Annotated in this window: 59 protein-coding genes, 2 tRNA genes and 1 pseudogene (1 of these 62 cut by a window edge); 42 read left to right on the top strand and 20 right to left on the bottom strand. The window is 32.9% G+C overall.

The annotated features are described in order from the left end of the window. The 3 genes and pseudogenes from EDB96_RS19695 to EDB96_RS19685 form a co-directional block, all read left to right on the top strand. Nucleotides 1-544, top strand: partial view of a PD-(D/E)XK nuclease family protein gene (locus EDB96_RS19695; protein WP_134142715.1) — the 3' portion only. The gene continues 2,219 nt to the left of window position 1, outside the view; the window shows 544 of its 2,763 coding nt (coding positions 2,220-2,763); its start codon lies beyond the left edge, outside the window; the stop codon is at nt 542-544. Between the two features lie 297 nt (nt 545-841). Beyond that, nucleotides 842-1,239, top strand: a pseudogene (locus tag EDB96_RS21305) (ATP-binding cassette domain-containing protein); the annotation flags it as partial. Then, complete coding sequence (locus EDB96_RS19685) at nt 1,231-1,512, top strand: AAA family ATPase (protein WP_243839389.1); 282 nt, start codon at nt 1,231-1,233, stop codon at nt 1,510-1,512. The pseudogene EDB96_RS21305 and the gene EDB96_RS19685, both read left to right, overlap by 9 nt. Before the next feature lie 6 nt (nt 1,513-1,518). Here EDB96_RS19685 and EDB96_RS21110 read toward each other — a convergent pair whose 3' ends face one another. Continuing rightward, complete coding sequence (locus EDB96_RS21110) at nt 1,519-1,662, bottom strand: hypothetical protein (RefSeq protein WP_157848493.1); 144 nt, start codon at nt 1,660-1,662, stop codon at nt 1,519-1,521. A 287-nt stretch (nt 1,663-1,949) separates the two neighbouring features. Between EDB96_RS21110 and EDB96_RS19680 the strand changes: the two genes are divergently transcribed. Further along, nucleotides 1,950-2,270 carry a hypothetical protein gene (locus tag EDB96_RS19680; protein ID WP_134142712.1) on the top strand — a complete coding sequence of 107 codons (321 nt, stop codon included), beginning with the start codon at nt 1,950-1,952 and terminating at the stop codon, nt 2,268-2,270. A 23-nt stretch (nt 2,271-2,293) separates the two neighbouring features. Then, entirely contained in the window at nt 2,294-2,668 is a 375-nt protein-coding gene (locus EDB96_RS19675) for a hypothetical protein (RefSeq protein ID WP_113676732.1), read from the top strand. A gap of 81 nt (nt 2,669-2,749) precedes the next feature. Here EDB96_RS19675 and EDB96_RS19670 read toward each other — a convergent pair whose 3' ends face one another. Beyond that, a complete protein-coding gene (locus EDB96_RS19670) occupies nt 2,750-3,526 on the bottom strand; it encodes an alpha/beta fold hydrolase (protein WP_134142711.1) in 777 nt (258 codons plus the stop codon). A gap of 195 nt (nt 3,527-3,721) precedes the next feature. Next, complete coding sequence (locus EDB96_RS19665; protein ID WP_134142709.1) at nt 3,722-5,014, bottom strand: aminopeptidase P family protein; 1,293 nt, start codon at nt 5,012-5,014, stop codon at nt 3,722-3,724. A 305-nt stretch (nt 5,015-5,319) separates the two neighbouring features. On the opposite strand from EDB96_RS19665, the gene EDB96_RS19660 reads away from it, so the two are divergent. The 9 genes from EDB96_RS19660 to EDB96_RS19615 all read left to right on the top strand — a co-directional run bounded on the left by EDB96_RS19660 (nt 5,320) and on the right by EDB96_RS19615 (nt 12,106). Then, nucleotides 5,320-6,663 carry a polymer-forming cytoskeletal protein gene (locus tag EDB96_RS19660; protein ID WP_134142707.1) on the top strand — a complete coding sequence of 448 codons (1,344 nt, stop codon included), beginning with the start codon at nt 5,320-5,322 and terminating at the stop codon, nt 6,661-6,663. After that, nucleotides 6,660-6,923, top strand: a complete 264-nt coding sequence (locus EDB96_RS19655) for a hypothetical protein (protein ID WP_134142705.1) — start codon at nt 6,660-6,662, stop codon at nt 6,921-6,923. Before EDB96_RS19660 ends, EDB96_RS19655 begins: the two co-directional genes overlap by 4 nt. Before the next feature lie 18 nt (nt 6,924-6,941). Then, on the top strand, nt 6,942-7,250 hold the full coding sequence (locus tag EDB96_RS19650) for a hypothetical protein (protein WP_134142703.1): 309 nt from the start codon (nt 6,942-6,944) through the stop codon (nt 7,248-7,250). Further along, on the top strand, nt 7,219-7,650 hold the full coding sequence (locus EDB96_RS19645; protein WP_243839385.1) for a nuclear transport factor 2 family protein: 432 nt from the start codon (nt 7,219-7,221) through the stop codon (nt 7,648-7,650). The genes EDB96_RS19650 and EDB96_RS19645 overlap by 32 nt, the downstream gene beginning before the upstream one ends. Before the next feature lie 4 nt (nt 7,651-7,654). After that, nucleotides 7,655-8,095: a GNAT family N-acetyltransferase gene (locus tag EDB96_RS19640; protein ID WP_134142699.1), complete on the top strand. Its 441-nt coding sequence runs from the start codon at nt 7,655-7,657 to the stop codon at nt 8,093-8,095. Between the two features lie 18 nt (nt 8,096-8,113). Then, a complete protein-coding gene (locus EDB96_RS19635) occupies nt 8,114-8,671 on the top strand; it encodes a hypothetical protein (RefSeq protein WP_134142698.1) in 558 nt (185 codons plus the stop codon). Between the two features lie 61 nt (nt 8,672-8,732). Beyond that, complete coding sequence (locus tag EDB96_RS19630; protein WP_134142697.1) at nt 8,733-9,104, top strand: hypothetical protein; 372 nt, start codon at nt 8,733-8,735, stop codon at nt 9,102-9,104. 387 nt (nt 9,105-9,491) lie between these two features. Continuing rightward, nucleotides 9,492-10,754 carry a hypothetical protein gene (locus tag EDB96_RS19620; protein WP_134142693.1) on the top strand — a complete coding sequence of 421 codons (1,263 nt, stop codon included), beginning with the start codon at nt 9,492-9,494 and terminating at the stop codon, nt 10,752-10,754. Beyond that, nucleotides 10,751-12,106 carry a hypothetical protein gene (locus tag EDB96_RS19615; protein ID WP_134142691.1) on the top strand — a complete coding sequence of 452 codons (1,356 nt, stop codon included), beginning with the start codon at nt 10,751-10,753 and terminating at the stop codon, nt 12,104-12,106. Before EDB96_RS19620 ends, EDB96_RS19615 begins: the two co-directional genes overlap by 4 nt. A 272-nt stretch (nt 12,107-12,378) precedes the next feature. On the opposite strand, the gene EDB96_RS19610 is transcribed toward EDB96_RS19615, so the two are convergent. After that, nucleotides 12,379-13,740, bottom strand: coding sequence for a hydroxymethylglutaryl-CoA synthase family protein (locus EDB96_RS19610; protein ID WP_134142689.1), 1,362 nt, complete (start codon nt 13,738-13,740; stop codon nt 12,379-12,381). Nucleotides 13,741-14,096: 356 nt separating this feature from the next. On the opposite strand from EDB96_RS19610, the gene EDB96_RS19605 reads away from it, so the two are divergent. The 4 genes from EDB96_RS19605 (at nt 14,097) to EDB96_RS19590 (ending at nt 20,311) form a co-directional block, all read left to right on the top strand. Continuing rightward, complete coding sequence (locus EDB96_RS19605) at nt 14,097-14,762, top strand: succinate dehydrogenase cytochrome b subunit (protein ID WP_134142687.1); 666 nt, start codon at nt 14,097-14,099, stop codon at nt 14,760-14,762. 11 nt (nt 14,763-14,773) lie between these two features. Beyond that, nucleotides 14,774-16,774: a fumarate reductase/succinate dehydrogenase flavoprotein subunit gene (locus EDB96_RS19600; RefSeq protein WP_057115184.1), complete on the top strand. Its 2,001-nt coding sequence runs from the start codon at nt 14,774-14,776 to the stop codon at nt 16,772-16,774. 52 nt (nt 16,775-16,826) lie between these two features. Further along, nucleotides 16,827-17,573 carry a succinate dehydrogenase/fumarate reductase iron-sulfur subunit gene (locus tag EDB96_RS19595; protein ID WP_057115183.1) on the top strand — a complete coding sequence of 249 codons (747 nt, stop codon included), beginning with the start codon at nt 16,827-16,829 and terminating at the stop codon, nt 17,571-17,573. 305 nt (nt 17,574-17,878) lie between these two features. Continuing rightward, nucleotides 17,879-20,311, top strand: coding sequence for a hypothetical protein (locus EDB96_RS19590; RefSeq protein ID WP_134142686.1), 2,433 nt, complete (start codon nt 17,879-17,881; stop codon nt 20,309-20,311). Between the two features lie 87 nt (nt 20,312-20,398). On the opposite strand, the gene EDB96_RS19585 is transcribed toward EDB96_RS19590, so the two are convergent. After that, the gene (locus EDB96_RS19585) at nt 20,399-22,690 is read right to left on the bottom strand and encodes a family 20 glycosylhydrolase (protein WP_134142685.1); all 2,292 of its coding nucleotides are present in this window, start codon (nt 22,688-22,690) and stop codon (nt 20,399-20,401) included. Nucleotides 22,691-22,848: 158 nt separating this feature from the next. Here EDB96_RS19585 and EDB96_RS19580 point away from each other — a divergent pair, with 158 nt between their 5' ends. After that, on the top strand, nt 22,849-23,625 hold the full coding sequence (locus tag EDB96_RS19580; protein ID WP_134142683.1) for a DeoR/GlpR family DNA-binding transcription regulator: 777 nt from the start codon (nt 22,849-22,851) through the stop codon (nt 23,623-23,625). Here the strand turns inward: EDB96_RS19580 and EDB96_RS19575 are convergent. From EDB96_RS19575 to EDB96_RS19560, 4 genes are read right to left on the bottom strand one after another with little or no spacing between them, the layout of a single operon-like run. After that, a complete protein-coding gene (locus EDB96_RS19575; protein ID WP_134142682.1) occupies nt 23,622-24,692 on the bottom strand; it encodes a dipeptidase in 1,071 nt (356 codons plus the stop codon). The two genes, EDB96_RS19580 and EDB96_RS19575, sit on opposite strands and share 4 nt — an antisense overlap. A gap of 12 nt (nt 24,693-24,704) precedes the next feature. Beyond that, nucleotides 24,705-25,796, bottom strand: coding sequence for a D-TA family PLP-dependent enzyme (locus tag EDB96_RS19570; RefSeq protein WP_134142680.1), 1,092 nt, complete (start codon nt 25,794-25,796; stop codon nt 24,705-24,707). 38 nt (nt 25,797-25,834) lie between these two features. After that, on the bottom strand, nt 25,835-26,302 hold the full coding sequence (locus EDB96_RS19565) for a RidA family protein (RefSeq protein ID WP_091135337.1): 468 nt from the start codon (nt 26,300-26,302) through the stop codon (nt 25,835-25,837). Between the two features lie 4 nt (nt 26,303-26,306). Continuing rightward, nucleotides 26,307-27,626: a GntP family permease gene (locus tag EDB96_RS19560; protein WP_134142679.1), complete on the bottom strand. Its 1,320-nt coding sequence runs from the start codon at nt 27,624-27,626 to the stop codon at nt 26,307-26,309. A 183-nt stretch (nt 27,627-27,809) separates the two neighbouring features. Between EDB96_RS19560 and EDB96_RS19555 the strand changes: the two genes are divergently transcribed. Continuing rightward, nucleotides 27,810-28,577, top strand: a complete 768-nt coding sequence (locus EDB96_RS19555) for an amidohydrolase (RefSeq protein WP_134142678.1) — start codon at nt 27,810-27,812, stop codon at nt 28,575-28,577. Here the strand turns inward: EDB96_RS19555 and EDB96_RS19550 are convergent. Beyond that, nucleotides 28,574-30,262 carry an Ig-like domain-containing protein gene (locus EDB96_RS19550; protein WP_134142676.1) on the bottom strand — a complete coding sequence of 563 codons (1,689 nt, stop codon included), beginning with the start codon at nt 30,260-30,262 and terminating at the stop codon, nt 28,574-28,576. The two genes, EDB96_RS19555 and EDB96_RS19550, sit on opposite strands and share 4 nt — an antisense overlap. 146 nt (nt 30,263-30,408) lie before the next feature. Between EDB96_RS19550 and EDB96_RS19545 the strand changes: the two genes are divergently transcribed. From EDB96_RS19545 to EDB96_RS19525, 5 genes are all read left to right on the top strand, one after another. Further along, the gene (locus EDB96_RS19545; protein ID WP_243839384.1) at nt 30,409-31,440 is read left to right on the top strand and encodes a hypothetical protein; all 1,032 of its coding nucleotides are present in this window, start codon (nt 30,409-30,411) and stop codon (nt 31,438-31,440) included. Next, the gene (locus EDB96_RS19540) at nt 31,400-33,757 is read left to right on the top strand and encodes a hypothetical protein (RefSeq protein WP_134142675.1); all 2,358 of its coding nucleotides are present in this window, start codon (nt 31,400-31,402) and stop codon (nt 33,755-33,757) included. Before EDB96_RS19545 ends, EDB96_RS19540 begins: the two co-directional genes overlap by 41 nt. Nucleotides 33,758-33,768: 11 nt before the next feature. Next, entirely contained in the window at nt 33,769-34,173 is a 405-nt protein-coding gene (mce, locus tag EDB96_RS19535; protein ID WP_134142674.1) for a methylmalonyl-CoA epimerase, read from the top strand. A 146-nt stretch (nt 34,174-34,319) separates the two neighbouring features. Continuing rightward, a tRNA-Ile gene (locus EDB96_RS19530) sits at nt 34,320-34,393 on the top strand. A gap of 159 nt (nt 34,394-34,552) precedes the next feature. Next, nucleotides 34,553-34,972, top strand: coding sequence for a very short patch repair endonuclease (locus EDB96_RS19525; RefSeq protein ID WP_134142673.1), 420 nt, complete (start codon nt 34,553-34,555; stop codon nt 34,970-34,972). Here the strand turns inward: EDB96_RS19525 and dcm are convergent. Continuing rightward, nucleotides 34,969-35,955, bottom strand: a complete 987-nt coding sequence (dcm, locus tag EDB96_RS19520) for a DNA (cytosine-5-)-methyltransferase (protein ID WP_134142671.1) — start codon at nt 35,953-35,955, stop codon at nt 34,969-34,971. The genes EDB96_RS19525 and dcm overlap by 4 nt on opposite strands. A 433-nt stretch (nt 35,956-36,388) precedes the next feature. Between dcm and EDB96_RS19515 the strand changes: the two genes are divergently transcribed. Continuing rightward, entirely contained in the window at nt 36,389-36,643 is a 255-nt protein-coding gene (locus EDB96_RS19515) for a hypothetical protein (protein ID WP_134142670.1), read from the top strand. Nucleotides 36,644-36,673: 30 nt separating this feature from the next. Here EDB96_RS19515 and EDB96_RS19510 read toward each other — a convergent pair whose 3' ends face one another. Next, the gene (locus EDB96_RS19510) at nt 36,674-37,264 is read right to left on the bottom strand and encodes a riboflavin synthase (protein WP_134142669.1); all 591 of its coding nucleotides are present in this window, start codon (nt 37,262-37,264) and stop codon (nt 36,674-36,676) included. 57 nt (nt 37,265-37,321) lie between these two features. On the opposite strand from EDB96_RS19510, the gene pdxA reads away from it, so the two are divergent. The 12 genes from pdxA (at nt 37,322) to EDB96_RS19450 (ending at nt 45,809) form a co-directional block, all read left to right on the top strand. Further along, complete coding sequence (pdxA, locus tag EDB96_RS19505; protein WP_134142668.1) at nt 37,322-38,371, top strand: 4-hydroxythreonine-4-phosphate dehydrogenase PdxA; 1,050 nt, start codon at nt 37,322-37,324, stop codon at nt 38,369-38,371. 105 nt (nt 38,372-38,476) lie between these two features. Further along, entirely contained in the window at nt 38,477-39,019 is a 543-nt protein-coding gene (locus EDB96_RS19500; protein WP_057115166.1) for a YceD family protein, read from the top strand. 9 nt (nt 39,020-39,028) lie between these two features. After that, on the top strand, nt 39,029-39,223 hold the full coding sequence (rpmF, locus tag EDB96_RS19495; protein WP_008465217.1) for a 50S ribosomal protein L32: 195 nt from the start codon (nt 39,029-39,031) through the stop codon (nt 39,221-39,223). Between the two features lie 172 nt (nt 39,224-39,395). Next, on the top strand, nt 39,396-40,394 hold the full coding sequence (locus tag EDB96_RS19490; protein WP_057115165.1) for a beta-ketoacyl-ACP synthase III: 999 nt from the start codon (nt 39,396-39,398) through the stop codon (nt 40,392-40,394). A 23-nt stretch (nt 40,395-40,417) separates the two neighbouring features. Beyond that, the gene (gene accB / locus EDB96_RS19485; RefSeq protein WP_057115164.1) at nt 40,418-40,903 is read left to right on the top strand and encodes an acetyl-CoA carboxylase biotin carboxyl carrier protein; all 486 of its coding nucleotides are present in this window, start codon (nt 40,418-40,420) and stop codon (nt 40,901-40,903) included. A gap of 110 nt (nt 40,904-41,013) precedes the next feature. Then, nucleotides 41,014-42,360 (top strand): acetyl-CoA carboxylase biotin carboxylase subunit, encoded by a 1,347-nt coding sequence (accC, locus tag EDB96_RS19480; RefSeq protein ID WP_057115163.1) that lies wholly within the window; start codon nt 41,014-41,016, stop codon nt 42,358-42,360. 358 nt (nt 42,361-42,718) lie between these two features. After that, nucleotides 42,719-43,015, top strand: coding sequence for a hypothetical protein (locus EDB96_RS19475; RefSeq protein ID WP_057115162.1), 297 nt, complete (start codon nt 42,719-42,721; stop codon nt 43,013-43,015). 75 nt (nt 43,016-43,090) lie between these two features. Then, nucleotides 43,091-43,387, top strand: a complete 297-nt coding sequence (locus EDB96_RS19470) for a hypothetical protein (protein ID WP_057115161.1) — start codon at nt 43,091-43,093, stop codon at nt 43,385-43,387. 29 nt (nt 43,388-43,416) lie between these two features. Continuing rightward, nucleotides 43,417-43,707, top strand: coding sequence for a hypothetical protein (locus EDB96_RS19465; protein ID WP_057115160.1), 291 nt, complete (start codon nt 43,417-43,419; stop codon nt 43,705-43,707). Between the two features lie 18 nt (nt 43,708-43,725). Next, nucleotides 43,726-44,019 (top strand): PepSY-like domain-containing protein, encoded by a 294-nt coding sequence (locus tag EDB96_RS19460; protein WP_057115159.1) that lies wholly within the window; start codon nt 43,726-43,728, stop codon nt 44,017-44,019. A 15-nt stretch (nt 44,020-44,034) separates the two neighbouring features. Then, nucleotides 44,035-44,331, top strand: a complete 297-nt coding sequence (locus EDB96_RS19455) for a hypothetical protein (RefSeq protein ID WP_134142666.1) — start codon at nt 44,035-44,037, stop codon at nt 44,329-44,331. Nucleotides 44,332-44,459: 128 nt separating this feature from the next. Beyond that, nucleotides 44,460-45,809: a sigma-54-dependent transcriptional regulator gene (locus EDB96_RS19450; protein ID WP_134142665.1), complete on the top strand. Its 1,350-nt coding sequence runs from the start codon at nt 44,460-44,462 to the stop codon at nt 45,807-45,809. Between the two features lie 24 nt (nt 45,810-45,833). Here EDB96_RS19450 and EDB96_RS19445 read toward each other — a convergent pair whose 3' ends face one another. Further along, the gene (locus EDB96_RS19445; RefSeq protein ID WP_134142664.1) at nt 45,834-48,269 is read right to left on the bottom strand and encodes a hybrid sensor histidine kinase/response regulator; all 2,436 of its coding nucleotides are present in this window, start codon (nt 48,267-48,269) and stop codon (nt 45,834-45,836) included. Between the two features lie 175 nt (nt 48,270-48,444). Beyond that, nucleotides 48,445-50,346, bottom strand: a complete 1,902-nt coding sequence (locus EDB96_RS19440; protein WP_134142663.1) for a S9 family peptidase — start codon at nt 50,344-50,346, stop codon at nt 48,445-48,447. Between the two features lie 410 nt (nt 50,347-50,756). Between EDB96_RS19440 and EDB96_RS19435 the strand changes: the two genes are divergently transcribed. From EDB96_RS19435 to EDB96_RS19425, 3 genes are read left to right on the top strand one after another with little or no spacing between them, the layout of a single operon-like run. Further along, nucleotides 50,757-51,869, top strand: a complete 1,113-nt coding sequence (locus EDB96_RS19435; protein WP_134142661.1) for an NAD(P)/FAD-dependent oxidoreductase — start codon at nt 50,757-50,759, stop codon at nt 51,867-51,869. Beyond that, nucleotides 51,869-52,654, top strand: a complete 786-nt coding sequence (mtgA, locus tag EDB96_RS19430) for a monofunctional biosynthetic peptidoglycan transglycosylase (protein WP_057115154.1) — start codon at nt 51,869-51,871, stop codon at nt 52,652-52,654. The genes EDB96_RS19435 and mtgA overlap by 1 nt, the downstream gene beginning before the upstream one ends. Then, the gene (locus EDB96_RS19425; protein WP_134142660.1) at nt 52,641-53,600 is read left to right on the top strand and encodes a lipid A deacylase LpxR family protein; all 960 of its coding nucleotides are present in this window, start codon (nt 52,641-52,643) and stop codon (nt 53,598-53,600) included. Before mtgA ends, EDB96_RS19425 begins: the two co-directional genes overlap by 14 nt. Nucleotides 53,601-54,124: 524 nt before the next feature. On the opposite strand, the gene EDB96_RS19420 is transcribed toward EDB96_RS19425, so the two are convergent. Both EDB96_RS19420 and EDB96_RS19415 read right to left on the bottom strand, forming a co-directional pair. Then, entirely contained in the window at nt 54,125-54,685 is a 561-nt protein-coding gene (locus tag EDB96_RS19420; protein ID WP_134142659.1) for a hypothetical protein, read from the bottom strand. A 115-nt stretch (nt 54,686-54,800) separates the two neighbouring features. After that, nucleotides 54,801-55,253 carry a hypothetical protein gene (locus EDB96_RS19415; protein WP_082586731.1) on the bottom strand — a complete coding sequence of 151 codons (453 nt, stop codon included), beginning with the start codon at nt 55,251-55,253 and terminating at the stop codon, nt 54,801-54,803. A 160-nt stretch (nt 55,254-55,413) separates the two neighbouring features. Here EDB96_RS19415 and EDB96_RS21105 point away from each other — a divergent pair, with 160 nt between their 5' ends. Next, nucleotides 55,414-55,590, top strand: a complete 177-nt coding sequence (locus EDB96_RS21105; RefSeq protein WP_166669332.1) for a hypothetical protein — start codon at nt 55,414-55,416, stop codon at nt 55,588-55,590. A 63-nt stretch (nt 55,591-55,653) separates the two neighbouring features. On the opposite strand, the gene EDB96_RS19410 is transcribed toward EDB96_RS21105, so the two are convergent. From EDB96_RS19410 to EDB96_RS19395, 4 genes are all read right to left on the bottom strand, one after another. Continuing rightward, a complete protein-coding gene (locus EDB96_RS19410; RefSeq protein WP_057115150.1) occupies nt 55,654-56,061 on the bottom strand; it encodes a hypothetical protein in 408 nt (135 codons plus the stop codon). Nucleotides 56,062-56,230: 169 nt separating this feature from the next. Then, nucleotides 56,231-56,584, bottom strand: coding sequence for a hypothetical protein (locus EDB96_RS19405; RefSeq protein ID WP_057115149.1), 354 nt, complete (start codon nt 56,582-56,584; stop codon nt 56,231-56,233). Between the two features lie 288 nt (nt 56,585-56,872). After that, nucleotides 56,873-57,121, bottom strand: coding sequence for a GIY-YIG nuclease family protein (locus EDB96_RS19400; protein ID WP_134142658.1), 249 nt, complete (start codon nt 57,119-57,121; stop codon nt 56,873-56,875). 66 nt (nt 57,122-57,187) lie between these two features. Further along, nucleotides 57,188-57,261 (bottom strand) — tRNA-Ala (locus tag EDB96_RS19395). Between the last annotated feature and the right edge of the window lie 69 nt (nt 57,262-57,330).

Here is a 57,330-nt window from a genome sequence, read left to right as displayed (position 1 = left end):
AAAAGGACGAAATCTGCTGGCTTTTGAGGTCGCTAAACGAAATGTCTCTAATTTTTTAAGAATGGAATTAGAATCTGTTAAAAATGATGAAGCGATTCAGATTATTGCTCTAGAGCAGACTTTTGAGCGTGAATTTGTTCATCCGAAACTTCCATTTCCTATTTTGATAAAAGGAAATGTGGATCGTATTGAGAAACGTGACGGGAAAATTAGAATTATCGATTATAAGACAGGAAAAGTTGAGAAGTCGAATGTTGTGCTGAAAACATGGAATGGATTGACACAAGAGCTTAAAAATGATAAAATTATTCAAGTATTAGCATACGCTTTCATGTTTGAGAAAGAAGCTGGAGGGCTTCCGATCGAAGTCGGGATTATTTCTTTTAAAAATCTCAAATCTGGTTTTTTACCTTTCGGGTTTAAAGAAGATAAAGATTTAAAAGCTATTGTGACATCAGAAATACTGAATTCTTATTTAGATGAAATTGCGAATTTGTTAAGTGAGATTTTTGATATAGCTATTCCATTCGAAGAAAAAATTTAAACGGCTTATCAGAAAAATTTGGAACATATTTGAGTTTTATAAAACAACTTTAATTATAAATTTAGTTGTTTCTATTCCTGCAATCCTTTTTGGAAGCGTTAATTATTTTCTGTTTATTCTCGCTACAATTGGGTTTTTATCCAGTATAGGATTTAAGGAATTGTATCGTAAAAGCGAATATTTATTTTATGCTAACAACGGAATTTCAAAAAATAAACTTCTCTTTTATAGTTTTTTAATGAATATTTTCTTCATTGTTCTATTTGGAATTGTAGTAATCTTTATTCAAAAAATATATTGAAAAAACATATTTTAGAAGTTAGCGGTATTCAAAAAAAGTTTAGTGATAAACTTGTACTTTCAGATATTTATTTGAAAATTGGAACAGGTGAAATAGTAGGTCTGCTCGGACATAACGGTTCTGGCAAATCGACTTTATTAAAAATTATCTCTTGTAATTTAACTGCTTCGGATAAAAGTATATTTATTGATGGAGTTTCAAGGAATGTTCAGAGTTGGTCAATGAAATTAGTTATATGTGTCAAGATCAATTTATTCCAAACCATTTGTCCGTATTAAGGACAATTGAATTATCAGTCGCTAAACAAAAATTGAATCTTTTTTATGAAGATGACTTCCTAAAACCTTTTTTAAGACAAAAAATCAAAAACCTATCATTTGGAGAATTGCGATATCTTCAAGTAAAATTAGTCCTTTTTAATTCGTCGAAATTTATTCTTTTAGATGAACCGTTCAGCGGATTGTCACCAAAAATAATTGAAATTATAGTTCAGTTAATTAAAGAAAATTCTCGAGAAAAAGGAATTCTCATAACCGATCATCAATACGAAAATGTGATGAAAATTTCAACAATATTGTTATTGTTGAAAGGCGGTAAGTTGCATAAAATCAATGAAAAAGCCGAACTAGTAAAAAATGGTTATCTAACACGTCCGGCTGATTTTTAAAAGCTATTAGCTAAATATTTTTTTAAAGAAACCTTTTTTAGTATTTTCTTCTGCATTTGTAGTATTGATGTTTCCGTTTTCAATACGAAATCTTCTAAACTTCATCAATTTTACATTTAGGTCAAAGCGTAATTCGTCAACAGTTTTCATTTGTATAAATTTTTTGCAAATCTATATAAAAACTTTTGGGTAATGCAACAATCTCTATATGTTAATTTTAGAATTGAGTTTTATCAAATGAAATGTTACGATTTTAGTATAATATGTTTTTTCTGTTAATTTTTTTTAAATATTTTATCCGAAAAAAGACGATTAATTATGCTATAAATAAAAGTGGCTCAGGATGTTATATCGGCTGTTTTTTTAACAAGTGTTTAGGCGACAATTGTTAATATTGAAATATCTTTGACGCTTCCAAAACATGACAAATAAAGAATATGATTGATTTACAAACACTAGTAGAAGAGACTGGAGCAGAATCTGGATTGAGTTTTAATATTGATGGAATCTTAAACGAGTCGGTTAATTTAGAATACGACGGGAATGTTGCAGCGATGATCGGAATGATCTTGAAAATGTGCCTCGAAATGTCTGAAGACGTTAACAACGGAGATCTTAAACAAGTAATGATTAAGAATAACGACGGAATTGTAGTTGCAAGCAAAAATCAAGATGATAATTGTATCGCGTTGCTTTCTAAAGATTTAAGTAAAATGGGTCTATTACTGAGAAGAATGGATTCTGTTTTTAATAATTAATTTAAAACCAATATTTAATAAACATGTCAGATTTTTTACAAAATTTTCAAAACGATTTAAAAGAGAATGTTAACGGATTTATCGCTGTTTCAGTAACTGAAGTTGAAACAGGAATGTCTTACTGCTCACTAACTGTAAATCCTGATTTTGATCCAGAATTAGCATCTGCTTACAATTTAGAAGTAGTTAAAGCAAAGCTAAACGCTATTAAAGCTTTAGGATTAGACCAAAAAATCAATGATATTTTAATTACGCTTTCAGATCAAATACATATTATCGACGTTTCTGAAGACGGAAGATACTTTATCTATTTAGCTGTAGACTCAACTAAAGCAAATCTTGGATTAACAAGAGCTACTTTATCTAAATACAAAAAAGATATTACTTCAAAGTTATAATAACATTTTGCCCCCAGAATGATAAAAAGGCTATTCCAACCTCGGTTAGAAATGGCCTTTTTTGATTTTGTAAAGTTCAAATTATTCGAAGAAATCGAACAAAATAGTTTTCAAAGCTTCCTTGTTTTCAATATGGCTCATGTGTCCATCTTCAAAAGAAACTAATTCTGCTGTGGTGTCATCAATCTGAGCAAGATTTTCTTCGTAATTTAAAACAGGATCCTTCTTTCCTAGAATTAATAGAACAGGAAAACGATTTTCGTGTAAAAGCCATTCTCTATCTTTTCGTATCTTCATTCCTTCAAGAGATGCTACGATTCCTTGTAATGGTGTTTTTAAAGCCTGCTCTTTTACTTTTTCAATTTCGTCAGCCAAGCGGGTTCTATTATTTTCGCTAAATAAATTAGCGATTGCTAAACTAACAAAACTTACATAATTCTGTTTTACGGCTTTTATGGCGCGGGTTCTATTTAGTTTTTTCTCAGAGTTATCTTCTTTAGAAGTTGAATTCTGTAAAACTAATTTTTGGATTTTCTGCGGATATAATTCGGCGAAAGCCAAAGCGACATAACCGCCCATAGAGTGCCCGACGATTGTAGCTTTTTCAATTTTTAAATGTTCTAAAACTTCGTTAACAGCTTGAGCATTTTCTTCCATTTCGTGAACATAGCCTAAAGAATCAGATTCGCCGTGGCCTAATAAATCGATGGTTACAACACGATATTTTTCTGAAAAAAAAGCAGCATATTCTGTCCACATTTTTTTGTTTTCCAGAAAACCGTGAAGAAAAACTATTGTATTTCCTTCTCCTGAGTCTGTAAAAGAGATTTTGGTATTTTTATAAAAAATATTTTTCAAAACGGTGTTTTTAATTGTAAAGTACAAAGATAAAAAAGGTATAACCATATAAGAAATATAAGTTCATTTGAGTTAAAACTAATGTTCTTTCAGTTCAATTTTAAATGATCTTATAGTTTATAAGACAAATAAAACGGCCTTCATTTATGAAAGCCGTTTATCTTTATTCTATAATCTGTTTTCTGTTCTTCTTTTTTAAGAATTCATTAAAGTTTCGATTTCGTCAACTTCAACAGGAATGTTTCTCATTAAGTTAAAAGGTTCACCTTTTTCCTGAACTACAACATTATCCTCCAGACGAATTCCGAATTTTTCTGCTGGAATATAAATTCCCGGCTCAACCGTAAAGACCATATTTGGTTTCATTGGTTCGTGAAGCAATCCGTAATCGTGCGTGTCTAATCCCATGTGGTGAGAAGTTCCGTGCATGAAATATTTTTTGTAAGCAGGCCATTCTGGATTTTCATTCTGAACATCAGCTTTGTCTAATAAACCTAAACCAAGTAATTCAGAAGTCATAATTTTACCAACTTCGATATGATATTGTTTCCAAAGCGTTCCTGGAGTCAACATTTTTGTAGCTTCGTTCTTAACTCTCAAAACAGCATTGTAAACTGCTTTTTGTCTTTCAGAGAATTTACCAGAAACAGGAATTGTTCTAGTCATATCGCTTGAATAGTTAGCATATTCAGCAGCAACGTCTAATAAGATCAAATCGCCGGCTTTACATTGCTGATTATTTTCGATGTAATGTAAAACATTCGCATTATTTCCAGAAGCAATAATTGGCGTGTAAGCAAAACCTTTAGAGCGGTTACGGATAAATTCGTGCGCTAATTCAGCTTCGATTTCATATTCTGTAACATTTGGTTTCACAAACCCTAATAATCTGCGGAAACCTTTTTCTGTAATATCGCAGGCGTGCTGAATCAAATCGATTTCTTCGCTTTCTTTTACAGAACGAATTCGCTGTAAAATCGGGTTGCTTTTTGCCACATTGTGCGCAGGATAACGCTCTTTCCACCATTTTACAAAACGAGCTTCGCGAGTTTCAGTTTCAACAGTCGCGCGGTAATGTTCGTTGGTGTTGATGTACATCGTATCGGCGTACGTCATCATTTCGTTCAAAACTTTATGAAAATCTTGTAACCAATAAACTGTTCTAATTCCGGAAACCTGAAAAGCACGTTCTTTAGTCAGTTTTTCACCTTCCCATACTGCAATATGATCGTTGGTTTCTCTTAAAAAAAGAATTTCTCTTTGGTGCTCATAAGGCGCATCTGGAAACAAAAGCAAAACGCTTTCTTCCTGATCAACACCGCTCAGGTAAAAAATATCTCTATGTTGTGCAAACGGTAAAGTACTGTCGGCACTAATTGGGTAAATGTCATTAGAGTTGAAAACGGCAACCGAATTAGGTTTCATTTCTGCCGTGAATTTTCTGCGGTTTTTTACAAAAAGAGCGCTGTTTATTTGATGATATTTCATAATTATTTCGTTTTTGAACTTCGAATTTCAAAATTAGTGTTTTTTGAAGAAGTGGCACAAGATTGATTTATTAAAGTTTTCTTATTTGTTTTGGTTCTAATTGTTTAGCCACAGATTTGAGGGATTAAAGAATTTTTCTCAATTTATGTCATTGCGACAAAGGAGAGATCACGGTATTAATTCGACAAAGATTGATATGAGGAAGTTGTTATAAATTTTGTAAGAAAAGAACTGAGTATGTGAGAATATGTCAGTAAGATGATGTTAATTTGTACTTACTAAGTTTAATTTTCTTTTTAGATATAATGACCACAATCAATTTCAAATTAATCACAATAGCCGAAATCAAAACAAAATATCCTTTTTTAACAGAAGATGAAAAGTTCGATTATTTTGACGAATGGGAAAATGAAGATTTTTTTCTCATTGCAGACGAAGATGTAAATTTTGATGGCAATTTTTATTTAGATCTTTATGAAGAGAAAGAGAGAAAATGGCTTGCCAATTTGCTAAACCTCTCAGTTAAAAAGATAGAAGGAATAAGAATAGAAGGCATTTTTATAAATGGAAATTTTTCTATCAGCGGTTCGATTATTAATGCAGAAGGCGATTATGGTCCGTATGTTTTTATTAACGGAAATGTAATGTGTCAAAGTCTTTTACTTGGCGGCGCTAATGTTGAAATAAAAGGGAAAATTACAGTAAAAGAAGTTGTGATGACTTATTATAATCATGGTAATTTTAATTGTTCGGGGTTAATTGATTCTCCAGTTTTTATTGTTAATGATCATAATACAACATTTGCAGAAAGAAAAAATGATTTGTTCTATTATAATGACAGAGCCGATGATGTAGATCCAAAAAATGAATGTGAATATGATGATGAAACAGGTGATGAAATTATTTCAAACGAAATCCGAAAATTACTTGATAATCCGCTAATTGAAACTTTTGAAGAATTAGAAAGAGAGCTAGCAAAAGGCGAATTGGTTTTAAAACAAAATAATCCACCCGCTAAAACTTATGAATACTGGCGTAATAGTGTTTTAGAAAATTATAGAAATCTAAAACTAGTTCCAAAAGAATTTAAAACCGAAGAACTTTGTAATTTTGCATTGAATAAAACCTTCCACGCTCTGCCATTTATCGATCAGGACTTAATAACATATGAACTCTGCGAAAGATTAGTCAGTAAAGATGGTTTTGCAATTCAGGTTATTCCAGACGAGTTTATCACAAAAGAATTATGTTTTAAAGCTACTGAAAGCGGTACACTGTTAAGATTAATTCCAGAGGAATATTATTCTGAAGAATTGATTCTGTTAGTTTTTAAAAACGGAAGACATGAGCCGGATATTAATGATGTTCCGTCTAAATATATTACCGAAAGTCTTCTCGTAGAATATGTAAAAATTGGAAAGGGCTTATGGCTTGATAAAGCCTGTAAAGGAAGTGGGATTGATAAATTACAAATTCTAAAAAAAGTAATTGATTCAGGAATTGAATATTTGAATAATATTTTTGGAAATCATTTTAGCCAGGAAACAGTTGACTATGCTGCTTTAGTTTATGATAATGAAGTTTTTAAAGAAACATGGAATAATTATGTTCAAAAGTATAAACAGAAATTTGAACGACTTGAGAAATGAAAGAGCTATTAATTGAAAGTAAAGGAATAAAAACTAGCGAGTATTTTATACCGGCTTTTGAACTTAGAAAAGGAGAACTGCTTCTCATTCATATACATGGAACAGTTTGTTTTTATGAAATGAAAGCAGAGTTAACAGATATTTTTACAGGAAAAACACAACATGAGAATGTAAAGATATTACATGCCTTAACTTTTGCTGAGAATTTTAAAGAATCAAGATTTGAACGTATTTTTAATTCTATAACAGTAAGTAGGTAGTTAAAAAGAAATACAAATTTGCATGAACACTCAGTTCCAAAAATCTTTAAAGAAAATGGTATTTCTAAAAATGATAAAGTAAAAAGCCTTGATTATAGTCAAAAAAAGTTACTTTCTTTATATTCAGTTTTTACGAAAACAAAAAATATAGTTTTTGATTTAAGTGGAGAAGTTTCTGTTGGAGCTATAAAAACATTTGATTTTGTTAAAAATGAAATAAAAAATGATGGTGCCGCAATTTTAATTGATTGGGCGGGAAGTGATGTGAAAGATAAATGTTCAAAAGTTATTGCTATTGAATGGCTTATTGAGCCGAAAAAGAGGTAATAAAAACATTGAAGGAAATATTATGAACAACAAAGAAAAAATAATTCAAAATTATATCGAAGGATATAATCAATTTGATATTGATAAAATGATTGCCGATTTTGACGAATCGGTTATTTTTGAAAACATTCAAAATGGCGAAATCAACTTGACTTTGACTGGAATAAAAGAATTTACAGTCCAGGCCGAAAAAGGCAAAGAATATTTCTCAGCACGAAAACAAACTATTACATCAATTAAGCAAGATGAGATTACAGCAATAATTGATATTGATTATTATGCTGTTCTAGCAATAGATTTTCCAAACGGATTAAAAGCTGGTCAGGAATTGAATATGAAGGGAAAATCGATTTTTCAATTCTTGGACGATAAGATTGTAAAACTGACTGATATTAGTTAGAGTTATGAATCTAAAAGTAAACATCAGAAAAGTAGAAAATCACGACTTAGACTTCGTCTACAAAGCAATTTGTGAACTCGAAAATGAAATTTTAGATTTTAAAATATTTGAAACGATATTCAATGAAAATGTTTCAAACCCAAAAAATCTTTACCTAATTGCTGAAAATGAAAATGAAGGTTTAGGTTTTATTAGTTTCCACACCCAAAATCTTTTACATCATTGCGGATTGGTTGGCGAAATTCAGGAATTTTTCATTCATCCAAAATACCGAGGTCAAGGCGTCGGACGTTTGTTAATCAATGAAATCAAGAATTTTGCTGTTCAAAATGATCTAAAAAGTATTGAAGTTACAACAAATAAAAAACGAATAGAGAACGTTGCGATTTATGAAAATCTAGGTTTTACTTTGAGTCATAACAAGTTAACGATTTATAAACAATAAAAGTTGAGAAAACAAACTATGAATACAAAACAACGTTGCTTGATCGGATTAGTGTTTTTTCTAATCAGTTATTTATTCTTTTCCAAACTTTTGCCAAGTTTTAGCGACTCAATAGATTTTGCGCATTGGTTTAATTTAATTGGAGCTTGTTTTTTGTTGTCATTTAATGATGTATTTCCTAAAAACAAAATAAATTCTGTTGCCTCTGCACTGACAACTTTAGGTGTTATTGCTCATGTCGGACTTTGTACAATCGATTTTATAATGTCAAGTTATGGAAATAATGAAATTGCAAAAGAACAGTTAAGCCAGCATATCAGTAATTCACCATTCATTTTTTATCCATTTGTGGCCGTTGGTCCCTCTTTGCTTTTTCTTGGTTTGGCTTTGCATGCATTTGCTTATATAAAGACCGAAACTATAAAATCTTTAATGGTAATTGTTGGTTCTGTCGCTGTTGGAATTTCTTTTTTTGCTTTGAAAAATGGGATTTTGATGGTTTTGAGCTGTCTGGTTTTTGTTTTAGGATTGGGACTTTTGCTGTTCGGAAAAGAAGATAATGAACTGAAAGAGTAGCTTAAAAAAAATATTTTAGTTCGTATTTTTGTCTCACAAAATAAAATGATTCATAAATAAATTGAAAAAACATATAAAATACTTAATTGCACTCTTTCTGACTTTTGTTGTGATTGCGGGTGATGGTACTTTATATGCTCAATCTAAATCGGCAGAATATTACGAGTCTTCATTTGTAGTTTTAAGAAGAGAAGTAAATCTTAAAAGTTCTCGTTTATATAAATTCGGTCAAGTTACTTCTTATGGTAAAACAAGATTTTCAATTGTTTTAAATTTTCTGAAAGTTGAAAATGTTTTTACTTTTCAAATTGAAAAACTCCAGAAACTGCAAGATCTGCTTCATCAAAAACTAATTTCATTTATAAATCAATCTGTTTTTATAAATGAAATCATCATTTCAAAACACTTCGGGAAAAGTTTATACGTCGCTTAAGAAAATTTATTTAAGCACAGATGATACAATAATGTCTAATCATTTATCATTTTCAAAATGTATAAACAAAATAAAAATTCTCGCTTGGAGCAATCTAAGCGACCACTTCTTCATTGGATAAAAAGAAAATTTTTAATCATAATTACAGCCTTTATGTTAGGAATGGCAAACGGAATGCATACTGAAGATACTCGAATTAAAGGCAATCAAAACTATACTGAACAGCATAAAAAGGATTGATGCTTGTTTGTGCTGTGGCCTTTATCAAAGTTTAAAACTTTTACAAAGGTTTTGAAATGCTGAAATTCAAAAATCATTTTTAGCAATATTTTTCGAGTTAAATTTTTTTTAATAGTTTTGAGCAAATTCCTACATCAAAAGTTTAATATGGATCGTAAAACCAGATTTTTTAAAAATGCCGTAATACTACAATTTATCCCCCTTCTTTTACTTGGTCTTTTTATTGTTTCCAATTTCAGAGAGCAAAAAATACTGAAAATTAGACAACTTCATCCTTACGAATTTAATTATGGCGAATTGTTGCCTTTAATTTTTTTTGCTGTCTGCTGTATGGTTGCCCTTTTTACTTTGTTTCCAAAAACGCCAGATGCTCCAGAAGATGATGAAGAAATTGTGAAAAGAAAACGTAAACAGAACTTTTGGAAATTTGCCTTCTATTGCAACGTTTTTTTATTGTTCGTTATTGGTATGTTTTCAATATTGGTTTTTCAAAAAGATGCTTTAATTATTGATCAGCCGATTCATTTTTATGTAATAATTTTTTCTAGATTCCTGCTAGTTATTATAATCAGTTTGGTTGTGGCCTCTTTTTTATTAGCGACTGGTCTCTATTGGAAAACAAATAAATCATTGGCTACGGTTATCTTGATATTTAGTTTCTTAATCCTAACTGTTTCGACTGTTTTTGAATTGGTTTTTGTTTCAGTATTTATAGAAAATTCAGAAAGACATTTCATTGCTAAAGCACAAAAACAAACTGGAAATCAAGAAGAAGTTTATGAAGATTATGGCGAAAGCGAAGAAGCTGACGACGAAAGCGAAGACACTGCCACTTTGTTGTATGAATCTTGGATTTCTTTAATTGAGAATTGTGGTGGAACCGATGGTAAAGAACAATTTTTTAATATTAGAAATTTGATCGAAATAGCACAGCAAGAACAAGTTTCTTATAAAGATGATTATTATCTCCTCAATTTCATAGATAATTTAAGAAATAAACCTGATGAGATTTATTCTGAATTTGAAACATTTAAACCTGTATTCTACAGCGCTGTATCCCAAAATACCTATCGCAGGGCTCATTTTGATAAAATTGTAGAAGGATTATTATTGGCTCACGACGATATTGGTGGTGAAAAAGATTTGCTTAGTGAAATGTACAAAGTAATGAAGTCCAATGCAAAAGACGAAGGAGATAACACTGATTTTTTTGAAACCTTTGAATATAATTTTTCTGAAGAAACGGTTAGAAAACTTTATGCTTTAAAAGTTTCCAACGATTTTTATTTATCATCCGATATGAGATGGTTCTATGGTTTTTGGGCCAGAAGAAATAATGAAGGGAATTTGAAAGAAGTAGCCTTGATTTTAAAAGAAATAAAAGAACATTATGAAAATTCTGAAGAATGATAAAATTGTATAAAATAATTTTAATAGTTCAGTTTTTCATACTTGTCGCACTAGGTTGTACCTTTTATCAGGTAGAGTATGACGAATATTTTTCGATAATTACAAAAATCCCATTATTCTTAATTGGCTTTTTTCCTCTTATTTTATTAGGTATCTCTATTCTAGTACAGCGATTAGTATTAACAGTTATTTATTCTGATTCATCAAAAAATCATTCTGAAAAAGAAGATGAAGATAGATTTTGGACCATTTCTTTTTTTACATATGTAATTTTTGGGAGTTTTATGTTTTTAACTTCTCTCATTGCTTTTGCTTTAGGTTTCAGAAGTGCAGCAGAAGAGTATAAAGCTTTTATTTTAAAGCTCTGTATTTTCATAGTTCTTTTAATAGCAGTAAGCTTAATTATTGGTCTTTTTTTAAAGGTAAAAGAAAAGGTTAATGAGGTAAGTAAAATGCTCAGTGCTTTAATGATTTTTCTTTCGCTAATTCTTTTTGGAGGTGCTTTCTTTATTGGGGTTGGAAACATGGCTACTTCGGAACTTTATTTAAATGTAATGTTTGACGCTATCAAAGTAATGCCGTTAGTAGATGAAAGACTGGCCGTAATTGATAGCAGTACTGTAGAAGACACTGAAGTAATTGGATCAGGAATGAAATATGTAGAGGATTATTATGGTTTTAGAGATATGAATACCTCTAATATAAAATCTACTGGATTTTTGAGGAATCGATATGATGAAGAATATAGCGATTCTAGAATAAGTAACGAGATAAAATTTTTTTTCGCAGATTTTTTGTATTTAAGGAAAAACCAGTCTTTAACAGGTTATAGAAATGAAACTAAAATTGGGTTACATGCTGATGAATATGTATATGAAACGAAGCTTCTCACGGATAAGTTAAGAGAGAATCCTGATGAACTTAGAGGTGCATATGAAAGTTACAGACCAATTTTGTTTGCGCTCTTGTCAAGAAGTATATATAACGATTCAAATGTAGATTTACTTATAGAGGTTTTAATTTCGAGCAGAGATGATATTTCCCGTGCTGAAAATGAAAATAAAGGTGAAATTGAAGTACTAGATATGATTTATAAAACAATGACTTCTGGTGCTGAAAAAGAGTTTCCAAATGATCATTTTAGTCAAATCAGTCCTTTTGTTTCAAAAAAAACATGGGGTTTGATCACGAGAAATTCTAAGCAAAATAGAAAAACTGACTATAATACTAAAGCGACAGCAGTTTGGATTTACAGCTTTTGGGCAAGAAGAAATCAGGAAGGAAATATGGATGTCACTTATGCGATATTAAAAGATGTTAAAAAACATTATGAAGTTATTGATTCTCAATGATTTTTATAAAAGACCGCTCTATGGAATAAAAAAAGGTTTCTGTAGTTTTTGACAAAATTTTTAGCGTAATCTTGTCATTTCGACTGAAGGAGAAATCACACTAGAAATTCCGCATGTAAAATCGCCAATCTTTTTAGAGCTACTAGCGTGTCCTTCGACTTCGCTCAGGATGACAAACTGTATGGTATAAAAACAAAAAACCGAAGCAAATCGCTTCGGTTTTTTTATTGGAATCTGGTCCCGAAGCCTCGGGATAAAAAATTTAGAATTTCTTAATCAACCCATTTATAATATCTCGCCCCAATCAAAACAGGAATCTTTTTTTCGATTCGATCTAAAACCCATTCGTTTTTTGGAGTTCTTACACTTTGTTTTTGTTCTTTTTTATGAAGACTTTCATAAGTATTGAAATCAATTTCTACGTTTTCAGCTAAATTTTCAAAAAGTTTCACATTTTCTAAAGCCGATTTCCATTCTGGCTGAATCGTTCCTTCAAAAACTTTAGATTTCGATCCGCTTCCGTAAGCTAGGAAACCGAATTTAGTTCCTGCAACTTCTTTGTTTGTATCATGAAAATGAGCCAAAGTCGATAACAGTCCCATGAAAATAGAACCTGTATACAGATTCCCGATTAAAGAAGAGGCTAATTCAGCAGGCTGTAATTTCTCAGTTACAAAACTTTTGTAATCGTCAGATTTTGCTACTTCCTTAATTTTAACTTGATAATCTGCAGGTGCGATATCATCGGCTATAATTTTTTCGGCGCTGTCTAAAGCATAGATTTCAGATAACATCCTTCTTCCTTGGAAAGAATATGGCAAGTGCATCACAATACTGTGCCAAGTGTTGTATAGAGTTTCGGTCGTGTTTTTTAATTTTTTAAATGAAAAGTAAGCATTACGAGTACGATCCATATAACATTGGTTAGAATATTGACCGTCAAAAACGGGCTGGTCTTTGTGGATTTCGATTTCGGCTTCTAAATTGTCAAACCAAGAATCATTGTTAGTGTTTTGTGTAATTTCTTCTTTAGAAATAGTTCTGTAAGGTTTAAAGAAGTCAAAAACACCTTTTGTGCTCGTTGACCAATTATCATCAAAAGCAATAATTTTTGGATTTGAGGTAATCAGCATTGCAACAGCCCCGGCCCCTTGAGTATATTCTCCGCCTGAATTCAAATCGTATTTGGCAAAATCAGTCGTAACTACAATTGCTTTTTTAGTCGGATTTAATTTTACAAAGTCCAGACAGTTTTGTAATGCGTCTACACCGCCAATGCAGGCAAAAGTAAAATCGACAACATCGCATTCTGCTAATGAATCTTCACCAAATTTTTGCTCCATTAAATTAATCAAATAAGAAGCGATTGGTTTTGAACTGTCAATACCGCTTTCGGTACCAACATAGATTCTGCTTATTTCGTTTAGATTGATTTTATTATCAGTAATAAGTCTGGTTAAAGCGTTTGCTCCAAAAACAACCGTGTCCTGATGAACGTCTGGGAAAGTCATTTTTAGTAATCCGAGACCTTTTTCTAATTTTTCTGGTTCAATATTTCTGGCAGCCGCCAAAGTTTTTATGGGTAAATGTATGTTTGCTACATCAAAAGAAATAGCATCAATTCCTGTTTTCATTCTTATTTTTTTGAGCCGCTAAAGGTAAAACTATGTTGCGGAATGACAATTTTTTACTCAGACAAAATTTATGCGCAGTGAAACTTTTAAAGAAAACAAATCAAAACTTTGAATAAAATAGCAATATGATAATTTTTGATAATCTACTTAGAATTGATTTCTCTCGATTTTACTTAGAAAACAGTGGTTTGAGAATTGCTATAGTGAATTATTTTTTAGCAGTATATTTTTTGTACGTAAAAATACGTAGAACTAGGCTATTTTAAAATCATTATAAATAACAACGAAATGGTTGTAGTTCTTTTGTAATTGAGTTATTTTTGTCTAATTTTTTAAAACAAACTACTTAAACACTTATGGCACAATCTGCACAGTTGAATGCTTCCATCTTAAAGAAAGTAGCTATGGCTCTTTCGGGAATATTCTTAATCACGTTTTTAGCGCTGCATGTTTCCTTAAATTTTATTTCTATTATTAGTGAAGATGTTTTTAACGAAGCTTCTCACTTTATGGGATACAATCCGCTGATACAATATGTAATGCAGCCAGTTTTGGCATTCGGGGTAATTTTCCATTTCGTAATGGGATTTGTTCTTACAGCTCAAAACAGCGCAGCAAGACCAATTGCGTATGCAAAATACAACGGAGCGGCAAATGCTTCTTGGAGTTCTAGAAATATGATTATTTCTGGATTGGTTATCTTGGCATTCTTAGGATTGCATTTTTATGATTTTTGGTTTCCTGAAGTTAACTATAAGTATATAGCAGGAGAAGTACCAAATGCTACAAGGTATTATGGAGAGTTAGTTCATAAATTTCACGATCCAATCCGTACAGGATTATACTGCGTGTCTTTTATCCTTTTAGGATTCCACTTATGGCACGGGTTCGCATCTTCTCTTCAATCAATGGGGATGCACAACAAATATTCAAGATTTTTAGCAAAAGTAGGTTACTGGTTCGCAGTTGTTGTTCCAGCACTTTTCGTAATTATCGCATTATTTCATCATTTCAATAATTAATATCAATTATAATGGCATTAGATTCAAAAATTCCAAATGGTCCTATAGCGGACAAATGGACAAATTATAAAGATCATATTAATTTAGTAAACCCTGCTAACAAACGTAATTTAGATATTATTGTAGTTGGTACAGGTTTGGCTGGAGGTTCTGCTGCGGCTACTCTAGCTGAGTTAGGATATAACGTAAAAGCATTTTGTTTCCAAGATTCACCACGTCGTGCGCACTCTATTGCTGCACAAGGGGGTATCAATGCGGCAAAAAATTATAAAGGTGACGGTGACTCAGTTTACAGATTGTTCTACGATACTGTAAAAGGAGGTGACTACCGTGCACGTGAGGCAAACGTTCACCGTTTGGCTGAAGTTTCTGCAAATATTATTGACCAATGTGTGGCTCAAGGGGTACCATTGGCTCGTGAATATGGCGGACTTTTAGATAACCGTTCATTTGGAGGAACTTTGGTTTCTCGTACATTTTATGCACAAGGACAAACTGGACAGCAATTATTGTTAGGAGCTTATTCTGCAATGAACCGTCAGATTGGTCGTGGAAAAATTAAAATGTATAACCGTCACGAAATGCTGGATTTAGTAATCGTTGATGGAAAAGCGAGAGGTATTATCGCTCGTAACTTAATCACTGGAGAAATAGAAAGACATTCTGCTCACGCGGTAGTAATTGGTTCTGGAGGATACGGAAACGTATTTTTCCTTTCAACAAATGCTATGGGAAGTAACGCAACAGCAGCTTGGAAAATTCATAAAAAAGGAGCGTTTTTTGCAAATCCTTGTTACACACAAATTCACCCAACATGTATCCCGGTTTCTGGAGATCACCAGTCAAAACTGACTTTGATGTCTGAATCGTTACGTAATGACGGTCGTATTTGGGTTCCTGCAAAATTAGAAGATGCTCAGGCAATTCGTGAAGGAAGAAAAAAAGCAACTGATTTATCTGAAGAAGAAAGAGATTATTTCTTAGAAAGAAGATATCCTGCTTTTGGTAACTTAGTACCTCGTGACGTTGCGTCTCGTGCAGCTAAAGAAAGATGTGATGCTGGTTTTGGAGTTAACAAAACTGGAGAAGCAGTTTACTTAGATTTCGCTGCAGCGATCAAACGTTACGGAACTGAAGAAGCTTACGTAAAAGGTTTAGATGCTAATGATGCCGCTTTGGTTACGAAATTAGGAACTGCAATTGTGAAAAGTAAATACGGAAACTTGTTCCAAATGTACTTGAAAATTGTAGACGAAGATCCTTATGTAACACCAATGATGATTTACCCAGCGGTACACTACACAATGGGTGGAACTTGGGTTGATTATAACTTAATGACTACAATTCCTGGATGTTTCTCAATTGGAGAATCTAACTTCTCTGACCACGGAGCAAACAGACTTGGAGCTTCTGCTTTAATGCAAGGTTTAGCTGATGGATATTTCGTATTACCATATACTATTGGAGATTACTTAGCTCCAGATATTAAAATGGGTCCAATTTCTACAGACTTACCAGAATTCGTTGAGGCTGAGAAAAATGTAAAAGATCAAATCGACAGATTTATCAACAATAACGGAAAACATTCTGTAGATTATTTCCATAAAAAATTGGGGAAAATCATGTGGGATAAAGTAGGTATGGCTCGTAACGCTAAAGGTTTAACTGAGGCTATCGAAGAAATTGCTGCTTTACGTGAAGAGTTTTATAGAGATGTAAAAGTTCCTGGAAGCGCTAACGAATTTAATCAGGAATTAGAAAAAGCGACTCGTGTTGCCGATTTCCTAGAATTAGGAGAATTGTTCGCGAAAGATGCTTTACACCGTAACGAATCTTGTGGTGGTCACTTCCGTGAGGAATATCAAACAGAAGAAGGAGAAGCACTTCGTGATGATGAAAACTTTGCATACGTTGCAGCTTGGGAATACAAAGGAAAACCAAGTGACGCCGTATTACACAAAGAACCTCTTAATTACGAAAACATTAAATTAGTTCAAAGAAGCTATAAATAGTATTTGAAAAAAGTCTTGATACTTATTTCTTAATACTTAATACTTATACAAAATGAAACTTACATTAAAAATATGGCGTCAAAAAAACGCCCAAGATAAAGGGGGAATCGTTGAATACCCAATCGACGGAATCGAACCAGATATGTCTTTCCTTGAAATGCTTGATGTTCTTAACGAACAATTGATCAATAGAGGAGAAGAGCCAGTAGCATTTGATCACGATTGTCGTGAGGGAATCTGCGGAATGTGTTCATTATTCATTAATGGAGAAGCACACGGACCAGACAGAGGTGTTACAACTTGTCAATTACACATGCGTATGTTTAAAGATGGTGATACAATTTTTATCGAGCCATTTAGAGCAAAAGCTTTCCCAGTAATTAAAGATTTAGTTGTAGACAGAAGTTCTTTTGACAGAATTCAACACGCAGGAGGATTTATCTCTGTAAATACTTCAGGAAATACAATAGATGCGAATACAATTCCAATTAACAAACACGATGCAGATAAATCATTTGATGCTGCTGCATGTATTGGTTGTGGAGCATGTGTTGCAACTTGTAAAAACTCATCGGCAATGTTATTCGTTGCTGCAAAGGTTTCTCAATATGCATTATTGCCACAAGGTAAAGTTGAAGCAGTTGATCGTGTTTTAAACATGGTTCACCAAATGGATCACGAAGGTTTTGGTAACTGTACAAATACAGGAGCTTGTGAAATCGAATGTCCAAAAGGAATTTCTCTTGAAAATATTGCACGTATGAACCGTGAGTATTTAGCAGCAAGCTTGAAAGGATAATAAAAATCCAATTACTATATAAAAAAACGCATTCATTTTTGAATGCGTTTTTTTTGTGATCTATTTGAATGTCAATCCTGCTTAAGGTCATATGTTCTACCGTAGTAATTTTTATAATGGTGCAGTTTTTTTGTAGCATTTTATAATTTGAAACCAACTAGCATTCTCAAATTTTGATTTTTTGTAAGTCAAAGTCTAATTTTAACCAACAGATTTACAGTGTAAAAGCAGTGTTTTAATCCACGTGCTGTTTTGAGGAGCAAAAAGATAATTTTCAATTTATAAAGCAATCTAATTCTAATATTATGAAAAAGATTTTAGTACTAATTACATGTTGTGCCTACATTCTTTTATCTTGCAAAAAAGAGAAAGATGTCGATGATCAAAAAATGGCTGTAGCCGATCAGAAAGATTCTACAGATATTGCTGATAATGGCTGGCCGCGCGAGATAACAAATAATGGGACAAAACTGGTTTATTATCAGCCGCAGGTCGATAGCTGGGATGACCACAAGGAAATTAAAGCAAGACTAGCTTTTTCATTAACTCCTAAGGATGGAAAGCAAGTTTTGGGTGTTGCATCTTTACAAGCGTCAACTTTAGTAGATAAAGACAGCCGAAGTGTTTTCTTTAAAGATATTAAAGTAACCGATGTTCGCTTTCCAGCTCTTGATGAAAAAAAGATTCCCGAAATGGAAAAGCTATTCAAAGAAACACTTCCGAAAGGAGGTGATCCCGTTTCTGTGGATCGTATCCTGGCAGATTTAGATAAAACTACAAGTCCTGCGAAAGGAATTGCTGCGCAAAATACTCCACCGCCAATTTTTTACAGTTCAAGTCCAGCAATATTGCTAATTGTTCAGGGAGAACCTGTTTTGGTTCCTGTAGAAAAATCAGAGATCCAGTATGTGGTAAATACAAATTGGGATTTGTTTTTTGATAAAACTACTAGTGATTATTATTTACTTGCCGAGAATATTTGGCTGAGCTCTAAAAAACTTGACGGTAAATGGATAAAAGCGACAAAACTTCCAGATGGTTTGAAAAATCTGCCATCGGGACAAAATTTCGACGAAGTTAAAAAAATGATTCCGCCTCCAGAATCAGGTACTGCGCCAAATGTTTTCTTTAGCAAAGTACCTGCTGAATTAATCTTAGTAATTGGCCCTCCAAAATTTGAAAAAATACCAGGCACTCAATTATTGTATATTGATAATACAGAAAATGATGTTTTTGCCAATGAAGCGCAGGGACAATATTATGTGCTTTTATCAGGAAGATGGTTTGGTTCTAAAAGCTTGGACGGACCGTGGAGTTATGCAGGGAATAATCTTCCTGCAGATTTTGCCAAAATTCCAAAAGATTCTCCAAGGGCAAGTGTTTTGGCTTCTGTTCCTGGAACTCAGGAAGCAAAAGATGCCGTAATGTTAGCGCAGGTGCCCACAACTGCAATAGTAAACAAAGCTGATGCAGAAGCAAAAGCAAAAGTCGTTTACGATGGTACGCCTCAATTTAAACCAATCGAAGGAACAAAAATGCAGTATGCCAGCAATACGCAGGAAAAAGTCATAAAAGTGGGTGATCTGTATTATCTGTGCTTTCAAGCTGTGTGGTTTATGTCTACAAGTCCAAACGGACCTTGGAAAGTTACAAATTCTGTTCCCAAAGAAATTTATACCATTCCACCAAGTTCGCCTGTTTATAATGTAACATATGTTACTCAAACTAATGTGACTGATACAACTGTAGAAAGTAATACAACTGCAGGTTATTTTGGAGCCTTTATAATAGGAGCAACTGTTGGTGCAATTTTAACTTATGGTACAGGATATTACTACCCGCCTTATTATTACTACGGAGGATTGTATCCAATTTACCGACCATGGCCATGTACTTATGGAGCGGGAGCCGTTTATAATCCGTGGACAGGGGGCTGGGCAGCCGGAAGAAGGGTTTACGGACCTTACGGTGCTGCTGGAACATCTGCTTGGTATAATCCAGCAACAGGCAGGTACGGACGTTCTGCAAGTGTGCAAGGATGGTACGGAGGTAGGACTGCGGCCAATACTTATAATCCGTGGACAGGAAATTACGGGCAAACTATTCAGGGACATAATGCTTACGCACAATGGGGTCATTCGGCTGCAACAAACGGACGTGATTGGGTTCAAACGGGGCATGTCACTACAAGACGAGGCACCGCGGTTGGGTATGAAACTTCTGGTGGAAATAAAGGTGTTATCACGCATAGAAGAGGCGGCGGAACGACTATTCATACTAATAACAATATGTACGCAGGACATGACGGACATATTTATAAAAGAGACCAAAATGGGAATTGGAGTCATTATAATAATGGAAATGGAGGCTGGACTCAAGCCGGAACTCTCGGTGGATCACAGCGTAAAGCTGATAAACCAGATTTTAATAACTTACCGAAAAGGGATAGAGAATCGGGACTGGCAAATAAACCTTTAGGAGAAAACAATCGTCTTGGCGATCGTGCTGATAATTTTCCAAAAGCAGATCAGACATTGGGCAGACCAGAAAAACCTTTAGGTGAAGCTGGAAGACAAAATGTAACAAGAGATCTAGATCATTTTGAAAATTCCAGATCGGAGGGTGAAGTGAGAAATCAAAATTTCCAAAACTTTAGAAACAACAGTAATTTTAGAAATAACGGAGGCCAATTTGGCGGCGGCGGTTTTAGAGGCGGTGGTTTCAGGGGTAGAAGATAATTCTATTCTAATATAAAAAAAAAGGAAGGCTGTTACTGGATTAGTAACAGCCTTCCTTTTTTTAATTTATTGAATATTATGTTTTGTCTATTCATAAAATAATTGCGATGCGGTAATTTCTTCTTTCTTTTTTCCTTCTTTCTGAATAAAACAATTTAAAATTGTGCCACCGGTTAAGTCAAAATAACTGATGTTGATTTTATGAAAACCTTTTTCTAGTTTAACTGCTCCGTAATCTTCATTTGCCCAATGAATGCCGTCATTATCAACAATTAATTCATTGTCTATAAAAAGCTTTGATCCGTCGTCTGAAAGGGTCGAAAAAGTATAATTTCCAGTTTCAGGTATAAAGATGTATCCGTTAAATTTTAAACCAATATAACGTTCTAATTTTGTTTTCCATTTTTCAACGCTAATTTTGCCTTCAAAAATTCCTGTCGCTGCAGGTTTTGAAAGCTCCAAATCCAGAACTTGTTTAAATGTTCCTGTATAATATTCATATTTCAAACCATTTTTCTTAGGCTGAATGGCCAAGGCTGATTTTAAATCTGGATTTTGAACGATGATTTTATTAATAGAACTTCTTTTACCGCTTTCGCTGATTTGAATCGTTTTGATGATTCGATATTCTCCTTTTGGAATATTTATGGTCACTGGATTTTGATACAATTCTGCCGTTTCATCAGGATTATAACCGTCAATTGTATAAAAGATCTTTCCGTTTTTTATAGTTGGTTTTAAATCTAAAATATATTTTGATGCAATTAAAGCCATTTCATCAGCACCAAAAGGCGTTGGAACTTTATATAATCGATCTTCTAATTCTAACTTTTCTAAATGATAGGGCAGTTGATTTTGAATAAAATGGTTGTAGTTTTTATTCGGAGTTTCTGTCCATGCTATTTCAGCCAGAGTAAAAATTCTAGGATAAAGCATGTAGTTTAATTTTGCAGGACTAGTTAAATATTCAGACCAAAGATTGGCTTGAACTCCAATGATATATTTTTGTTCTTCAACCGTTAAACTATCTACAGGAGTTGGATTGTACTGATATACTTTTTCCAAAGTACTTAATCTGCCAACGGTAAGCGGTTCATTTGGAGAATATCCCTGATTGTAATCAAAATAAACCGTTCCTTCTGGTGTCATTACAACTGGGTGTTTCAGTTTTGCCGCATGAATTCCGCCCGATTCTCCACGCCAAGACATAACGGCAGCGTTTGGGGCGAGTCCACCTTCGAGGATTTCATCCCAGCCAAAAATCTGTCTTCCATTAGCATTCAAGAATTTTTCAATTCTTTTAATAAAATAACTCTGTAATTCATGCTCATCTTTTAAACCTAAAGCTGTAATTCTCTGTTGGCAATTTGGGCAGGTTTTCCATCTTGTTTTTGGGCATTCGTCTCCGCCGACATGAATATTTTTACTTGGAAATAATGCCATGACTTCGGTTAAAACATCTTCTAAAAAAATAAAAGTTTCATCTTTTCCCGCACAAAATACATCTTCAAAAACACCCCACAATTCTATAACTTTATAATTTCGATCTGGAAAACAAGCTAAATTTGGATATGCTGTAACGGCGGCGGAAGCATGGCCCGGCATTTCGATTTCTGGAATTACATTCACATAATTATCTTCGGCAAATTTTACAACTTCTTTAATTTCTTCCTGAGTGTAAAATCCTCCGTATGGATTTCCGTCGAAAAAAAATGGCGATCGTTCAAATTTATTTCCCACTAAAGTTTGAGCTCTTTTTGAACCAACTTCGGTCAGTTTAGGATATTTTTTTATTTCGATCCTCCATCCTTGATCGTCGGTTAAATGCCAGTGAAAATTATTTAATTTATAGCTGGACATTTGTCTGATAAAATCTTTTATGACAGCAACAGAGAAAAAATGACGGCAGACGTCTAAATGCAGGCCTCGGTAACAATATCGGGGTTGATCTTCAATAATTAGACAAGGAAGTTTGATTTCTTTTGAAATTTTGTTTGGAAGAAGCTGAAGTAAAGTTTGAACTCCATAAAACAACCCTTCTTCTTTTCCTGAAACTATAATTTTTTTAGAAGTAATTTCGATTTTATAGGCTTCTTTTGATGTGAAATTCACATTTGTATTAAAGTCAATTTTTACATCTAATTTCTTTGAAGCAGTTTGAGAATTGAAAGCCGTTTCTAAAATTTGAGCCGATTTAAATTCCCTTTCACTGTAATTTTTATTCACAAAATTGATTTGAACTTTTCCAATTATACGAATACTGTCTCCTGTTAATTTGTAGAAATTTGGAGCTGGAATAATAGAGTTATTCTGCTGGAAATTTTGAGCGGTTCCATTTAAAAAAGAGAGAACAAAAAAAAGGTAAAGGAATTTTTTCATAAAAGAAAAACTTTAGAATTTATTAAAATGGAGTTTTAAAGATAGTAAATGGTTTTAAAATCAGATTTTTAAATTTTTTTATTAATAATCGAGCTTTTGGTTTCAATGAATTATTTACTGAAATGTTTATTTTTGTAATAAGAAAAAAAACAATCGGCATGAGTACTGAAAATGAAGTTTTAAATTATAGTAAAGAAGAACGTAAAAATCATATTCTAAAAGAGATCAATCTGCACACGCGTGTAAGTTTTGAAACTCTCTCAGCTAAACTTGGTGTTTCTGAAGATACTATTCGCCGTGATATTAATGAACTCGACGCTGATGCACTTTTGATTAAAGTAAAAGGCGGCGCAATGACCAAAGGATATCACTATTCTTCATCTAACCAGACTTATGCAGTCGAAGCCAAACAGGTTATTGCTCAAAAAGCAGTCGGACTACTTCATGACGGAATGGTTTTGATTGTTGACGGAGGAACTACCATTCGTGAATTCATCCGATTAATTCCAAACGATCTTAATTTAACCGTTTTTACCATTACAGCTTTAACGGCCGTACAACTTTTAGATAAGCCCAATATTAAAACGATCATGATTGGCGGCAGTATTTCTTCTTACAGTCAAATGTGTGTGAGCGGAGAAGCTTTTCATCAATTAGCCAACATAAAAGCAGATCTTTTGGTTTTGGGAACAAATGCATTAGACGTAGACGGTGGTTATTCTGATTCGGACTGGGAAACTGTTCAGGTAAAAAAGGCAATGATTCAGGCTTCTAAAAAAACCGCAGTTTTAACAATTACGGAAAAATTAAATACGGTTCTTAAAATGAAAATTGCGAGTTTGTCTGAAGTAAACTATGTTATTACTGAGGAAGAACCTACTCACGAAAAACTAAAGCCATATAAAAGCGCCGTTCCAAGTCTGGTTGTGATCTAATCCCAATGTTTTACTAAAAAATCAATCCAATTTTGATGAAAAATTTTCTTTAAATCTTCATCAGAGTAACCGTGACTTTTAAAAATTAAAACCAGTTTTTGTAAATCAGCAATCGTATCTAAATCATACGGACATTGTTCTGTTCCAAAAGCGCCATCCAAATCAGAACCAATTCCAATATGATTTGCATTTCCTGCAAGCTGGCAAATATGATCCATGTGTTTGAAGGCGGTTTCGAGATTACAATTCATTTTCTTAGGATCTGAAATACCTCTTTCCCAATTTGGAACCATCATCCATGCATCTAAAGCGCCGCCAATAACAGCTCCTCTTGAAACTAAAGCTTTGATCATTTCATCACTGTATTGCCTATTATGATCAACCAAAGCTCTGCAATTGTTATGACTTGCCCAAACGGCGCCATTAAAATGATCCAAGGCTTGCCAAAAAGCATCATCGCACAAATGCGTTGCATCGAGAATAATATTTAAACGCTCCATTTCTTTCAATAATTCGATGCCATTTTGATTCATTTTTCCAGTTGCATCAGTTCCGTTTGCATATCGGCCAGGACCATAATGTGCGGGGCCAACAGCTCTCAATCCGTAATTATGGGCTCTTTCTAAATAAGAAATATCTATTATAGAATCTGCTCCTTCCAAACTCAAAATATATCCAATTGGTTTTTTGTCGTTTGGAGTTCCGTTATTCCATAAATTAAAATGATTTAAAAGCGATTTTTTATCTGTAATCTGCGTCATTTGCCCAGCTTCTTCCATGCTTTTATACCACGCAAGCTGACCTTGTGTTTGCGACCAAGCTTGTTCTGGAGAATTCCACCCAGGAATAATACTATCAGGTTTTACAAATCTTGCAATTTGAGTCGCGACCACAATTCCGATATTACCTCTTCTGAGATCAGGAAAAGAAACCGTTGCACGTTCTCGATCTGGTTTGTCAGTCATTCCTTTTTCTAAGTTTCGTAAAGTTGGAACATCGTTTCTCAAATCTCGATTCCATTCCATCGCATTCATGCTGAGATCTAAGTGGGCATCTAATATAAACATAACATTTAAAATTTAAATAGTACTTTTTCGGCCTCGAGCACTAACTGGCCATTGCGCATAAATCTGCTGTTTTTTATTTACCGCCTGAAGATTATCGTACAAAGCAACAGTCGGGCAAACATGATAAGGTTTAGCATAAATAATATTGCCAATTTCATATTGGTTTTGACCTCTGTTTTCAAGAATCAAATGTTCTTCTGAATGTGCGGTTGGAATCAAATTTTCATCATTTAAAATGGTCAATCTTTTATCAATCGGATTTTCAGATGAAACGGCTTTATAGCCAATATCTACGCAAAATGTATTTTTAGTCGGTTTAGAAATAATTGTTCCAACGATTACTAACGCAGGTTTGAAATCTTGTTCAGGTAAATGAATTTGATAATTCGAATCCCAAAAAACAAAAGTTCCCGGACTGCACTCTACATTTTCCTGCGCTGCATAAAACGGAAAAGTATTAGAACCGCCAGCGACAATTTTAAAGTTTTCTGCTTTATTGATAATCTGTTCAAAGGACTTAGAAGCTTCTAAATTTCTTTCTTCAACAGTTCCTTTTATATGGCCGTCATAAATATGGATTCCTTCAAATTGAAGATTTTTTAATTGTGAAATAGCATCAATTAAGCTAGTCCAATTTTCTGAAATCGAAAAACCAGTTCGGTTCATTCCTGTATTTAAATCTAAATAAACGGAAAGAACGAGATTATTTCTTTTGGCAATTTCGTTTAAATCTGAAGCTGTTTTCAGATTGTCTGCAATAGTTGAAAAATGAGTTTCAGGAAATTTTTTAATTAATGAAATCCATCTTTCCACTTTTAATCCAACAGGTTGATACGCTAAAAGAATGTCTTCGATCTTCTGATTTGCGGCAAGTTCTGCTTCGGCTATTGTAGCGCATTTGATTTTCTTGATGTTGTAAATTTTAAAAAGCTCTAAAACTTCGGCATTTTTATGTGTTTTAATGTGTGGACGTAATCGTTGTGTGTCGCCTTTCACATAAGAAATCAACTTTTCGATATTTTGACGTACTCGATCTTCGTAAACTGCTAAAAACGGAGTGTCAATAAGTGTTTCGGAATTTATTTTCCACCAGTTCTTTTGCATAATCTTGGTTTTTAGCAATTTATAAAAGTGTTTTAGGCTTAATACAATTCAAAAAGTGCCTCAACTTCGACAGGAATATTATCAGGAAGCGAACCAAATCCGACTGCACTCCTTACTCCGATTCCGTTTTCCTGTCCCCAAACTTCTGCAAATAATTCGCTGCATCCATTAATCACATAAGGATGTTTTAAGAAATCAGATGTACAATTCACCATTCCGAGCACTTTGATCACTCTTTTTACTTTACTTAAGCTTCCAAAATTGGTTACGATTGTAGAAAGCATTGTTAGTCCAACTTGCCTTGCTGCTAATTTTCCTGCCTCTATATCCATATCTTCTCCAATGCGTCCGATAATTAAAGATTTATCGTCTTGTACAGGTCCATGTCCTGAAAGATACAAGTATTTGCCGTCTACTAAATAGGGTTTGTAAATTCCTAAAGGCTGTGGAGCAGGAGGAAGTGACAAACCTAGACTTTCGAATTTTTCTTGCGGATTTAAACTCATGATTTTAATGTACTAAAGCGTTTAAAATAAAAATAAATACAATTCCTAAAACAGAAACCAAAGATTCCATTACGGTCCAGGATTTAAAAGTGTCTTTTAGACTGATATTAAAATATTCTTTGAACATCCAGAAACTCGGATCGTTAACATGTGAACACATTAAACTTCCAGCGCCAACAGAAAGTACAAAGAGATTGGGGTCGAGATCGTTAGCTTTTAGTAAAGGTAGTAAAACACTGGCAGTCATTAATCCTGCCGCTGTTGCAGAACCCACACAAACACGAATAATCGCCGCCATAGACCAAGCTAATAAGAAGGGGTGAATATTAACTTGGTTTAATGTGGCGACGATAGTTTCATTTACCCCGCTTACAATCATAACTTCTTTGAGACAGCCGGCACCTCCAACAATCAGCACAATTAAAGCAACATCCTTTATGGCCTGTGTATAATCATCCATTACAGAAGACATGCTTCTATTCATTTTAATTCCTAAAGTATAGGTGCAAAGAAGCAGTGAAAGCAGCATAATTATGCTTGGGTCTCCAATGATTTTACATATTGAGATTAATTTTGCATTATTTGAAATTAACGGAAGCAGAGAAGTAATTGTTAATCCGAAAACGGGAAATAAGGCAGAGAATAAACTCAAGCCAAAACTTGGAAGTTTGCCTTCGTTCGTTATTTCTTCAACATTTAGAATTTCGTGATCAGATTCGGTTTTAATGTTTTTAAAACGAGTTGAAAACCATAAACCCGCAATTAAAATGGTCGGAACTGCAATTATGATTCCGTAAATTAAAACCAAGCCAATATCTGCTTTTAAAATACTGCTCAATGCCATTGGTGAAGGATGGGGAGGAAGAAAACCGTGTGCAACAGAAAGCGAAGCGAGCATTGGAATTCCTAAATAAACTTTTGATAATTTAAATTGATGGGCAACGGAAAAAATCAATGGAACTAAAAGCACAAAACCAACACTGTAAAAAAGCGGAATTCCAATTATGAACCCCGTAATCATTAATCCTAAACGAACATACTTTCTGCCCGTCCAATTCATTACGGTTTTAGCAATTACTTTCGCAGCTCCAGATGAAACGGCAAGTTTTCCAATGCAAGTTCCAAAAACAATAATTAATGTTATCGAACCAAGCATTTCACCAAGACCCTTTTGCAAAACAGGTGAAATAGTTTCGACAGGCAGACCGAGAAAAAGTGCGGCTAAAAGTGAAGTAATTATAAAAGCAATAAATGGATTAATTTTAAACCAAGCAATCTGTAAAATCAAGAAAATAATGCAAGCTGTGAGTATAAGAATGCTCATGATTTTGTATTGGTTTTTAGTTAGTTATAATTGTGGTTGGAATTTCAAATATATAAAATAATTTCACACATCGCATTTTTTTTGCAAAAATTGCATTTTTTTTGCAATGGTAATGTTAAAATTGTTCGGTTATAACTAAAGAATAGGCTGATGTTTTCTACCTTTATATCAAAATAATTTGAAATGAAAATTGCTTTAATCCAATCTGATCTTACCTGGGAAAATGCGGCTGTAAACAGAGAAAATTTTGATCTCAAAATCAATGAAATCAAGGCTGAAGTAAACTTGATTGTGCTTCCTGAAATGTTTTCGACAGGATTCACAATGAATCCATCTGCAATTGCCGAAACGATGGAAGGAGAAACAATCGAATGGATGAAAGTAAAAGCAAAACAAAAAAATGCTGCAATAACAGGAAGCTTAGTTATTACAGAAAATGGAAAATATTACAATCGAATGTTTTTTGTTTTTCCGTCAGGAGATTTTCAATATTATGATAAAAGACATTTGTTTTCGCTGGCGGGAGAAGACCAGTTTTACACTGCTGGAACTCAGAAAGTAATTGTTGAATATTTAGAATGGAAAATTTGTCTTCAAATTTGTTACGATCTGCGTTTTCCTGTTTTCGTTAGAAATGTCGAAAATTATGATCTTCTTTTGTATGTTGCCAATTGGCCAAAAGTTAGAACAAACGCTTGGGACACTTTGCTAAACGCGCGCGCCATAGAAAATTTAAGCTATGTTGCCGGCGTAAATAGGGTAGGTTTTGATGATAATAATTTTGAACATAATGGTCATACCCAATTAATTGATTTCTGGGGAAATTATATAATAAAGCCACAAGAAACAGCAGGTGTTTTTGTGGCTGAATTGGATAAAAATATAATGTTAGAAACCCGAAGAAAACTTAATTTTCTAGGTGATCGTGATACTTTCGAAATTAAAATCTAGAAAGCTTTCCGTTTCTTTTCTTCATCTTTTTTCTTTTTCTCGTCTTGTTTTTTCTCGACTTCTGGATTAAACGGAACACTTAAATCGATAGTTTCGTTTCGATCCCAATTGGCGCGGACATCAAATTCTTCCTGATTGTAGAATACTTCTTCAGAATATCGTTTTTCTAGGAAACTACCCGTGTCATACATCTTGTTTTTGTTGTCATCGTAAATAATACGCACCGTAAAAACTTCTGGCTGGAGCAAATTAAATTCTAAAGTTGTTGCACCTTCAGAGTAATCGCTGGCTAAAACAACATCTCCTTTTTTATTCGTCAATTCGACAATTATAGGAAAACGTTTTACATTTTTTAGATTTAAAATGATGTTTCCATAATCTGCTGCTTCTTTGGTGCTGAGTTTATAAGATAATGTATCGTTTGTTTTTTCATAAAAATCAGTCAAAGCGCCTGGCAGGAAAGTAAAATTGTATTTTTCTAAAGGCTCTTTTTTGAAATCAATATATAGTTTTTGATCAAATTCGTCATATTCAGTCGTATACGGAACTGCTACAGAATCTTTATTGACTAAAGTGATTTTAGATTTGTCAAATTTTACCAAAGGAGTTTCGGTCTCCAACGTAAAGCGCTCTCTAAAATTAATTTGGCCATTTTGTACCGCTTTGATATTAAGAGTATCCTTTTTTAAAGCTTTGATTTTAAAAGAAAACTTCTTGTCGTAGTTTTCTTTTGAAACTTCAAGCGATAATGAATCTGCTTTTATCGGTTTGTACCAAACTTGCAGGGAATCCTTTTTAGGAAACTGCGTAACTATAGTTTCTAGAACTTCGCTTCCGTTTTTAAGGATAATTTTCGGTTTCGAATTCTTAAAATTCTGTTTTCCTTCATAAGGAAGGAACAATCTATTTCCAGAAGCTTGAATAGGTTTAAAAGTTTTTAAAGGCAGTGTTTCTTTAAATAATTCTACTTCGTAAACAGTGTCAGTCGGAATCGTAACATAATTTTTAAGAAACCCAATTTTATCATCTTTCGGATTAAATTTATTGTTGCTTCCCTTATCCTTTAATGCCACTAAAAGATATTTTCCTTCTTTTAGATTTTCAAACTGGAAAGTTCGCATACTATCCAAAGTGTTGGTGATATAACGCGGAAATTCTTTGTAAATAGTAGAATCTTTAAATTTATCATTTACTTCATAAAGCATTACCGAAACAAAATTATCTACATGTTTTTCGTATGAATCTTTAATTCGTCCGTTCAGTTTAAGCGAATCAATATGAGATCCTGTGGAGAAAATATATTTAAATTGGTTTAAAGCATTTCCTTCATTATTATCCGTAATAGCCTGCCCGAAATTTAAACTGTAAGTTGTGTTGGGCTGTAAAGTATCTTTAATTTCAATCTTAATAAATTTACTAACGGTACTTGGTGTAATTAACGGTTCATTCTTTAATGGCGGAGAAATAATCAACTGTTTATTGGTATTTTTCAGCTTAACATATTCGTCGAAATTTAAAGTGATAGTGTTTCCTTTAAAGTTTGTACTATAATTTTCAGGATAACTTGATACCAAAACCGGTGCTAAAGTGTCTTTTAAACCGCCTGTAATACTGCCTCTTTTAGCGCAGCTTATCATTGATATTAAAATTATAAATGAAATATATTTTAGAGTGTTTTTCAACATAACGGGTTTTCAATTTGATTGCACAAAATAACGATTATATTTGCTTTAATTGAAATTTTTTATCCATTTATTAGGATTTAAAAAAATTACATTTCTGTTTATTTTTTATGGTTTCGAATATTTTAAAGAGCCATAATTTCTTACTTTTGGGTTTAAATGTAATTTTCCAAGTTTTGTTAAAGCGACTTTTTCCAATTTTATTTCTCTTTTTACTCTTCTCCTGCAGTAAAAACGAAAAGACTGTTATTTCTTTTTATTATTGGAAAACAATATTAAAATTTTCAAAAACGGAAAGAGAAGTTTTAAATGAAAACAATGTTCAAAAGCTTTATATAAGGTATTTTGATATTGGAGTTCATCCAGAAACGAAAAATCCAATTCCGGTTAGTCCAATTCGCTTTGACGAAAATCTTAATCAATATGCTGTTGTTCCAGTTGTCTTTATTCAGAACAAAGTAATGCTGCAGCCCAATCTGGATGTAAATGATTTGGCTGAGAAAACATTTGATTTTATTGAACAGATCAACCAAAAGAATAAAATATCTTGTGACGAAATTCAAATTGACTGCGATTGGACATTGAATAGCAAAGACAATTATTTGAAGTTTGTGGAAGTTTTTAAAAAGCTATCGAAGAAGAAACTTTCGGCAACAATTCGACTGCATCAGGTCAAATATTTCAAAAAAACAAAAATCCCAAATGTCGATTCTGGAGTTTTAATGTACTACAACATGGGATCGATTGCGCCAGATTCCCTAAATTCTATTTACGATCAAAAAGCAGCTTCAAAATATTTGAAGAGTTTGAAGAAATATCCGCTTCATCTTGATTTGGCACTTCCCATTTATTCTTGGGGAGTTCACATTAGAAATAATAAAGTAATAGGACTTCGTTCGAAAATGAATATAAAAGACCTGCTTCAAGATTCGAATTTTGAAAAAATAAGCCCGATTTTTTTCAGAGTAAAACAATCTAACTATAAGAATGGTATTTTTTATGAAGAGAAAGATTTATTGAAAATAGAAGAAATCAGCACAAAAGATTTAAAAGAAATGGCAGACGATCTGGATGAAAATCTGCCACAAAAACCAAAAGAAATTATATTTTACGATTTAGACGAATTCAATTTAAACAATTATGAAAAGAATATTTTTGAACAAGTTATTTCTGAGTTTTAGCCTCGCTTTACTTTCGATATACGGAATTATTTATGCCTGTGCCGGCGGAGACGACTGGGATTTCTTTGGTTATAATTCTAATTTTACGCCAGAAACTTTTGCAGACAAATCCTATTCTCCTCTATTTTTATCAGGAGGAATTTTTTACGGAATTGGTTTTGATACGCAGCACAATTCCCGTTTTAATGGAAACATAAAATCGGATTGGGCGAATTACCTTAAAGGAAAAGTTGACACAACAACAGTAAATTATTTTTTGATTGGTGACGAAAAGCCAAGATACTATTCTGACGATAAAAATGCGATTAAAAACAAAGAAGAAATTACAGATCTTCATGTTTTTTATAAAAGCAAAAAAGAAAATAAGAGTTCGCAGAAATGGGGAAAAAAGATTAATTTGAAAGACGAGAAGATTAAGGATTTTATTGAATTCTTGTACTTAGCTCAAAAAATTGAAACGGTTTCTATTGGAGAAGATTACTGGAGTTACGATCCAGTGGTGGCAAAAACATTCAATGATGCAAAGATGATTCAATCTATCGAAAATGTGTACAACACTTTATCAGATCCATTTTTGAAAAACAGATATTGGTTTTTAACGATGAAGGCTCGTTTTTATAGTAATGATAAACAAAAAGCAATTGACTTTTTTAATAAAACAGAAAGTTCTGTAGCAAAAAACACTTTGTATTACCGTGCTTTGGCGTATGTTGCCGGAATCAATTACCAGCAGAAAAAATATGCGGTTTCTAATTATTTATATGCCCAGGTTTTTGATAAATGTCCAGAATTACGCGTGGTAACTGCGTATAGTTTTCACCCCAAAAATGAATCGGATTGGACCAAAGCTTTAGCAATGGCTAAAAATAATAGCGAGAAAGCAGCGCTTTGGGCAATCCACGGTTATTATAAAGATGAAAAACAGGCGATCGAAAAGATTTATGAATTAGATCCGAAAAGCGAACATTTAAACTATCTGGCAACAAGATTGGTGAATTCGCTGGAGCAAAAAATCAATAATTCTTTTCAGCAGAATGCAGGCGAAAATCAACCCATGAAACCTCAGACAATCGCTGAAAATAAAAGTGAAAATCAAGCAAAGATAGACCAAAGTGCATTTGATTTAATTGCTAAAATTTCTGCAGCGGGAAATACAGAAAAACCATATTTGTGGGATATTGCAATAGGCTATCTTCAAACGCTAAAAGGCGATTATGCCAATGCAGACAAGAATTATACTAAAGCAGTAAAAACACTGCCAAAAACCGAACTGGCAAGTTACCAAATTCGATTATTGCGTTTTGTAAATAACTTGAGCAAAATAGATAAACTAGATGATAACAATGTAAAAACAGTTTTAGCAGATCTAAATTGGATTTATTTTGAACTGCCAAAAACTTATAAAGGAAGTGAGTTCCGTTATCAAAATGCTTTTCAATGGAGTAAAAATTATTTGGCAGCTTTATACAAAGCAAAGTCAAATCCAGTAATGGCAGAATTGTTTAACGAATCGCGTTACAGCTATTGGAACGATGGAAATTCATTTTATGATAATGAAAAGGAATTGCTGGCAATGAAAGCTTTTTTAGAAAAAACCAATAAAACCGAAATCGAGAAAATTGGTGCTGGAATTTATAGTTTGAAATTGAAAGATATTAATAATTTTCAGGCAGTTCAGGCGACTTTCAAAAACAAAATTCCTGAAGCGATCGAATATTTGAAGCAGACAGATTCAGTTCAATATTATAAATTTTTAGGAAATCCGTTCAACGGAAGCATTAAAGATTGTCACGATTGTGATCATGTCGCTTATCAAAAAAGAAAATATACCTACATGGATTTTCTGACTACGATAAAATCGATGAAGGAAAAATTGGCGCAGAAAGAAGATGTTTATACCAATAGTCTTTTGTTAGGAAATGCATTTTATAATATTTCTCATTTCGGGAACGGAAGAACTTTCTACGAAATTAATATTGTGGGTTATGGCTCGAGTCCGTATTCGTTTAGAAATGCAATGAAAGAAATGATTACCAATAATTCAGTTTCGAAAATGTATTACCAAAAAGCTTTTGAAGCTGCTTCGAACAAAGAACAAAAAGCAAAATGTCTGTATCTGATTTCAAAATGCGAACGAAATGATTATTACAATAAAAAGTATAATAACATAAACAGTTACTGGGAAATTCAAGATGATAAAGTTAATTTTATTGCTTGGAATTCTTTTAAAGCTTTAAAGAAAGACTATTCAGATACAAAGTATTATCAAGATGTAATTGCAGAATGTGGTTATTTTAATACTTATGTAAATCAATAAAATTTGAAACAATGGTAAACAAAATTGAACATATCGGAATTGCAGTAAAAAATATGGATGATGCCAATGTTTTGTTCGAAAAAATGCTTGGCGTTCCATCCTATAAAATGGAAGCTGTAGAAAGTGAAGGCGTGCTGACTTCTTTTTTTCAAACCGGTAATAATAAAATCGAACTTCTAGAAGCAACAAATCCAGAAAGTCCGATTGCTAGATTTTTGGAAAAAAAAGGAGAAGGAATTCACCACATTGCTTTTGACGTTGATGATATCGAAGCAGAAATTATTCGCCTAAAAAGTGAAGGTTTTGTGTTGATAAATGAAATTCCGAAGAAAGGTGCCGACAATAAATTGGTTGTTTTTCTGCATCCGAAGAACACAAATGGTGTTTTGGTGGAGCTTTGTCAGGAAATTAAATAAAAAAATGTCATTTTAATTTTTAAATAAGACATTGAAAATCAATTTCGTTTTTGAAATTCAGCAAAAGATTTAAAATTAAATACAAATGATGTCTTAAAATATTTGGAGTGAATCAAAAATAGTAGTAATATTGCATCCTCTAAACCGGTCCTATAGCTCAGCTGGTTAGAGCACCTGACTCATAATCAGGTGGTCCCTGGTTCGAGCCCAGGTGGGACCACTTCTTTAGAAATAAAAAGCCTTTACAGCAATGTAAAGGCTTTTTTGTTTTTCTTCCTATTTTAAAATGAAAATAATACAATATTTAACCTCAAATAATTGAATTTTCATTTCCGTTAAATAACTAACTTTATCTGTCAGAAACAAATTTAATCTTACGATGGATAATTTAACTCCCGAACAAAGGAGGAAAAATATGCAGGCGATAAAAAGTACTGCTACAAAAGACGAAATAAGGCTTGCTAAAGCTTTGTGGAATCTCGGTTACCGATATCGAAAAAACAATAAAAAGATATTTGGTAAACCTGATATTACTTTTGCCAAATATAAAATTGCCATTTTTGTAGACAGTGAATTTTTTCATGGAAAAGATTGGGAAGTCCAGCAATTGAGAATTAAATCAAATCGCGACTATTGGATTCCGAAAATTGAAAGAAATATGAAAAGAGATGAAGAAGTCAATGCTTTTCTAGTTTCAGAAAATTGGACAGTTCTAAGGTTTTGGAGTCAAGAAATTAGAAGAAACTTAGAAGTTTGTTTGGCTAAAATTGAAGGAACAATAATGCTTTTAAGTATTTAAACCTTTTGAGCTTTTGCTTTCTTAGTTTCAATTTTTTCAATGCACTTAAATATTTCCGAGGCCAATCTTTCAATCACGGGCATGCTTACGGAATTTCCAGCCTGCTTATAAAGACTAGAATTTGAAATAGAAGGTAGTTTATAAGTGTCGGGAAAACCTTGAAAACGAAAACATTCTCTTGGGGTTAATTTTCTAAAACCAAAATCTGTCGTTATAATAGGAACATTATGTCCGCCGGTTCCCATATTTGCAGTTAGAGTGGGGCAGACTTTAGATTTATTTTCTCTTACGTATTGTCTTCTAAACTGGTAAATTCTGTCTTTACTCACAACAGCTTCTTTCAGCATGTTGTACATATATTTCTCTTCCGTGTAATAGAATTTTTTATCGACTTTTTCTTTTGTGATTAAATCGGTAATCTTTTTAGTTAACGGCTCTTTTTCAGGAAAGGTAAATTTAAAGCCTTTTTTTACGAAACTTTTATCGAAAGCAACCATGAAAATCCTTTCACGACTATGCGGAATGTTTCCAAAATCTTTGGTATTCAAAATAGCGCTGTCAAAAGTATAATTGCGTTTTTTTATTTCGCTTTGAATTACTTTCATTGTATTTCCGTTATCATGACTTTTTAAATTTTTTACATTTTCAAGAAATACAACCTTCGGCCTCATCTCGTCAATGAAATCCAATATTTTAAAAAAATGATTTCCCCTGCTGTCATTAAAGCCTTTTCTATGACCAGCAAGAGAAAATGGCTGGCAAGGAAATCCTGCGGTAAGAATGTCAATTTTTTTAAGATTTTTAACATCAATCTCCATTACATCACCTTCTATAAGAGTATGGTTGAAATTGTTTCTGTAAGTGATACAGGCTTTTTTATCAAATTCATTCGCCCATTCTAGTTTAAAACCTGCATTTTCAAAGCCTAAACAAATACCGCCGACACCAGCATATAAACTTCCAACTGTATATTTGTTTTTCATTATTTTTTGGTTTTTAAAAAAGAGCTTGTTTTTTTATTGATAGCCAATGCAAATATATTAATTCAAAAGATTGTTCCCGTGTAAAAAAAATAAGATCCAAGGTTTAAGTTTTTACGTAACTTTTAATGAAGAAATTTTGGTTACAGTTAATGTTCTTTTTTAAAATCAGGAAATTCTTATAAGCTTGTTGAATTAGTAAATAGTAATGAAAATGAGCTTTTTATGAGCTACAACGTTTTCTAAAAAGGGATTAAGCTATTTGTTGAAAAAAGTGTTAAAATTTGTTTTATGTTTTTTGTTTTAAATATTGCTTTTGTGCAAAAAACTTATACTTTTGTCCAAGATTTTGCAAATAGAAATGTATTTGTCCGAAATTTCTATTAAAGAATATTTGTTAATAATTATAGCTTGCTGTTTTAACAGCTTGAATTTTATGAAAAATCTAAAAGCCCCCTTTTTAGCAATTGCTTTAATATTATTAAATGTTTCATTTATGGTGGCTGGTCCTACACCACCATCTCCAACTGCGAAAACAGCTGGTGCGATGAGTTTAGACGATGATGACGGACCAGGTAGTGGTGGAGCTGACTTTCCAATAGACCAAAATATCTTGTTTTTACTAATTGGCGGTTTAGCATTAGGTGCGACCGTGATATATAAAAATCAAATAAAAAAAGCTTCAATTTAATTGAAGCTTTTTTTATAGGAAGTCAGTAAGTTATTTATTAATAGAATATAGTCTTGAAATGTATTTTCCAACTACATCAAATTCTAAATTGATTTTTGTTCCAACTTTGAAGTCTTTAAAGTTAGTGTGTTCATAAGTATAAGGAATAATTGAAACACTAAATTCATTAGTTTTAGAATTCACAACCGTAAGGCTTACTCCATTTACGGTAATCGAACCTTTTTCTATTGTAATGTTATTTAAATCTTTATCGTATTCAAAAGTGTAATTCCAGCTTCCGTTGGCTTCTTCAATTTTAATACATGTTCCTGTTTGGTCAACATGGCCTTGAACAATATGTCCGTCAAGACGATCGCCAAGTTTCATGCCTCGTTCTAAATTTACAATATCGCCTGCTTTCCAATCACCAATATTGGTTTTTGAAATTGTCTCATCGATTGCTGTTACGGTATAAAGAGAATCTTTAATGGCTACAACGGTAAGACAGATTCCGTTATGCGAAACGCTTTGATCTATTTTTAATTCGTTAGTTATCGAAGAGTCTACTGTTACGTGAAGATTGTTAAGGTCTTTTTTGATTTCGTGAATCGTACCAAGGGTTTCTATAATTCCTGTGAACATTGTGGTTTTATTTTACTAAATTTGCACATCAAAATTAGTAATAAATAAACTGAGCTCATGAATAAAAAAGCAGAAAATATAATTGTTGGAATTTCAGTAGGAGATTTAAACGGTATTGGAAGCGAAGTTATATTAAAAACATTCGAGGATTCTCGCATGTTAGAATTGTGTACGCCGGTTATTTTTGCAAATGCTAAAATTCTTTCTTTCGTAAAAAAAAGTTTTACCTCTACAGTTCAGTTTCACGGGATTGATAAATTAGATCAAGTTGTACCTGGAAAAGTAAATGTTTTAAATCTTTGGAAAGAAAGTATTGATGTAAATTTTGGTGTAAATGATCCAAAAATAGGGGAGTATGCGATAAAATCTTTTGCAGCAGCAACAAAAGCTTTAAAAGATGACGAAATAGATGTTCTGGTAACAGCACCTATTAATAAGTATAACATACAATCTGAAGGTTTTAAATTTCCAGGACATACAGATTATCTAAATCAGGAATTAGAAGGCAATGCGCTTATGATGATGGTGCAGGATAACTTAAGAGTGGGTTTAATTACAGATCATGTGCCTTTAAATGAGGTGGCTTCTCATTTAACAGAAGAATTGATTACTAAAAAAATTGAAACGATTAGAAAATCTTTAATTCAAGATTTTAGTATAGTGAAGCCGAAAATTGCAGTTTTAGGATTAAATCCGCATGCAGGTGATGGTGGTGTCATTGGAAAAGAAGATGATTTGGTTTTGAAGCCAGTTTTAAAGAAGCTATTCGATTCTGGAACAATGGTTTTTGGTCCATTTCCTGCGGATGGTTTTTTTGGAAGCGGTCAATACGAAAAATATGATGCTATTGTGGCAATGTATCACGACCAAGGATTGATCCCGTTTAAAACATTGTCATTTGGAAAAGGCGTGAACTATACAGCTGGTTTGAATAAAGTTAGGACTTCTCCAGATCATGGTACAGCTTACGATATTGCTGGAAAAGACATGGCAGATCACAATTCGTTTACAGAGGCAGTCTATCTTGCAATAGACATTTTTCGCTCGCGTAATCAGTATGAGGAGATTAGCCAAAAACCTCTTAAAATAAAAGAAAAACAGTTATAAACAAAAAAAGGTGAATAAGATTATTAGATTTATAATAATTTTATATCTTTGCACCCCAATTCAGACATCTAGTTATAGAACTGAATTGATCAAATTGATGTTGAAATGAGCAAAACAAAAGAATTTTTAATTCCTTTCGTAGGATTAAAACTAGGAAAACACCATTTTGAGTATCAAATAAATAACACGTTCTTTAAGGACTTTGATTATGAAGAGTTTCAAAGTTCAGATATTAAAGTGAATTTGGTTTTCGAAAAGAAAAGCAACATGTTAGAGTTAGAATTCAAACACAAAGGAACTGTAAATGTGCCTTGTGATCTAACAGGCGAAGATTTTGATCTTCCTATAAAAGGGAAAATGAAATTAATTGTTCGCTTTGGAGACGAGTTCAATAATGATAATGAAGAATTGTTGATTTTGCCGCATGGAGAACATGAATTAGATGTGTCACAATACATTTATGAAATGATTGCACTTTCGGTGCCTCAAAAAAGAATTCATCCAGGTGTTAAAGACGGAACATTACAAACCGAAGCTTTGACAAAATTGAATGAATTAAGTGTAAAAGAACAAAAGGAAGAGAGTAATAAAGAAGAAGATATTGACCCGCGTTGGGAAAAATTAAAGAAACTATTAACGGATAAATAATATAGTAAAATGGCACATCCTAAGAGAAAAACCTCGAAAACAAGAAGAGATAAGAGAAGAACACATTATAAAGCTACTGTAGCTCAAATCGCTACATGTCCTATTACAGGTGAAGCGCATTTATACCACAGAGCTTACTGGCATGAAGGTAAAATGTACTACAGAGGGCAAGTTGTTATCGATAAATCTGAAGCGGTTGCTTAATACGTTTTTGTAAATTATACTAGAACTCTCACATAGTGAGAGTTTTTTTTGTTGGTTATAATTTTTGTTTTTTAAGAAAATATAGACAAAATCGCTTCGTTTTTTTTTGTAATTTTCAAGTCTTTTAAAAATTTTTCAAATCGCAGTATTTGAAAGGAAATAATAGAATATAATGAATAAAATCACAGCCGCTATTACCGCTGTTGGCGCTTACGTTCCTGACTTTGTACTTTCTAACAAAGTTTTAGAAACAATGGTTGATACCAATGACGAGTGGATTACTACTCGAACAGGAATTAAAGAGAGAAGAATTCTTAAAGATGCTGATAAAGGCACATCTTATCTTGCTATAAAAGCAGCGCAAGATTTAATTGCAAAAGCAAATATTGATCCTTTAGAGATTGATATGATTATAATGGCAACAGCAACACCAGATATGATGGTGGCTTCTACAGGAGTATTTGTTGCAACAGAAATTGGGGCTACAAATGCATTTGCATACGATCTGCAGGCTGCATGTTCAAGTTTCTTATACGGAATGTCTACTGCTGCAGCTTATGTTCAGTCAGGACGTTACAAAAAAGTACTTTTAATTGGTGCAGATAAAATGTCATCAATTGTAGATTATACAGACAGAGCAACTTGTATTATTTTTGGTGATGGAGCTGGTGCAGTTCTTTTTGAACCAAATTACGAAGGTCTAGGTTTGCAGGATGAATACTTAAGAAGTGATGGTGTAGGACGCGATTTTCTTAAAATTCCAGCTGGAGGATCTTTGATTCCGCCTTCTGAAGAAACTGTAAAAAACAGACAGCACAATATTATGCAAGACGGAAAAACTGTTTTCAAATATGCTGTGACTAATATGGCCGATGCCAGCGAATTGATTTTACAAAGAAATAATTTGACAAATCAAGATGTAGATTGGTTAGTGCCACACCAAGCTAACAAACGTATTATTGATGCTACTGCCGGAAGATTGGAATTGGATGATTCTAAAGTATTAGTAAATATCGAAAGATATGGTAATACTACTTCTGGAACTTTACCATTAGTATTGGCAGATTTTGAAGATAAGCTTAAAAAAGGAGATAATGTTATCTTTGCTGCGTTTGGTGGTGGATTCACTTGGGGATCTATCTATTTAAAATGGGCTTACGATAAGAAATAAATTAAAACTAAAAACGAATCATTATGGATTTAAAAGAAATTCAAAACCTAATCAAATTTGTTGCAAATTCGGGCGTTGCAGAAGTGAAGTTAGAAATGGATGATGTAAAAATCACGATCAGAACAACTTTAGAAACAAATGTAACTGAGGCAACTTACGTGCAGCAATTACCAACTCAGGCAGCTTTACCTCAGGTAACAGCTCCACAAGTTACTGCTCCAACAGTTGTAAATGTAACTCCAGAAGCACCAGCTGCTAACGATTCTAAATACATAACTATAAAATCTCCAATCATTGGAACTTTTTATAGAAAACCATCTCCAGACAAACCAGTTTTCACAGAAGTAGGAAGCACTATTTCAAAAGGAGATGTTCTTTGTGTAATTGAAGCAATGAAATTATTTAACGAAATCGAATCTGAAGTTTCTGGTAAAATTGTAAAAATTCTTGTTGACGATATGTCTCCAGTAGAATTTGACCAGCCTTTATTCTTAGTAGATCCATCATAAATAAATTTAGATTTTAGATTTTAGATTTTAGAATGGTTCATAATATAAGTTTTGTTAATCATCTAAAATTATCTAATTATCAAATTGTCTAATTATCTAATTAAAATAAGATGTTTAAAAAAATATTAATTGCGAATAGAGGAGAAATTGCACTTCGTGTAATTCGTACATGTAAGGAAATGGGAATCAAAACTGTTGCGGTTTACTCTACAGCCGACGCAGAAAGTTTACATGTTAAATTTGCTGATGAAGCGGTTTGTATTGGTCCTCCTCCGAGTAACTTATCGTATTTGAAAATGTCAAATATCATTGCAGCTGCAGAAATTACAAATGCAGATGCAATACACCCAGGATACGGTTTTCTTTCTGAGAATGCTAAATTCTCTAAAATTTGTCAAGAGCACGGAATTAAATTTATCGGTGCTGCTCCAGAAATGATTGACAGAATGGGTGATAAAGCTTCTGCAAAAGCTACAATGAAAGCTGCAGGAGTTCCTTGTGTGCCAGGTTCAGACGGATTATTAGAATCTTACGAACATGCACAAAAAGTAGCTAAAGAAATTGGTTACCCAGTTATGATGAAAGCTACTGCTGGTGGTGGTGGAAAAGGAATGCGTGCTATCTGGAAAGAAGAAGAGCTTTTAAAAGCTTGGGAAAGCGCGCGTCAAGAAGCTGCTGCTGCATTCGGAAATGACGGAATGTACATGGAAAAGCTTATTGAAGAACCACGTCATATCGAAATTCAAGTTGTTGGCGATTCTTACGGAAAAGCCTGTCACCTTTCTGAAAGAGACTGCTCTGTACAACGTCGTCACCAAAAACTTACTGAAGAAACTCCTTCACCTTTCATGACAGATGACTTACGTACGAGAATGGGAGAAGCTGCTGTAAAAGCTGCTGAATTCATTAAATATGAAGGAGCTGGAACTGTAGAGTTTTTAGTGGACAAACACAGAAACTTCTATTTCATGGAAATGAATACTCGTATTCAAGTTGAGCACCCAATCACAGAACAAGTTATTGATTATGATTTGATCCGTGAGCAGATTATGGTTGCTGCTGGAATTCCAATTTCTGGTAAAAACTATCTTCCAGAATTACACGCTATTGAATGTCGTATTAATGCTGAAGATCCTTATAACGATTTTCGTCCTTCACCAGGAAAAATTACTACGCTTCATATGCCAGGAGGACACGGAGTACGTTTAGATACTCACGTATATTCAGGTTATAGTATTCCGCCAAACTACGATTCTATGATTGCTAAGTTAATTACAACAGCGCAGTCTCGTGAAGAAGCTATCAGCAAAATGCGTAGAGCTTTGGACGAGTTCGTAATTGAAGGTGTAAAAACTACAATACCTTTCCATAGACAATTAATGGATGATCCACAATATATCGCAGGAGATTATACAACTGCATTTATGGATACATTTAAAATGAAAGATCCAGAATAATTATAAAGGCTGTCAATTTTTTTGACAGCCTTTTTTCTTTTATATGCACTTTATTTAAAATTCCAATAAATAAACTCCAAATTCCAACTTGGAGTTATAATTTGAACCTCAAACATTGGAATTTGGAATTTGTAATTTTAAAATTTGAAATTTCTTCTAAGGTTACACTGTAAGTGTTTACTTATTACACACCTTTTTTACCTTTTACACACTTTTTTAAATTTGTCTTTTTTGGGCATATTTAATCAAACCCTTTAAAAATAAGGGTTTATAGCGTTTGGCACAGTTCTTTTCTATTACGGCATAATAATTTCATTACTTAAAGCGTAAACAACTATTAATATTAAATATATACGTTATGAAAAATTTATTTTTATCAGCCGCAATTGTCTTAGGAAGTTTAACTTCATTCGCTTCAAATACACAAGTAACAAATACAATCGTAAAAACGATTTCTATTGAAGACGAATACACAGAGATCAAATTAGAAGAATTACCAGCTGCAATTACAGAAGCTTTGAAAAAAGCATATCCAGAAGCAGTAATTACAAAAGCATATAAAAACGAAAAATCAGAGTACAAACTTGACGTTACTGTTGGTGACAAAGTTGGAAATCTTTTCGCTAATGCAGACGGAACTTGGATTAAAAAATAATGTAAAAATAGATTGGTGTGAAAATCCAGTTCAAGAATACTAAAATCAAATTAACAACATTAAAATATAACTATCATGAAAAATTTATTTTTATCAGCCGCAATCGTTTTGGGAGGTTTAACATCATTTGCTTCAACTTCGCCAATTTCAAATACTATCGTAAAAACAATCTCTATCCAAGATGATTATACAGAAATTAAATTGGAAGAGCTTCCAACAGCTGTAACAGATGCTCTTAAAAAAGCATATCCAGATGCTGTGCTTACTAAAGCATTTAAAAACACAAAATCTGAGTACAAGTTAGAAGTAACTGTTGGAGATAAAACCGGAAATCTTTTTGCAAACGCAGACGGAACTTGGATTAAAAAATAATCTAAGACTAACCCTTAAAAACTATTACTATGAAAAAGTTGATTCTATCGGCAGCAATTGTTTTAGGCAGTTTGTCGATGCACGCAGAAACCACTGCTGTAACCAGCCCAATGGTACAGACAGTTAATGATCAGGATGGATATAAAGAAGTAGACGGAGTTCCGGCAGCTGTAAAGAAAGGCTTAGACGAGGCTTATCCTGGTGTAGTGCTTGAAAAAGCATGGGTAAATGACAAAAAAGAGTACAAAATTGAGATCACTGTTAGAGGTGAAAAGTCAATTGTCTTTACAGACGCTTCTGGTAACATTCTTAAAAAATAATTTTTAAACCACAATATTATGAAAAAGTTAATCTTATCAGCAGCGATTGTTTTAGGAAGTTTATCGGTAAATGCCGCTATACTGCCAGCAATTTCGATTTCTCAATCAGTACTAATTCAAGATGAATTTACTGAAGTAGCTGCAGACGCCGTTCCGGCAGCAGTAAAGTCTACAGTTGAAAAATCTTTCCCGAAAACTAAGCTTGAAAAAGCTTATAAAAACGAGAAAAACGAGTACAAACTTGAAATTTCAAATGGAGACAAGAAGTATACTATTTTTACAGATGCTTCTGGTAATATCATTAAAAAATAATTAAAAATCAGCATCATGAAAAAATTAATCTTATCAGCAGTTATCCTTTTTGGAACAATGTCAATTCATGCAGATGTATTGCCAGTTTCAGAAGATATTAAAACTACTGTCATTATTCAATCAGAATATACAGAAGTTGCTGCAGATGCTGTGCCTGCAGCTGTAAAAACAGCCTTGCAGACCGCTTACCCAGGTGCAAAACTGGAGAAAGCATTTGTAAACGAAAAAAAAGAGTATAAACTCGAAATATCAGTTGGAGACCAAAAGGCTACTGTTTACTCAGATGTCAATGGTAACTGGTTGAAGATATAATTAGGTGAATTTAGATTTATGTTTTTGGTGAAAAAGAGATTGCGACGTGCAATCTCTTTTTTTTTGCATAATTTTGTGAAAATACAATTTTAATAGTCTTATTTTAGCAAAAAACTCCCTAAACTCAAATGCCGAAGATATTATTGATAGAAGATGACATCGCGTTTTGCAAATTATTAGAAAAATTTCTAATTAAAAAAGCTTACGATGTAACGATAGCTTTCTCTGCTGCAGAAGCGCGTACAGCAGTTAAAAACGAATCTTTCGATTTGATTTTGACAGATCTTCGTCTGCCTGATTTTGACGGTATTGCTTTAATGTCAGAATTCAAAAGTTCATACCCCAATATTCCAGTCATTTTGATGACGGGATATTCGGATGTAAATACTGCAGTCAAAGCCATTAAAAATGGTGCGGCAGATTATATTTCTAAACCTTTCAATCCCGATGAGGTTTTATTAGTTATTACTAACGCTCTAAAATCGCAAGAGCTGGAAGACGAAACCGAAACTCCGGTTAAAGAAAAAAAGAAAGTCAAAAAAACAGTTTCTACAGAAAATGAGTTTGTAAAAGGAATTTCTGTTGCTTCTAAAAAACTGTTAGATCATATTGAATTAGTTAGTCCAACTGATATGTCGGTTTTAATTATCGGCGAAAGCGGAACTGGAAAAGAAATTATTGCAAAAAGTATACATCAGCAAAGCCAGAGAAAAAACAATAATTTTATAGCAGTTGACTGCGGTGCTATTCCGAAAGAATTAGCTGCGAGTGAATTTTTTGGTCATTTAAAAGGATCTTTTACAGGAGCGATTAGTGATAAAATGGGTTATTTTGAAGCAGCAAATGGTGGAACATTATTTTTGGATGAAATTGGAAATCTTTCATATGAAAATCAAATTCAGTTGTTAAGAGCACTTCAAGAAAGAAAAATTAAACCCGTTGGAAGTAATAAAGAAATAAACGTCGATATACGCATTATTACAGCTACAAATGAAGATTTGCGCGAGGCAGTAAAAAACGGCGATTTTAGAGAAGATTTATATCATAGAATCAACGAATTCTCTATTCAGTCACCATCTTTAAAAGATCGTGACGAAGATTTAATGGTTTTTGCCGATTATTTTTTAGAAAAAGCCAATCAGCAATTAAATAAAGATATTATTGGGTTTTCTCCAGAAGTAGTTACTATTTTTCAAAACTACAATTGGCCAGGTAATTTACGTGAACTGCAAAATTGCGTAAAACGTGCAACTCTTTTATCTCGTGGTAATTTTATAGAAAGTGATGTACTTCCAGCAGAATTTTTTCAAATTCAAAAACAACAGCCCGCAGCAGGAATGTCATTATCTGAAAATGAAAGAGAGACTATTATTCACGCTTTATCAAAAGCACAGAATAATAAATCGGAGGCAGCGAAGCTCTTAAAAATTACTAGGAAGACGCTTTATAATAAATTGAAACAATACAACATAGAGTAAAGCATTTTTAAATGCTTTACTTTTTTATACCTCTTGTTTTAATTCTTCAAAAAGGACATTCATTTTTTCTTTTAAATCGATAAACATACTTTCCAGATCTAAAGTATTCAAATCGTCTTTTTCTAATTTCTTTAAAATCTCACCAATTTCATTCGCCTGAATTTGTTTAAACATTGGTGCAATACGATGTGCAATCGATTTTATTTCGTCGTGATTGTTTTCTTGTATAGCCGTGCTCAAAAGACCTATATTTTCTATACTGCTGTCTATGAAAGATTTTAGAACCTCTTTCAAAGCGGATTCATCTTGACCAAGAAAATCTTTTAAAGTATCTAAAGAATACATTTGAGAAGAATGATTTTCTGCAGTTTCTGAAAATTCAGTATCTGGAATTTCTTCATTGTCTAAAATATGCTGGATAGTTTCGAGCAAAATTTTTGGCGAATATGGCTTTTTGACAACAGTAGAAAAACCAGCTTCTTTATAAACCGAAAGGTCCAAATCTGTTCGACCAGTTAACGCTATTACGGGCTGATTTTTGAAAACAGAATCAGGAAGTTCACGAAGCTTTTCTAAGAACAAAAATCCGTCGATTTCTGGCATCTGAATATCAGTAATCACAAAATCAAAAGGCGTGTTTTGAATGGTTTCTAAAGCCTTTGCAGGATTGCTAAAAGATAAAACCTGATGTTGTTCTTGTTTTAAAACACCACTTGTCAGATTCAACAGATTAATGTCATCGTCAACAACAATAAAAGTTTGTTTTTTAGTGTTTTTTAATGGCTTGTTTTTGACTTTAGTCGTAGTTGGCTGGCTATTATCAAAAATTAATGGCAGTTCAACTTTAAAGGTGCTTCCTTTGCCATAAATACTTTCTAAACTTAAAGTTCCGCCCAAAATAGAAATAATCTTTTGGCAGATCGATAATCCTAAACCAGTGCCACCATATTTTTTCTCGATATTTTCATTGGCTTGTGCAAATTCTTCAAAAACTAATTTTTGATTTCCTTTTTCAATTCCAATTCCCGTATCTTGAATAGAAATAGTAAAAGTCTGGTCTTCATTCGCGTAAGCGGCAATTCTAATATGTCCTTCCTCTGTAAATTTATATGCGTTTCCAATAATATTGGTTAAGATTTGTTTTAGTCGAAAAGGATCACCAACAATGCGTTTCTGAAATTTTTCATCGACATTAATAATCAGGTCAATATTTTTTTCCTTGTAAACAGTTTGAATGTTTTTAGCAACATCTTCAATAATTTCAGGAAGTAAAAACGGAACTTTTTCGATGGCAATTTTTCCCGCTTCGATTTTCGAAAAGTCCAATAAATCCTGTACCAGCTGTGTAATATATTCCGAAGAATTTTTAATGTTTTTTACAAAATAAGACTGCTTGGTATTAATATCTGAATTTCCTAAAAGTTCAGAATATCCCACAATCGTACTCAAAGGTGTTTTTAAATCGTGGCTTACGGTCGAAATTAATTGCTCGCGGCTTTTAAGCAGGTTTTTGGTTTTGAAATTGGCAATTTCCAGTTGTTTTTTATAAACCTGTGATTTAGAATAATCACTCACAATTAAAATAGAGAAAAACACTGTCAGCAATAAACCAATAACAGCAGAAGCCGTCACGATTTCATTGACTCTTTTTAGTGATTTTTCTTTTAGTGAATTGTTTTTTATCGAATTGATAATGATTTCTCGTTCAATAATTCGAAGTACTTTTCGCAGCTGATCTGAAATCGCCATTTCGTTTTGAAGCAGTTTGTTTTCTTCAAAATTTAGGGATTCTTTCTTCTTTTCAGCTTTCATTTTCACGGTGCTCAACAGCTTTTTAGAATTTGCTAAAATAGAATCCGAAGCTTTTTTGCTCAACGTATTGGTGCTGTCGTCTGGAATATTTTGATTGAGATAATCTACATATCGCTGTAAAACACCACGCTGATAACTTCCCAATTGATTTGGGTTTTTAGTAAAATCCTGAAGTTCGAGTTTTCTCAAATTAAACTCCATTTTCGTGATTTCGTCAATAGCATTATTTACAGAAGTTTCGTCATCTGCTTTATTTTTTATTTCTTTTAACTGCTTGATGTTTTTAGTCTTTTCAGATAAAAGATAAGTCACACTATCCAGAAGTGTTTTTTGATATTCTGTAGTAACAATTTGTTTTAAAGTATCAATGCGAAGACGAAGCGAATCTGTCTCTATCAAATAATTTTTAAAATCTTTTTCGGAGTTATTTTGAATAGTCTGTCTTGCTAAACTTTCTGTTTTATAAACGTTTGAGAAAAGTTTACTGACTCTAAGAATTTTGGTTTTTTCGAAAGCGATTTTGTCTTCCAATTTGTTGTAAACGACATTTTCAGAATATAAAAACCATCCAACTGTAACAACCAAAGCCAATAATGCAACATAGCTGAATAAAACTTTGAGTGCCGTGTAACTTCTTTTGCTCTCCATATTTTGCTGAAAATGTTTTTAAATTTGGGATGATCTAAACTCCTGCAATTTATCTAAAAAAATCTGTTTACCGAAAAGTAAATCTCTTCGATATGTTACATAATTATAAGGTCTGCAAATAAAAACAGCCGTAGATTATGTAAATCTACGGCTGTGAATTGATCTTTTTTATGAATTAAAGAGTTTCATCTAACCATTTAAAAAATTCACCTTGCCAAACCTGAGCATTTTGAGGTTTTAACACCCAGTGATTTTCATCTGGAAAATAAACAAAACGGCTTTTAATGCCTCTTAACTGTGCAGCCTGAAAAGCTTCCTGTCCTTGTCCGATTGGCACACGGAAATCTTTTCCTCCTTGGAAAATTAAAATTGGTTTATTCCAGTTCTGAACCAGAGTTGCAGGATTAAAAGTAGTATAAGCTTTTTGAGCTACAGCATTATCTTTTTCCCAGTAAGGCCCGCCGAAATCCCAGTTGTTAAAGAAAACTTCCTCAGTAGTTCCTAACATTGAAACAGTATTGAAAACACCATCGTGAGCAATAAAAGTTTTGAAACGGTTTTTGTGAATTCCAGCTAAATAAAACACAGAATATCCGCCGTAACTAGCACCAACACATCCTAAACGAGTTTTGTCAACGTATTTTTCTTTAGCAACATCATCAATTGCAGAAAGATAATCGTCCATAACTTGTCCGCCCCAATCTTTACTAATTTGCTCGTTCCATTCAACACCATGTCCTGGCATTCCACGACGGTTTGGAGCAACCACGATATAACCTTTTGCGGCCATCAAAGAGAAATTCCAACGGAAAGAATACGATTGTGTCAACGCACTTTGCGGCCCGCCTTGGCAGAATAGTAAAGTTGGATATTTTTGGGAAGCATTAAAATTTGGAGGCAAAATTACCCAAACCAGCATTTTTTTGCCATCTGTAGTTGTAACGTAACGTTTTTCGGTTTTGCTTAAAGTTAAAGATTTGTACGTTTCTGTATTCACATTTGAAAGCTGTTTCCAAGTATTTTTCTTCAAATTGAAAGAGAAAATTTCACCAGCATGATTCATGTCACTTCTTGTAACAATAATATCATCTCCAGAAAAACCTACTAAATCATTCACATCAAAATCTCCGTTTGTCAACTGGCGAACATTGATTGCGATTTTAGCTAAACCAGGAAAATTAACAGAGAAAAGTTGTTTCGTTCCGTCAATTGGAGCTACAAAGAAAACTGTTTTTCCGTCTTTACTCCAGATAAAATTATCTACAGTTCCGTCCCAGTTTGCCGTTAAATTAGTTTTGATTCCTTTAAACTCAACAATAATATCGTTTTTATCAGACTCGTAACCGTCGCGTTTCATTTGTAACCAAGTTAAATTTCCTGTTGGAGAAAACTGCGGTGCAGTATCATAACCTAAATTACCTTCGGTTTTATTAATAGTTTTTTGAGTTTCTAAATTGTACTCATAAATATCTGTGTTTGTAGAAATCGCATAAGCAGTTCCTGCTTTTTTCTTGCACACATACAAAATACTTTTGCTATCTGGCGACCAGATATAATCCTCGTCACCGCCAAAAGGTTTTTGCGGAGAATCAAAAGTTTCGCCTTTTAAAATGTCGATTCCTTTTGCGCCGTCTTTGTTTTCTTTATAAAAAACATGGTTAAATTTTCCTTCATTCCAAGTATCCCAGTGACGGTAATCTAAACCATCATAAATTTGCGCATCAGATTTGGTCAATTTTGGATAAAAATCTTTTCCTAAAACTTTATCAATTTTTACTTCTTCATTGTAAACGATAAATTTTCCGTCAGGTGAAATGTTTTTATCTGCCAAGATATCTTTTGTATCTTTAATTTCAACTGCATTTCCTCCATTTACAGGAATCGTATAAATTTTAGAAGTCGACTTATTTTCTTCTACAGAAGGCGTAGAAACTTTAAAAACAACATTTTTTGCATCTTTAGATATGCCAAGAGGTGTCACTCTTCCTAATTTCCATAACAATTCTGGTGACATAACATTCTGTCCGATAGCGTTTAAACTCATCATTATTAAGGTTGTTAATAATACTTTTTTCATAATCAAATTATTCTATTTTTTGTGGCGCTAAAAATACAACAATAAAATTCCAATATTTTAAATTCCAAATCCCAATTATTGTTAAAACTTAGATAAAAATTCCAAGATTTAAAATTCCAAATTCCAATTTTAATTTAGACAATTGTAATCATGTTTGTCACCTTTAGCGTTCCCAGACTTCGGGAGAAGGACATAATAGGGGCGGGCTTCTCCCGAAGTCTCGGGACGCTAAGCCTGACAATGAGTTGAAAATTATATTAGTTAAATATTTGTAAGCTCGTCAAAAAAAAACTTATAGTAGTTTTGGAATTTGGTCCCGAACCCTCGGGATAAAAAATTGTAATTTAATTCAATATTGGAATTTGGAATTTAAAAAATTGTAATTTAACCCAATATTGGAATTTAGAAAGATGGAATTAAGTTATTGGGAATTAAAAAACTGGTTCACGAATATTGATTATACAATTGTGGGAAGCGGAATCGTTGGCCTGCATACGGCATTGCGCTTACGCGAAAGATTTCCGACAGCTAAAATTCTTGTTCTCGAAAGAGGAATGCTGCCTCAGGGTGCAAGTACAAAAAATGCTGGTTTTGCGTGTTTTGGAAGCCTTTCTGAAATTTTGGAAGATTTAAAAACACATTCAGAAGATGATGTAGTAAATCTTATAGAAAAACGTTGGAGAGGTTTGCAGCTGCTTCGAAAAAGATTAGGAGATTCTGCGATCGATTTTAAACCTTACGGAGGATATGAATTGTTTTTGAAAGAAGATGAATTCGGATTTAATGAATGTGTTTCTAAAATTTCTTTTATTAATGAAGTACTAAAACCACTTTTCAAAGCTGATGTTTTTTCTAAAGAAATAGACCGTTTTGGATTTGGAAATATTCAGGAATATTTGATTTTTAATCCGTTTGAAGCGCAGATTGATACTGGAAATATGATGCAGGAATTATTGAAGCAGGCAGTTGCTGCCAATATTTTAATTCTAAATCAGCAAACGGTAACTTCTTATGCAGATGCGAGAAATCATGTTGAAGTTGTTCTAAATGATTTTAGTTTTAAAACTAATAAATTGCTTTTTGCGACAAATGGTTTTGCGGGAACTTTAACCAGTGGAGCTGTAAAACCGGCAAGGGCGCAAGTTTTAATTACAGAACCCATTCACAATTTAGATATAAGAGGAACGTTTCATTTAGATCGCGGTTATTATTATTTTAGAAATATTGATAATCGAATTTTATTAGGAGGAGGACGAAATTTAGATTTTGAGGCAGAAACCACAATCGAATTTGGACAGACGAAAATTGTACAAAATAAATTGGAAGATTTGCTGAAAAATGTAATTTTACCAAATCAGGATTTTCAGATCGCGCACCGATGGAGCGGCATAATGGGAGTCGGAAACAGTAAAAACCCTGTTGTTTCTCAACTGTCTGAAAACGTGTTTTGTGGAGTGCGTTTAGGCGGAATGGGAGTAGCAATAGGCAGTTTAATAGGAACAGAATTAGCAGATTTAATATAATGGCAGCACCCAAAAAACCAGTACCAAAAAAAACAACCGCAGCGAAACCAAAACCAAAATCCTCTCCTAAAAAAGGAAATCGATCTTTAGGAGAAAAAATAAAGTGGTTTTTTATAAAAGCAGCTTTATGGTTTTTCGGACTATCAATTGGGTCGGTTATATTTTTTAAATATGTTCCCGTTCCTTTTACACCCTTAATGATCATTCGAGCTATCGAAAATAAAATGGGAGGAAAGGAAGTTTATTTTGATCACGATTGGGAACCAATTGAGAAAATCTCAATGAATCTGCAAAAAGCAGTAATTGCTAGTGAAGACGCTACTTTCTTAACGCATAATGGCTTTGATTTTAAAGCACTTCAAAAAGCCTATAAAAGCAATGAACGCGGACGCCGAATTCGCGGTGGAAGTACTATTTCGCAGCAAACCGCCAAAAACGTCTTTTTATGGCAGGGAAAAAGTTATTTACGAAAAGGTCTCGAAGCTTATTTTACAGTTTTAATAGAATTAATTTGGGGAAAAGAACGTATTATGGAAGTTTACCTCAATAGTATTGAAATGGGCGATGGTGTTTACGGCGCTTATGCGGCAACAGAACACTGGTACCGTCGAGACGCTTCGAGTTTAACACCAATGCAGGCGGCAGGAATTGCGGCCATTCTTCCAAATCCAAGAAAATTTAAGGCTACAGGTTCTTCAAGTTATATAAATAGAAGAAAAGAACGAATTGTGCGCGAAATGCGATACGTTGGAAAAATCAATTATAAAGGTGATGGGAAAAAGTAAAAAGACTTTTTTTGCTTTTCTGATATTAACAGTAACGTTGACTTTTGGACAAGGAAAAACTTCAGAAATAGGTTTTATATCGGATAACGATTTGTATACTTCGTCTAAAAATGACATGTATTACACTAACGGATTGGAGATTTTTTATCGTTTTTTATCAAAGAATGAAAATCCGAAAATCAATAAAAAAGTAACAGAGTTCCGTATCGGACAATATATTTATAATCCGAGATTTATAAATAAAGAAGCAGAGTATGTAAGCGATCGGCCCTTTACTGCCTATCTTTTTGCAGAAGCAGGGAGAAGCTTTTTTTATCAAAGTGAGTCAGTTTTAAAAACCGATTTTCAGCTGGGCTTTATGGGACCAAATGCTTTAGGAGAAGAAACACAGGTGGGTTTTCATAATTTAATTGGCTACAAAAAAGTATACGGTTGGGAGCATCAACTTCACAACGCTTTTGGAATACAAGCGCATGTAATGTATGCTAAAAAAATGTTTCCTTCAAAACACAACGATTTTGTCGATCTGTACTTTCAGTCAGAAGGCAGACTGGGAACAATTTATACAGGTGTTTCAACAGGTTTTATGGCAAGATTTGGTTTTAAAAGACTGACACCAATTTACAATTCTAATATGTATCATGCTTCTGTAAATTCAGAAGCACAGCCCAACATAAGGGAGTTTTATTTCTACATGGCACCAAGTGTCAATTACCAATTTTACGATGCCACAATCGAAGGAAGCTTGTTTAATCATACCAACCCAATTACCTTCGATTTGGTTCCACTTCGTTTTAATGGTGAAGCAGGTTTAAAATACCGTCACAATAATTTCAATATTTCGTATTCTTTCCTCTACCGCGGACGCGAATCAAAAGGTGATATTAATGATACTAATCGAGGTTATTTTTATGGGTCTATTCGAATGGGGTTTTTGTTGAGGTAGATTTTCTATGCACAAAGGCGTTAAGACGTGAAGATTTTTTTAAAATGAAAGTTTAAAAGTTATGTGGAATTATTTTTTCTTGTTCTTCTTTTTTGTCTTTTATGCTTTTATGAGCTATAAATGCGGATCGTTTTTGATTCCAAACTTTGTCGTTGGATTTATTTTATTACTATTCTTAACCTATTTTTATTACAAATACAATGATAGAGGATTGATTCTGATTTCTATGTTTAATCTGTTCTTGTATGCCCTTTTATTCCTTTCGTCAATATTTATTTATTTTGATAGAGAAAACGAAAAAAGAACTTACTACATATTTCCTATTCTTATCTCTTTTTTATTAATGATTGTACAAAAGCAGACTATGAATTATGAGGCTCTTTGGGGTATATACATACCAGTTGCTGGGGCATTTTTTCCTTTGTATTTTTTGAAGTATTACTTAAAATACATGAAGGAAGAAGTTTGATAATAAGTGAAAATTTTTTACAAATCCACGCTATCTACTTTAAATGCTTTCGGATTTAATCCATTTCCATGTTTTTAGACAAATCCTCCCATTTTTGATCCAGACAAACTATAGTATTTTCCATTAGAGCGACATTCACATCAGAAGTGCTTTTTACTTGCGGACTTAATACTGCTTTTTCATTTTTGAAATAAATATAAGCATCAACATTGCTGTCTCCCCAAAAGTATGGGTAAACTATTGCTCTGTTTTCCGTGCTTTCGGTAACGAATTTTTCCATACTGACGATAAAAGCAAGCATGGGCAGCATTTCAACATAATTTTCACTGAAAAACAACAGTCCCCATTGCCATTCTTCTTTCGCTTCATCATAGTCTGAAAAAGCCATTGCTTGTTTGTATTCCATCCATCCATCAAGAACTTCCTGATTGGTTTTTTCATTGTAGGAACGAAGATATTCTGGCGTTAAATCCATTTTAGAATACATTTCACGGCTGTCCCACCATTTTTGCCAGTTGTCGTTTAAGGTTGGTTTTTCGGGAGCGCTTTTTAAAAAATTTTCTAGCTGCGCTTTTGTGATTTTTACTTTAGAGAATAAAGAACTTAATTCAGACATTATTTAAGATTTTAATGAAACATAATTAAACAATCAGCGGTTTGTTTTTAACGATTATTTTGAAATTTATATAAAGAAATATACTGATAATGAGATCGAATCTCAATACTATTTTTTATTTCGACTCATGCTTTTTTAGAATATAATGTAATGTAAATACTGTAATTATAGATAAAATGGAAATAGGTAAAAATGACAATGTAAGCGTATGAAGCAATTCTTCTGTAAATAGAAATGTGCTCCACGAAGATTCTCGATCAACAAAAATGCTGTAATTCCAGAAAAACCATATTGAAATTAAGAATAATAATTGAAGAAAAACTATTGAATAGCTGTTTTTAAGGAAAGAAAGAAACCGAAAAACTATTGATAATAAAATTGAACAAATGAAAGACATTAAATAAGCGTCATAAGAAAAAGAACAGTCGAGACAGCTGCTTGAACTTCTTTCAGAAAGGCTTCCCATTGTCCAGTAAATTTGTATAAAAGTAACAATGAAAATTGTAATCGCAGTTATAGAAAGTTTTAGTAATAAAGGGAATAATTTAATTTTTAAGGTTTGATCCATTTGTTTTTATTGTCCGAAAGGTTTACTTGTTTAGATTTTGACAAAAATAAAAATAAAGAAATATTTCGGGAATTGGCATTGTTTAACTTTAAAGAAACACTTAACCTTTTGATAATATGTTTAATAATTAAAATCTTTACATTTAATTAAAATTCAAACTATGGAAATTAATTGGATTGTAATAGGAGTTGTAGCACTATTAGTTATCATCTTGGTTATTTTGACACTCAGAAAAAACCAAAAAGAAAAAAGGAAATTGGAAAATTTGCTGAATAATGATTTCAAAAAAACAGACAAAGACGACGTAGATGCTGAAGATTCGGCAAATGAAAAATAAAAATAAAACCGCATAGCAACTAGTTATGCGGTTTTTATCGTTTATTTTATAAAAAGGTAGATTTTATTTTTTAGTATAAATTCCTTTAAAAGCTCCTTTAGATTCTATTTCTGTATCTGATATTTTGACAAAACTATAAGTTCTTTTGGAAGAAGCAGAATTTTTATATTGTAAAATATAAGAATCATCGGTTTGTGTTTGCGTAATTTCTGGATCTTCATCCTGAATGATGTAATACTGTACTTCTCCTTTAGCCGAATAAAGATTTCCATAAGAGTTACAAGTAATATCAGATTTTGTAAATTCAAATATTTGACCTTTAGAGTCAATCCATGTTCCTTGAATCCACTGAGGAGGATTAATTTTAGCGTTGATATTATAACCACCATCAATACTCATACCATCTTGACTTTCGTCAGATGAACATGAATACATAAAAACTAGACTTAGTAAAACTATTAATTTTTTCATCATTAAATTTTTTTACAAAATTGATTCGATGAAATTTGAACGAGATACTGGTTTAGTTTTAAATATAATAAATTACGACATTTTTTTAGAAAAAAAATGATGCCATAAAAGAATTCTTTGGTCCAAAACTTCTAAATAATAATTTTGATAATAATGCTTAATTATGGTTTTATTCTGAAATTATTATTACAAAATAAATAACAGATACAATTAAGAGAACTAATCCGATTATTAGTAATATGTCATCTTCCGCAGAACTAATGCTTTTTTTGACTAGATAATAACGATCGATCAACATTCCGATTTCGTAAAATAATAGAAAACCAATTAAGGTTAATAAACCATATACTTTTTCTAATCCGCCGCTTCCGCTAAAAGCTCCTTCGTGGGCAAACCAGCCAATAATTAAAGCTAGCGGAATAATTAATAATGTTGATTTTATAAGAAGCGGACTTCCTTTCCAGAATAATAATGCAATCAAAGCTATTATTGGTAGTAATAACCATCGTAATAATAATGTCATTTTTAAGTCGATTTTACAGATTAGTAATTTGTATGGTAAAGCTTAAATTTTGCTAAGGTTATAATTTAATGTAAGTTACTTAAAAATGTTTTTATTTGTGCAGGTTGTCTTTTAAAGCTGTAATTCTGCTATTAGATATTAATGCAAAAGGCTATTGTTGAAGTTTAAATTTTCCATTCTACGTTTTTTGTCGCCATCTAAATAAAAAACCGTATCACAACTAAGTAATACGGTTTCTGTGGAGAATATCGGATTCGAACCGATCGCCTTCCCGATCCATGGGATACTTTAGCCTTTTGTAGCTATAAGATTCTCAATGTATTTTCTACTTTTCATTTTTTTAATTTGCATTTCTCTTTGGTAAGCTTCACTTCTTGTATGAAAAGTTTCGAAATATTTTATTTTCCAATCCTTAGCTGTTCTTGTAAATTTACTTCTGCTGTTTAAATGATCATTTAGACGTTGTTCGATATTTTGGCAAGATCCAATATAATATTTATTCAGTGAATAAGAATATAAAATATAAGTGTAAAACATAGTTTGATATAAATGAAAATACCCAAACAGAATCAATATCTGTTTGGGTATTTTTTTAATTATTAGTGGAGAATACCGGATTCGAACCGGTCACCCCTTGCCTGCCAGGCAAGTACTCTAGCCAAATGAGCTAATCCCCCTTTTGTTTTGTGAAGAATATCGGATTTGAACTGTCACCTTCCCGATTTTCATCGGGATACTCTAGCCAA

This window comes from Flavobacterium sp. S87F.05.LMB.W.Kidney.N (genome assembly GCF_004366435.1).
Classification (GTDB): Bacteria; Bacteroidota; Bacteroidia; order Flavobacteriales; family Flavobacteriaceae; genus Flavobacterium.
Note: the sequence above shows the minus strand (reverse complement) of the source record. Positions and strands in the feature narration are given on the sequence as shown.

What these genes read in the sequence shown, in the direction of transcription:
- rpmF (WP_008465217.1), top strand. Translation starts at nt 39,029, where the DNA reads ATGGCACATCCTAAGAGAAAAACCTCGAAAACAAGAAGAGATAAGAGA.
- EDB96_RS19500 (WP_057115166.1), top strand. Translation starts at nt 38,477, where the DNA reads ATGAGCAAAACAAAAGAATTTTTAATTCCTTTCGTAGGATTAAAACTA.
- EDB96_RS19620 (WP_134142693.1), top strand. Translation starts at nt 9,492, where the DNA reads ATGGATCGTAAAACCAGATTTTTTAAAAATGCCGTAATACTACAATTT.
- pdxA (WP_134142668.1), top strand. Translation starts at nt 37,322, where the DNA reads ATGAATAAAAAAGCAGAAAATATAATTGTTGGAATTTCAGTAGGAGAT.
- EDB96_RS19610 (WP_134142689.1), bottom strand. Translation starts at nt 13,740, where the DNA reads ATGAAAACAGGAATTGATGCTATTTCTTTTGATGTAGCAAACATACAT.
- EDB96_RS19415 (WP_082586731.1), bottom strand. Translation starts at nt 55,253, where the DNA reads ATGGATCAAACCTTAAAAATTAAATTATTCCCTTTATTACTAAAACTT.
- EDB96_RS19510 (WP_134142669.1), bottom strand. Translation starts at nt 37,264, where the DNA reads ATGTTCACAGGAATTATAGAAACCCTTGGTACGATTCACGAAATCAAA.
- EDB96_RS19440 (WP_134142663.1), bottom strand. Translation starts at nt 50,346, where the DNA reads ATGAAAAAAGTATTATTAACAACCTTAATAATGATGAGTTTAAACGCT.
- EDB96_RS19460 (WP_057115159.1), top strand. Translation starts at nt 43,726, where the DNA reads ATGAAAAAGTTAATCTTATCAGCAGCGATTGTTTTAGGAAGTTTATCG.
- EDB96_RS19570 (WP_134142680.1), bottom strand. Translation starts at nt 25,796, where the DNA reads ATGCAAAAGAACTGGTGGAAAATAAATTCCGAAACACTTATTGACACT.
- EDB96_RS19665 (WP_134142709.1), bottom strand. Translation starts at nt 5,014, where the DNA reads ATGAAATATCATCAAATAAACAGCGCTCTTTTTGTAAAAAACCGCAGA.
- EDB96_RS19595 (WP_057115183.1), top strand. Translation starts at nt 16,827, where the DNA reads ATGAAACTTACATTAAAAATATGGCGTCAAAAAAACGCCCAAGATAAA.
- EDB96_RS19615 (WP_134142691.1), top strand. Translation starts at nt 10,751, where the DNA reads ATGATAAAATTGTATAAAATAATTTTAATAGTTCAGTTTTTCATACTT.
- EDB96_RS21110 (WP_157848493.1), bottom strand. Translation starts at nt 1,662, where the DNA reads ATGAAAACTGTTGACGAATTACGCTTTGACCTAAATGTAAAATTGATG.
- EDB96_RS19445 (WP_134142664.1), bottom strand. Translation starts at nt 48,269, where the DNA reads ATGGAGAGCAAAAGAAGTTACACGGCACTCAAAGTTTTATTCAGCTAT.
- EDB96_RS19550 (WP_134142676.1), bottom strand. Translation starts at nt 30,262, where the DNA reads ATGTTGAAAAACACTCTAAAATATATTTCATTTATAATTTTAATATCA.
- EDB96_RS19605 (WP_134142687.1), top strand. Translation starts at nt 14,097, where the DNA reads ATGGCACAATCTGCACAGTTGAATGCTTCCATCTTAAAGAAAGTAGCT.
- EDB96_RS19635 (WP_134142698.1), top strand. Translation starts at nt 8,114, where the DNA reads ATGAATACAAAACAACGTTGCTTGATCGGATTAGTGTTTTTTCTAATC.
- EDB96_RS19600 (WP_057115184.1), top strand. Translation starts at nt 14,774, where the DNA reads ATGGCATTAGATTCAAAAATTCCAAATGGTCCTATAGCGGACAAATGG.
- EDB96_RS19525 (WP_134142673.1), top strand. Translation starts at nt 34,553, where the DNA reads ATGGATAATTTAACTCCCGAACAAAGGAGGAAAAATATGCAGGCGATA.
- EDB96_RS19515 (WP_134142670.1), top strand. Translation starts at nt 36,389, where the DNA reads ATGAAAAATCTAAAAGCCCCCTTTTTAGCAATTGCTTTAATATTATTA.
- EDB96_RS19590 (WP_134142686.1), top strand. Translation starts at nt 17,879, where the DNA reads ATGAAAAAGATTTTAGTACTAATTACATGTTGTGCCTACATTCTTTTA.
- EDB96_RS21105 (WP_166669332.1), top strand. Translation starts at nt 55,414, where the DNA reads ATGGAAATTAATTGGATTGTAATAGGAGTTGTAGCACTATTAGTTATC.
- EDB96_RS19640 (WP_134142699.1), top strand. Translation starts at nt 7,655, where the DNA reads ATGAATCTAAAAGTAAACATCAGAAAAGTAGAAAATCACGACTTAGAC.
- mtgA (WP_057115154.1), top strand. Translation starts at nt 51,869, where the DNA reads ATGGCAGCACCCAAAAAACCAGTACCAAAAAAAACAACCGCAGCGAAA.
- EDB96_RS19560 (WP_134142679.1), bottom strand. Translation starts at nt 27,626, where the DNA reads ATGAGCATTCTTATACTCACAGCTTGCATTATTTTCTTGATTTTACAG.
- EDB96_RS19675 (WP_113676732.1), top strand. Translation starts at nt 2,294, where the DNA reads ATGTCAGATTTTTTACAAAATTTTCAAAACGATTTAAAAGAGAATGTT.
- accC (WP_057115163.1), top strand. Translation starts at nt 41,014, where the DNA reads ATGTTTAAAAAAATATTAATTGCGAATAGAGGAGAAATTGCACTTCGT.
- EDB96_RS19410 (WP_057115150.1), bottom strand. Translation starts at nt 56,061, where the DNA reads ATGAAAAAATTAATAGTTTTACTAAGTCTAGTTTTTATGTATTCATGT.
- EDB96_RS19465 (WP_057115160.1), top strand. Translation starts at nt 43,417, where the DNA reads ATGAAAAAGTTGATTCTATCGGCAGCAATTGTTTTAGGCAGTTTGTCG.
- EDB96_RS19585 (WP_134142685.1), bottom strand. Translation starts at nt 22,690, where the DNA reads ATGAAAAAATTCCTTTACCTTTTTTTTGTTCTCTCTTTTTTAAATGGA.
- EDB96_RS19405 (WP_057115149.1), bottom strand. Translation starts at nt 56,584, where the DNA reads ATGACATTATTATTACGATGGTTATTACTACCAATAATAGCTTTGATT.
- EDB96_RS19450 (WP_134142665.1), top strand. Translation starts at nt 44,460, where the DNA reads ATGCCGAAGATATTATTGATAGAAGATGACATCGCGTTTTGCAAATTA.
- accB (WP_057115164.1), top strand. Translation starts at nt 40,418, where the DNA reads ATGGATTTAAAAGAAATTCAAAACCTAATCAAATTTGTTGCAAATTCG.
- EDB96_RS19435 (WP_134142661.1), top strand. Translation starts at nt 50,757, where the DNA reads ATGGAATTAAGTTATTGGGAATTAAAAAACTGGTTCACGAATATTGAT.
- EDB96_RS19490 (WP_057115165.1), top strand. Translation starts at nt 39,396, where the DNA reads ATGAATAAAATCACAGCCGCTATTACCGCTGTTGGCGCTTACGTTCCT.
- dcm (WP_134142671.1), bottom strand. Translation starts at nt 35,955, where the DNA reads ATGAAAAACAAATATACAGTTGGAAGTTTATATGCTGGTGTCGGCGGT.
- EDB96_RS19555 (WP_134142678.1), top strand. Translation starts at nt 27,810, where the DNA reads ATGAAAATTGCTTTAATCCAATCTGATCTTACCTGGGAAAATGCGGCT.
- EDB96_RS19475 (WP_057115162.1), top strand. Translation starts at nt 42,719, where the DNA reads ATGAAAAATTTATTTTTATCAGCCGCAATTGTCTTAGGAAGTTTAACT.
- EDB96_RS19400 (WP_134142658.1), bottom strand. Translation starts at nt 57,121, where the DNA reads ATGTTTTACACTTATATTTTATATTCTTATTCACTGAATAAATATTAT.
- EDB96_RS19425 (WP_134142660.1), top strand. Translation starts at nt 52,641, where the DNA reads ATGGGAAAAAGTAAAAAGACTTTTTTTGCTTTTCTGATATTAACAGTA.
- EDB96_RS19575 (WP_134142682.1), bottom strand. Translation starts at nt 24,692, where the DNA reads ATGTTTATATTAGATGCCCACTTAGATCTCAGCATGAATGCGATGGAA.
- mce (WP_134142674.1), top strand. Translation starts at nt 33,769, where the DNA reads ATGGTAAACAAAATTGAACATATCGGAATTGCAGTAAAAAATATGGAT.
- EDB96_RS19565 (WP_091135337.1), bottom strand. Translation starts at nt 26,302, where the DNA reads ATGAGTTTAAATCCGCAAGAAAAATTCGAAAGTCTAGGTTTGTCACTT.
- EDB96_RS19680 (WP_134142712.1), top strand. Translation starts at nt 1,950, where the DNA reads ATGATTGATTTACAAACACTAGTAGAAGAGACTGGAGCAGAATCTGGA.
- EDB96_RS19470 (WP_057115161.1), top strand. Translation starts at nt 43,091, where the DNA reads ATGAAAAATTTATTTTTATCAGCCGCAATCGTTTTGGGAGGTTTAACA.
- EDB96_RS19660 (WP_134142707.1), top strand. Translation starts at nt 5,320, where the DNA reads ATGACCACAATCAATTTCAAATTAATCACAATAGCCGAAATCAAAACA.
- EDB96_RS19655 (WP_134142705.1), top strand. Translation starts at nt 6,660, where the DNA reads ATGAAAGAGCTATTAATTGAAAGTAAAGGAATAAAAACTAGCGAGTAT.
- EDB96_RS19455 (WP_134142666.1), top strand. Translation starts at nt 44,035, where the DNA reads ATGAAAAAATTAATCTTATCAGCAGTTATCCTTTTTGGAACAATGTCA.
- EDB96_RS19420 (WP_134142659.1), bottom strand. Translation starts at nt 54,685, where the DNA reads ATGTCTGAATTAAGTTCTTTATTCTCTAAAGTAAAAATCACAAAAGCG.
- EDB96_RS19540 (WP_134142675.1), top strand. Translation starts at nt 31,400, where the DNA reads ATGAAAAGAATATTTTTGAACAAGTTATTTCTGAGTTTTAGCCTCGCT.
- EDB96_RS19580 (WP_134142683.1), top strand. Translation starts at nt 22,849, where the DNA reads ATGAGTACTGAAAATGAAGTTTTAAATTATAGTAAAGAAGAACGTAAA.